Raw genomic sequence first — 54,736 nt, 5'->3', positions numbered from 1 at the left:
AAAAAGCCCATCTTCGGATGGGCTTTTTTGTGTCTGCGGGGGCTTCCACAGATTGGGTGGGAGCGGGCGTGCCCTGCGATGCTTTATTCCACCCGGGTCTCGCCGCTATACACCAGGGTATTGCGACAGCGCCGGCACAGATAGCGCCGCCCCTGGCGGACCAGGCTATGGCGTTGCGCCGAGAACGGGAAGTCGCTGCCAGCGCACGGGCAGCGGTAGATATAGCGGGTCACCGTGCGGCGCTTGACGGCGTAGTTATGGCAGCGGTGGGGCGGCAGTTCATAGACGCCGCGCATGATCAGCTGCCATTCCTCGCCATGGGGCTGGATGCGGTCGCCAAACAGCTGGTGCGCCACCAGGTGGGCGACCTCGTGGGGCACCGTCTGCTTGAGGAAATCTTCGCTGTTTTCGCGGTACAGCTGCAGGTTGAAGCGCAGCAGGTTCTCGTGCAGGTGGGCGACGCCAGCCTTTTGTCCGCGCAGCTTGAAGCTGACTTCGGGGCGCGGGAAGGGGCGTTTGAAAAAGGTTTCGGCTTGCTGGTAACAGGTTTCGACGCGGGATTTGAGCAGTTCGGGCATATCGGGGAACACTCCTGGCCGACGATTATGCCGCAACCGCAGCGACGCTGCCGAGCCACCTGTCAGCGCACAGTATCAGGCCGCCTTGCGGCGGCCTGAGGGTTGGTGCACCTATGTTGCTGTTCTAATAGTTTGCGTCAGTTGGTATAGACGGGCCCCACGCCCAGTCCCCAGACAATTACGGTGAAGGCCATGATAGCGACCAGCACCACCAGCCCTACTGCCAGTACCGAACTCGAGAACAGGAAGCCCTCGTCGGATGGAATGTTCATGAAGGTCGGCAAGCCGACATACAGCAGGTACACCGTGTAGCACACCGCTGCGGTGCCAACGATCATACCCAGCCACAGGTGCGGGTACAGCGCCGCCAGGCCACCGATGAACAGCGGCGTTGCGGTGTAGGTGGCAAAAGCGATGCAGCGCGCCAGGCTGGGGTTGGCGTCGTAGGTGCGGGCCATCCAGTGGATGAATGCGCCCATGACCGCCACGCCGCCCAGCATGGCCAGGTAGGACATGATGGTCATCCACAGCGCACTTTCCTGGGTGAGCATGACCGGAGCGCGATCGCCGATGACCCAGCCGACCTGGGTGGTGCCGATAAACGCCGAAATCGCCGGGATCGCGGCGAGGATCAGCGTGTGGGTCAGGTACATGTGACTGATGCTTTCTTCTTCACCGCGAATTTCTTTCCATTCCTGATCGGGATGGGTAAATAGCCCAACAACGTGATGGATCATGCCGGTCACTCCTATCGCTGTTGCCATCGCCCCCCATCGGAGCGCTGCGGCCCCAAGTCTGGGCCAGAGGTTGGAGGTCACCTTTGTGTGGCCTTATGTCGCAGTATAGAAAGGCGTTCGCTGCATAAAGCCGGCTTTTTAGAGCAAATCGCGCTGTCAGGGCGCTGCTTAATCACGATGCAGTCTTTATCGGATTGGCCTACGCCCGCTGTTGGTTTAAGGGTAAAATGTTCGGCTTTTGTCACACCTCGCGGATTCCAAGCGCTATGGGCACCCTTTCGGTCAACCAGAACAAACTGCAAAAACGCCTGCGTCGTCTCGCTGGCGAAGCCATCACCGACTTCAACATGATCGAAGACGGTGACAAGGTCATGGTCTGCCTGTCCGGCGGCAAAGACAGCTACACCATGCTCGATGTTCTGCTGCACCTGCAGAAAGTGGCGCCGATCAAGTTCGACATCGTCGCGGTGAACATGGACCAGAAGCAGCCGGGCTTCCCCGAGCACGTGTTGCCGGCTTACCTGGAAACCCTCGGCGTCGAGTACCACATCGTCGAGAAGGACACCTACTCGGTGGTCAAGGAGCTGATCCCGGAAGGCAAGACCACCTGCTCGCTGTGCTCGCGCCTGCGTCGCGGCACCCTGTACACCTTTGCCGACGAGATCGGCGCGACCAAGATGGCCCTGGGGCATCACCGCGACGACATCGTCGAAACCTTCTTCCTCAACATGTTCTTCAACGGCACCCTCAAGGCCATGCCGCCCAAGCTGCGTGCCGATGACGGGCGTAACGTGGTGATCCGCCCGCTGGCCTACTGCAGCGAGAAGGACATCCAGGCCTACTCGGACATGAAGGAATTCCCGATCATCCCGTGCAACCTCTGCGGCTCGCAGGAAAACCTGCAGCGCCAGGTGGTCAAGGACATGCTGGTGGAGTGGGAGCGCAAGACCCCGGGGCGTACCGAGAATATCTTCCGTGGCCTGCAGAACGTGGTGCCGTCGCAACTGGCGGACCGCAATCTGTTCGACTTCACCAGCCTGAAGATCGACGAGACCGCCACCCCGCGGTTTGTCGACGTGTTGAACATCTGACCGCCATGCGCGATTACCAATGGCTGCATGAGTACTGCCTGAACCGCTTCGGCTCGGCCGCGGCCCTCGAAGCGCACCTGCCCCAGGCGAAAAGCCCCGAGCAGTTGCGCGCGATCGGCGCCGACCGTTACCTGTCGACCCTGGCCCTGCGGGTGTTTCGCGCCGGTTTGAAGCACAGCCTGGTGGACGCCAAATGGCCGGCCTTCGAGCAGGTGTTCTTCGCGTTCGACCCGCAAAAGGTCGTGCTGATGGGCGCCGAGCACCTGGAGCGGCTGATGCAGGACACGCGGATCATCCGCCATTTGGGCAAGCTCAAGAGCGTGCCGCGCAATGCGCAGATGATCCTCGATGTCGAGAAGGAATTCGGCAGTTTCGGTGGGTTTATCGCCGATTGGCCGGTGACCGATATCGTCGGCCTGTGGAAGTACCTGGCCAAGCATGGCAACCAGTTGGGCGGGCTGTCGGCGCCGCGTTTTTTGCGCATGTGCGGCAAGGACACGTTCATCCCTACCAATGACATGGCTGCGGCGTTGATCGCCCAGGACATCATCGACAAGCCGCCGACCAGCCAGCGCGATCTGGCCCTGGTGCAGGATGCCTTCAATCAGTGGCATGCCGAGAGTGGGCGGCCGCTGTGTCAGCTGTCGGTGATGCTGGCGCATACCGTCAATCACTGAGATCGGTGGTGCCATCATCGCTGGCAAGCCCGCTCCCACAAAACCCTGTGGGAGCTGGCTTGCCAGCGATGAATTCAACTCTTAGTTCGAACCTTCCCCCGCCAGCCGCCGCTCATACTGAAAGCGCCAGCGCACATACAGCAGGGCACTGACGAACAGCGCCAGGCTGATCGCCACTTCCAGCCAGCCAAACAGCGCCCGGGCCGGGTCGAATGCGGCCAGTACACCTTTGATGAAGTACAGGTTGACCACAAAGCAGGTCCAGGCATGCGCACGGGCGTTGCCCAGCAGCATGCCCGGCAGCAGCAGGGCCAGCGGCACCAGTTCGATTGCCAGGATCACCCCGACCCGCGCACCGTGCAGGTCGGCGAACAGCAGGTTGTTCAGGGTCAGCAAGGCGATCAGGCCGAAAAAGCTCGCCAGGCTCAACGCCCGGGTCAGGCGCAGGCGCGGTGTCAGCCATTCGATTGGGGGCAGCACCTTGGGCTTTTTAGCCACGGCCGTTCTCCAGCAGTTTGGCGGTGCTCGCCAGGCGTTGGCCAAGGGCGCGGCACAGGGCGATTTCGTCGGCATCCAGGTCACGCTTGCCGTCGGCACCGGCATGGTGGCTGGCGCCGTAAGGCGTGCCGCCGCCGCGGGTTTCCAGCAGCGCCGACTCGCTGTAGGGCAGGCCCATGATCAGCATGCCGTGGTGCATCAGTGGCAGCAGCATCGACAGCAGGGTCGACTCCTGGCCGCCGTGCAGGCTGGCGGTGGAGGTGAACGCCGCCGCCGGCTTGCCCACCAGGCCGCCGCTCAGCCACAGGCTGCTGGTACCGTCGATGAAGTACTTGAGCGGCGCAGCCATGTTGCCAAAGCGCGTCGGGCTGCCCAGGGCCAGGCCCGAGCAATGGCGCAGGTCATCCAGGGTGGCATACAGGGCGCCGGTTTCCGGGATGTCCGGGGCGACGGCTTCGCACTCGGTGGAAATCGCCGGTACCGTGCGGATGCGCGCTTCCAGGCCGGCCATTTCGACGCCGCGGGCAATCTGCCGGGCCATCTCGCTGGTCGAGCCGTGGCGACTGTAGAACAGAATCAGGATGTACGGCGCGCTCACGGCAGGATCTCCAGCACCTTCTCCGGTGGCCGGCCGATCACGGCTTTATCGCCGGCAATCAGGATGGGCCGCTCGATCAGCTTGGGGTGCTGGGCCATGGCGTCGATCAACTGCGCCTCGCTGAGGCTGGCGTCGGCCAGGTTGAGCGTTTTGTATTCGTCTTCACCGCTGCGCAGCAACTGGCGTGCACTGATGTTCAGCTTGCCGAGCAGGGCCTTGAGCTCGACGGCAGTCGGCGGGGTTTCCAGGTAGCGCACCACGGTCGGGGCCAGGCCGCGGGCTTCGAGCAGCTCGAGGGCGCCACGGGATTTGGAGCAGCGCGGATTGTGATAGAGGGTCAGGTCAGTCATGTTCGGGTCGCATCCAGCAGGGTGTGGCGGCTATTCTAACCGTAGCGACTTCGCATTTTGTTTGAATCTTCGAGAAGGATTGACCCATGACAAGGCGTTTGGCAGCAGCACTGGCCATCACTGCGAGCCTGTTGCTCGGTGGTTGCGGTGCGGATTACGGCCTGGACCAGCACGGCCAGGCGGTGAAGGCCGAGCAGATTGAAGGGCACTGGCTGGTGCTCAACTACTGGGCGGAATGGTGTGGCCCATGCCGTACGGAAATTCCCGAACTCAACGCGGCGGCCAAGCAATGGCAGGGGCGGGGCGTGCAGGTGCTCGGGGTGAACTTCGACGGCCTGCAGGGTGAAGACCTGAAGAAGGCCAGCGAGGCGCTGGGCATCGGCTTCACGGTACTCGCCAGCGACCCGGCCGAGCGTTACGAGCTGCCGCCTAGCGAAGCCTTGCCGGTGACCTACATCATCGATGACAAGGGCAAGGTGCGCGAACAGTTGATGGGCGAGCAGACCCTTGAGGGGTTGAAGCAGAAGATCGAGGCGCTCAAGGGCGCTTGACAGCAGATTCAAGCTACAAGCGACAAGCTGCAAGATAGAGCAAGACCGCGCACAGTCTGCTTTTACTTGCTGCTTGAAGCTTGTGGCTTGCCGCTTAAGTCAGCCTTCCTCAGGCCAGAAACGCAGCGGCTTGCCCTCGGCCGGCCAGAAACGCACCTGCTCGATCGGCGAGATGTCCCAGCGTTGCACGGTCTCCAGCGCCTGGAGGAAGCGTTTTTCCTGCTCCATCAGTGCCGGCGCGCAGAGCTTGCGGGTGCTGCCGACCTTGCCGAAGGTCAACTTCTCGCCCTCCAGCTGATACGGCGCGAACCAGTGGTTGCAGCCGGCGTTGCCATAGGCGCGGCCGTCGGCGGCCAGGGTCAGGGTCAGGTGGCTGTAGTCCATCAGCGGACGTTCGCCAATCCACTCCAGCAGGTAGCTGCGTTCCTGTTCCAGCTTCATCGGCTCGGCGGCGCAACCCAGCAGGGCCGTGCCGATCAGGGCTGAGAGCAACAGCGTTTTCACTGGGCCGTCTCCTTGCATTTCGGGCACAGGTGCTTGTCGCCACGGCTGACCCAGCCCAGTTCGGCAATGCGCGCGCTGGCGGCCGGTTGTTGGGCCTTTTTGCCCAGTTTGGCATCGACCGCGAATTCGAAGCTCAGGTTCGCCTGGCAGCTGTCGCAGTTGACCTCCCAGGTGTGGATCGCCAGTTCGCCGAATACCGGGCCGCTGGCCACCGCGACCCATTGGCCGGTGGGGTTGATCAGGTGACGCACGGACTCCACGGTCAGGCGCATGGACAAGTCCTTGCTGCCCTTGAGGGTCACCAGCAGAACGTCGTTCTTCTGGATCGAGCCGCCGTTGCCGGTCACTTGATAGCGGCCTGGCACCAGGGCGCGGCACTCGATCAGGGTGTGTTGCGGGTTAAACAGGGTGTAGCGGAAATCGTGTTCGACCATGGGTCCTCCAAATCTGCCGCGTATCCTAGCATCAACCCTCGACCAAGTTCTGCGGATTGCCTGCCGCCCAGCGGGTTATGTTGTCCAGGGTGGTGGCGGCAATGGCGGCCAGTGCCTCGCGGGTGAGGAAGGCCTGGTGGGCGGTGACGATGACATTGGGGAAGGTCAGCAGCCGCGCCAGCACGTCGTCCTGCAACGGCAGGTCGGAGCGGTCTTCGAAGAACAGCTGGGCTTCCTCTTCATAGACATCCAGGCCCAGGTAGCCGAGCTGGCCGCTTTTCAGCGCCTCGATCAATGCCGGGGTGTCCACCAGTGCGCCACGGCCAGTGTTGATCAGCATGGCGCCAGGCTTAAGGTCAGCCAGGCTCTGGGCGTTGATCAGGTGGCGGGTGTCGTCGGTCAGCGGGCAATGCAGGCTGATCACCTGCGCCTGGCGCAGCAGCTCTGGCAGGCTCAGGTAGCGTGCGCCGAGGGCCAGCAGCTCGGGGTTGGGGTAGGGGTCGTACGCCAGCAGTTGGCAACCGAAGCCGGCCATGATTCGCGCAAAGGCCGCGCCGATCTGCCCGGTGCCGACTACACCGACGGTCTTGCCGTGCAGGTCGAAGCCGGTCAGGCCGTGCAGGGTGAAGTCGCCCTCGCGGGTGCGGTTGTAGGCCCGGTGCAGGCGCCGGTTGAGTGCCAGGATCAGCGCCACGGCATGTTCGGCCACGGCGTGGGGCGAGTAGGCCGGTACTCGCACCACGGCCAGGCCCAGGCGTTTTGCGGCGGCCAGGTCGACATGGTTGTAGCCGGCCGAACGCAGAGCGATCAAGCGCGTGCCGGCGGCCGCCAGGCGTTGCAGTACGGCAGCGCCGAGGTCATCGTTGATGAAGGCGCAGACCACTTCATGGCCGGCGGCCAGCGGTGCGGTGTCTTCGCTAAGGCGTGCGGGCTGAAAGTGCAGCTCCAGCCCCGGAGCGCGTGCAGCACCGGTGAAACTGTCCTGGTCGTAGGTCTGGCTGCTGAAAAACAGTACGCGCATGGGATCCTCCTGAAGGCTTTGCCTGAAAGTTTAACCAAGGGGCAAGGATCAAGCCTTGCCCCAGGTCAGCCAGGGTTCAGGCGCTCATGCGCGCCTGGGCCGTGAGCCGGGTAATGGCCCGGTCCAGTTCGTCGAGGGCTTGCGGGGCTTGTGGGTCATCTTGCTTGAGCAAGGTTTCACTGCGTTGGCAGGCCGCGCGCAGTTGTGGCACGCCGCAGTAGCGCGAGGCGCCATTGAGCCGGTGCACGCGCTCGATCATGCCATTGCGGTCGGCTGCCTCGCGGGCGGTGCGAATCGCTTCGCGGTCGGACTCCAGCGACGCCAGCAGCATCGCCAGCATGTCGGCGGCCAAGTCCGGTTTGCCCGCCGCCAGGCGCAGGCCCTCCTCGGGGTCGAGGACCTTCAATTCGCTGCTGTCGGGGATGCGCTCCAGCAGTCGTTCCGGGCGCGGTGCGCCGAGGGTCAGGCCGGTCCATTTGAGCACCACCTGGGCCAGTTGGCGTTCGCTGATCGGCTTGGTCAGGTAGTCATCCATGCCACTGTGCAGCAGTGCGCGTTTTTCGTTGGCCATGGCGTGGGCGGTCAGGGCGACGATCGGCAAGGGTGCGCCGCTCTGGCTGCTTTCCCACTGGCGGATCTGCTCGGTGCATTCGCGCCCGTCCATGCCGGGCATCTGCACATCCATCAGCACCAGGTCGAAACGCTCGTCCTGCACGGCCTGAACCGCCGCATAGCCGCTGTCGACCGCCAGCACTTCGGCACCGAGGTCTTCCAGCAGGGTTTGCACCAGCAGCAGGTTGGCCGGGTTGTCGTCGACGCACAGCACTTTCGGCAACGGCTGGTCGGACACCGGCTTGCTTTCGCTGCCCGGGCGCCGCGGTTGGACCATCTCCATCAGGGCCCGGCGTAATTTACGTGTACACGCAGGCTTGGCCTGCAACTGGCTGTGGGGGTTGGGCAGGTACGGATGGTAGAGCGCCTGCTCGGTCGTCGGGCACAGCACCAGGGCCTGGCAGGCAAGGTGCTCCAGTTGCTGGATGTGCTGGCCAAGGCGTTCCGGCGAAAGGCTGTCGAGGTTGACCCCGAGCACCGCCAGCTCGAAGGGTTGCCCGGCAAGGGTGGCGGCCTCGACCGCGTGCAGCAATTGTTCGACGGTAGCGAACAGGCTGACGCTCAGGCCGCAGTCTTCCAGTTGATGCTCCAGGGCCTGGCGCGCCAGTTCGTGGCTGTCGACAATCGCCACCCGGCGGCCCACCAGCGGTTGCATGGGCAGGTCTTCGGCATCGTCACGGGCCTTGGGCAGGCTCAGGCTGATCCAGAACTGCGAGCCTTCGCCTGGCGTGCTGTCGACGCCGATCTCGCCGCCCATCTGTTCGATCAGGCGCTTGGAAATCACCAGGCCCAGGCCGGTGCCGCCGGGCTGGCGCGACAACGAGTTGTCAGCCTGGCTAAAGGCCTGGAACAGCGCTCGCACGTCCTGGTTGGACAGGCCGATACCGGTGTCCTGAACGCTGATGCGCAACTGCACGCTGTCTTCGCGCTCGTCCTCGAGCATGGCCCGGGCGACGATGGTGCCTTCACGGGTGAACTTGATGGCGTTGCTGACCAGGTTGGTGAGGATCTGCTTGAGCCGTAGCGGGTCACCGACCAGCGACAGCGGCGTATCGCGATACACCAGGCTGACCAGCTCCAGCTGTTTGGCGTGGGCGGCCGGGGCGAGGATGGTCAGGGTGTCCTGGATCAGGTCGCGCAGGTTGAACGGAATGCTGTCGAGCACCAGCTTGCCGGCCTCGATCTTGGAGAAGTCGAGGATCTCGTTGATGATGCCCAAGAGGCTGCCGGCGGACTTTTCGATGGTGCCCAGGTAGTCGAGCTGGCGCGGGGTCAGTTCGCTTTTTTGCAGCAAGTGAGTAAAGCCGAGGATGCCGTTGAGCGGCGTACGGATTTCGTGGCTCATGTTGGCCAGGAACTCGGACTTGATCCGGCTGGCCTCCAGGGCCTCCTTGCGCGCCATGTCCAGCTCGATGTTCTGGATCTCGATGGTTTCCAGGTTCTGGCGAACGTCTTCGGTAGCCTGATCGATGCTGTGCTGCAGTTCTTCATGGGCGTTGTGCAGGGTTTCGGCCATGCGGTTGATGCCCGCCGCCAGTTCGTCCAGCTCGTAGCTGCCCATTTGCGGCAGGCGTTCTTCCAGGTTGCCGTCCTTGAGCTGGGTGACGGCATATTTGATCTGGCCGATCGGGCCGTTGATGGTGCGGCTCATGCGCAAGGCCAGCAGCGCGGTGGCGGCCAGGCCCAGTAGAATCAGCAGCAGGCTGGTGAACAGGCTGCGGTAGCCACGCAACAGGGTGCCGTCGTGGGACAGCTCGATTTCCACCCAGCCCAGCAGGCGATCGGCTTCGCCAGGAATCAGCTCGCCGGCCAAGTCGCGGTGACGGCCGAACACCGGCAGCAGATAACGGGTGGCGTCATTGCCGGTGCGTTGCAGCAGTTGCGTGCCGCCACCGGTGGGCGCCTGGTTGAGCATGCTCGGGCCGGCGTGGGCCAGGGCGTTGCGATCAGGGCCGAGGAAGGCCACGGCCCGTACATCGGACTGCTCCAGGGCCTGGGCGGCGATGCGCTCCAGCTGCGCCGGGTCGTGACGTACCAGCGCCGGCGCCACCAGCGGTGCCAGTTGTTCGGCAATCATCTTGCCGCGTTGCAGCAGTTGGGTTTGCAGCTCGTTCTGCTGCAACCAGGTGAAATAGCCGCCCAGCACCAGTGCCATCAGGCTGGCCGGCAACAAGGCGAGCAACAGCACGCGGCTTCTGATCCCCAATCTATTCAGCACGCCACTCTCCTGTGCGCGGTAAGCGCTGTAAGTCCCCGCCAGCTCCTGCTGACAGACCAAGTCGGAAAAGTACCGCGCCTACTCGCGTAATGCACTCATTTGTATCTGCTTTTGTCTATTCCAAGCGATAAGCCAGGCTTTGCCCGAGCCTTGGTTGCCTGTGCGCAGTGAATACCCAATAATCGCGTGATTGAGAATTGCTAGCATCGGTCAATGACTCCTGTATCTACTTGCGCGTCCAACATCCTTGCCATCGAGGACGATCCGGTCCTGGGCGCCTACCTGCGTGAGGAGCTGCAGCGCGGCGGCTTCAAGGTCACCTGGTGCCAGAATGGCAGCGATGGCCTGCAGGTTGCCCAGCGCGGCAGCTTTGACGTGGTGTTGATGGACATCCTGCTACCCGGCCTCAACGGCCTGGATGTGCTGGCGCAGCTGCGGCAGAACAGTTCGACACCGGTGATCCTGATGTCCGCCCTGGGGGCCGAAGCTGACCGCATCACCGGCTTCCAGCGCGGTGCCGATGATTACCTGCCCAAACCCTTCAGCATGGTCGAGCTGCAGGTACGTATCGAGGCGATCCTGCGCCGCGTGGCGCTGGAGCGACGCCATCACCAACCGGCACAGGTACAGGCCGGGAAATTGCACTTCGATGAAACGACCAGTGATGTCTGTTACGGCAAGCAATGGGCGGGGCTGACCCTCAGCGAATACCGCCTGCTCGATACCCTGCACCGCAGCGATGAGGAGGTACTGAGCAAAGCCTTCCTTTACCAGCACGTGTTGCAGCGCGGCTATGCCCGCCATGATCGCAGCCTGGACATGCATGTCAGCCAGATTCGCCGCAAGCTCAAGGCCATCGGTTATCTCGAGCGCGAAGTGCGGACGGTATGGGGCAAGGGGTATGTGCTCAGTGGCGCAGAGGTGCACTGAAGTGCCCAACCGTCATTCATTGTTCTGGAAACTGGCGATCTTGCTGGTCGGCTTCTGCCTGCTGATGATCGGCCTGAGCTGGACCTGGGGCCGGCATATGGAAACCCAGAACGCGTTCCTCTCGGACCAGGCCAAAGGCACGTTGCAAGGCTATGCCAGTGAAGCCGAGCAGGCCTGGGCGCGTGGAGGGCAGGCCGGTATCGACGCCTGGCTGGCGGCAGTCCGCGACAAGGAGTCCGGCTGGGTCGGGGTGATCGGCCCGGACCTGCAGTCCCTGAGCAGCACGCCGCTCAACGAGGTTGAAAACCGGCGCCTGACCTTTCTGCGCGGTATCGACTGGCCGGTGAGCCCGCGGTCGATCGGCATGCCATGGATGCGCCTGCCGTTTACCGAGCAGCCGCACCTGGGCACCCTGGTCATGGAACTGCCGCAACGTCTGGCGCCGGGGCAGTACCGGGTGCTGTGGCGGGTAGTCACCAACGGCATCATCCCCGGGCTGTTCACCTTGCTGCTGTGCGTTGGCCTCTACCGCATGCTGATTGTGCCGCTGATCCAGTTGCGTGAGCAGGCCAATGCCTGGCGCGCCGACCAGCTCTCGGCACGGGTGGCCAGCAGCACCACCAGCCGGCAGGACGAGCTGGGTGAACTGGGCCGCGCTTTCGATGACATGGCCGAGCGCCTGCAGGGCACGGTCGCCCTGCAGCAGCAACTGTTGCGTGACCTCTCCCATGAGTTGCGCACACCGTTGAGCCGTTTGCGCGTGGCCTGTGACAGCGAAGCCGATGCGCAGCACCTGCGCGAGCGCCTGGGGCGGGAGATCGACTGCATGCAGCGGCTGGTCGAAGATACGCTGCAACTGGCCTGGCTGGACACCGAGCGTGCGCCGCTGAGCAAGGAGCCCATCCAGGTCCAGGCCTTGTGGGACATGCTGGCCGAAGATGCCTGCTATGAAAGTGGCTGGCCCGCCGCGCAACTGCATTGTGCGCTGGAGGCCTCGTGCTGGGTGCAGGGTAACCTCAACAGCCTGGCCCAGGCGCTGGAGAACATCTTGCGCAACGCCATTCGGCATTCCCCCGCCGGGAGCGTTATCCGCCTGGACGGGCGGCGTCAGGGCGATCACTGGTTGATCTGGCTGCAAGACCAGGGCGGTGGGGTGGCGCAAAGCGAGCTTGAGCGCATTTTCGCGCCCTTTACCCGCCTGGACGGTTCGCGGCCCGGCGATGGCGGCTTCGGGCTGGGCCTGAGCATTGCCCGCAATGCCATCGTCCGCCAGGGCGGGCGATTGTGGGCGCAAAACACTGGCCAGGGCCTGCGGCTGAACATGCAACTGCCGGCGGTGTGATCCCGGGGCCGCTTCGCGGCCCATCGCCGGCAAGTCCGGCTCCCACAGGTACTAGGTGCATGCAAATCCACTGTGGGAGCTGGCTTGCCAGTGATAGGGCCATAAACTCTTGCTTATAGCTTGCAGCTATAACCCCAACACATTGCGTGATATGGGCAAATCCCGTTTGCCGGTATGATAGGCGCCCCCGCAGTCTGGATTGCGAATACGCCATGACCTTGCAGTACCCAACCATCGCCGATTGCGTCGGCAACACGCCTCTGGTCCGCCTGCAGCGCATTGCCGGCGACACCAGCAATACCCTCCTGCTCAAGCTCGAAGGCAACAACCCGGCAGGCTCGGTCAAGGACCGGCCGGCGTTGTCGATGATCACCCGCGCCGAGCTGCGTGGGCAGATCAAGCCGGGCGATACCCTGATCGAAGCGACCTCGGGCAACACCGGTATCGCGCTGGCCATGGCGGCGGCGATCAAGGGTTACAAGATGATCCTGATCATGCCCGACAATTCCAGCGCCGAGCGCAAGGCGGCGATGACGGCCTATGGCGCCGAGCTGATCCTGGTCAGCAAGGAAGAGGGCATGGAAGGCGCCCGTGATCTTGCCGACCGTCTGCAGGCGGAAGGCCGTGGCCTGGTGCTCGACCAGTTTGGCAATGTCGACAACCCTGAAGCTCACTATGTGAGCACCGGCCCGGAAATCTGGCGCCAGACCCAGGGCACCATTACCCACTTCATCAGCTCCATGGGTACCACCGGCACCATCATGGGCTGCTCGCGCTACCTCAAGGAGCAGAACCCGGCGGTGCAGATCATCGGTCTGCAACCGATGGAAGGCTCGGCCATCCCAGGCATCCGTCGCTGGCCGCAGGAATACCTGCCGAAAATCTACCAGTCCGAGCGCGTTGACCGCGTGGTCGACATGACTCAGAGCGAAGCCGAAGAAACCACCCGCAGGCTGGCCCGAGAAGAGGGCATTTTCTGTGGCGTGTCCTCCGGTGGTGCAGTGGCAGCCATGCTGCGCTTGTCCCGCGAGCTGGAAAACGCCGTGATGGTGGCGATCATTTGCGACCGTGGCGACCGTTATCTGTCGACCGGCATTTTCGATTCAGTGAACTGATGTCCAAGAACAAACGTAACAGCGGCCTGCGCTTTCAGCCGGCCGGTGGCACCCGCGCGCCACAGATCCCTACCGGTAAAAAACAGCGCCTGAGCATCGAGCGCCTGGCCGGTGACGGCCGCGGTATTGCCTTTCTCGACGGTCGCACCTGGTTCGTCAGTGGCGCCCTGGCCGAGGAAGAGGTCGAAGCGCGGGTGCTCAATACCCACGGCAAGGTGGTCGAGGCCCGTCTGGAGCGGGTGTTCATTGCCAGCCCGGCGCGCCGCGAGGCCCCGTGCAAGTACTTCGACCGCTGTGGTGGCTGCAACCTGCAGCATCTGCCCCATGCCGATCAACTGGCGCTCAAGCAGCGCCTGCTGGCCGAGCAGTTGCAGCGGGTCGCGGGCGTGCAACCCGAGCACTGGGCAGCGCCGCTGACCGGGCCGGAGTTCGGCTACCGGCGTCGGGCGCGGGTTGCCGTGCGTTGGGACAACAAGGCGAAAAATCTCGAAGTGGGTTTTCGCGCCGAAGCCAGTCAGGACATCGTCGCCATCGACGATTGCCCGGTGCTGGTACAACCCTTGCAGTCGATCATGCGCCACCTGCCGACGCTGTTGCGTAGCCTGAGCAAGCCGCAGGTGGTTGGCCACGTCGAGCTGTTCAGCGGTACCGCGCTGGCGCTGCTGTTGCGTCATACCGGGCCATTGGGCGAGGGTGACCTGGCGCGCCTGCAGGCGTTCTGCGTCGAGGCGGGTGTACAACTGTGGTTGCAAGGCGAAGGTGAACCTTCGCCAGTGGATGCCGGTCAGAGTCTTGGTTTTGACCTTGAACCCTGGAACCTTGAGCTTGCCTACCGGCCCGGCGATTTTGTCCAGGTCAACGCCCAGGTCAACACCGCGATGATCGAGCAGGCCCTGGCCTGGTTGGCGCCGCAGGCGGATGAACGCGTGCTTGACCTGTTCTGTGGGCTGGGCAACTTCGCTCTGCCGCTGGCCCGGCAGGCGCGGGAAGTGGTGGCGGTGGAAGGGGTACAGGCAATGGTCGAGCGGGCGGCAGCCAATGCTCGTAGCAACAATTTGCATAACACGCAGTTTTTTCAGGCCGATTTATCGCAGCCTTTGGCGGCGTCGGGCTGGGCCGCAGGAGGCTTTTCTGCGGTACTCTTGGACCCACCGCGCGACGGCGCTTATGAGGTGGTGCGAAAAATCGCAGACCTTGGGGCGAAACGTCTTGTTTATGTATCGTGCAACCCGGCGACCCTGGCCCGCGACACCGTCGAACTGGTCAGGCAGGGTTACCGGTTAAAATGTGCCGGGATTCTCGACATGTTTCCTCAGACGGCGCATGTCGAAGCCATGGCTTTATTCGAAGCGGGTTAGCCAGGCTGACGCGTTCGGCGCTGCACCTTGGGTCCGGCAGGGGCAGCACCAGTGATTTCAAGCGCATCGCGAATGCGCTGTAGGGAAAGGTAAACAAAGATGGTACAGGTGAGAGTGCACCAGCCGGTCAATACCGACGGCAGTATCAATCTCGAAGCATGGCTGGATCATGTGGTGAGCGTCGACCTGGCGCTGGACCGGGAGGCCCTCAAGGCCGCCTGCGAGTTCGCCCAGGACGTCGAGAAGAAGGGCAACCCGGCCAAGCATTCCTGGGCCGATGGTACGTCGAGTTTTCAGGCCGGCCTGGAAATCGCCGAAATCCTCGCCGACCTCAAGCTCGACCAGGACTCGCTGGTTGCCGCGGTCATCTACCGCGCCGTGCGCGAAGGCAAGGTAACCCTGGCTGAAGTCGGCCAGCGCTTTGGCCCGGTGGTCTCCAAACTGATCGACGGTGTGCTGCGCATGGCCGCCATCAGTGCCAGCCTCAGCCCGCGCCAGTCGCTGGTGCTGGGCTCCCAGGCGCAGGTCGAGAACTTGCGCAAGATGCTCGTGGCCATGGTCGACGATGTCCGTGTGGCATTGATCAAGCTGGCCGAACGTACCTGCGCGATCCGCGCGGTCAAGGGCGCCGACGACGAGAAGCGCAACCGCGTCGCCCGCGAAGTGTTCGATATCTATGCGCCGCTGGCCCATCGCCTGGGTATCGGTCATATCAAGTGGGAGCTGGAAGACCTGTCCTTCCGCTACCTCGAACCCGACCAGTACAAGCAGATTGCCAAGCTTTTGCATGAACGCCGGCTGGACCGCGAGCGCTTTATCAGCGACGTGATGAGCCAACTGCAGAACGAGCTGCTGGCCACCGGCGTCAATGCCGATATCAGCGGCCGGGCCAAGCATATCTATTCGATCTGGCGCAAAATGCAGCGCAAGGGCCTGGAATTCAGCCAGATCTACGACGTGCGCGCGGTGCGCGTGCTGGTCCCGGAAATGCGCGACTGCTACACCGCGCTGGGCATCGTCCACACCCTCTGGCGGCACATCCCCAAAGAGTTCGACGACTACATCGCCAACCCCAAGGAGAACGGCTACCGCTCGTTGCACACGGCGGTGATCGGCCCTGAGGGCAAGGTGCTCGAGGTGCAGATCCGTACCCATGCCATGCACGAAGAGGCCGAGCTCGGCGTCTGCGCGCACTGGCGTTACAAGGGCACCGACGTCAAATCCAGCTCCAACCACTACGAGGAGAAAATCTCCTGGTTGCGTCAGGTGCTGGAATGGCACGAAGAACTGGGGGACATCGGCGGCCTGGCCGAACAGTTGCGCGTCGATATCGAGCCGGACCGGGTCTACGTGTTCACCCCGGATGGCCACGCCATCGACCTGCCCAAGGGCGCCACGCCGCTGGACTTCGCCTACCGGGTGCACACCGAGATCGGCCATAACTGCCGCGGGGCGAAGATCAACGGCCGTATCGTGCCGCTCAACTACAGCTTGCAGACCGGTGAGCAGGTCGAGATCATCACCAGCAAGCACGGTAACCCCAGCCGCGACTGGCTGAACTCGAACCTGGGCTATGTCACCACCTCGCGGGCGCGGGCGAAGATCGTCCACTGGTTCAAGTTGCAGGCCCGCGACCAGAACGTCGCCGCCGGCAAGACCCTGCTCGAGCGCGAACTCAACCGCCTGGGCCTGCCGCAGGTCGACTTCGAGCGCCTGGCGGAAAAAGCCAACCTGCGCACCGCCGAGGACATGTTTGCCTCGCTGGGCGCCGGTGACTTGCGCCTGGCGCACCTGGTCAACGCCGCCCAGCAACTGGTGGAGCCGGAGCGCAGCGACCATGTCGAGCTGGTGCCACGCAAGGCCACCGGCTACAAGCCGGGCAAGCGTGGCGACATCCAGATCCAGGGTGTCGGCAACCTGCTGACGCAGATGGCCGGTTGCTGCCAGCCGTTGCCGGGCGATGCGATCGTCGGCTACATCACCCAGGGCCGCGGCGTCACCATCCACCGCCAGGATTGCGCCTCGGTGCTGCAACTGGCCGGGCGCGAGCCGGAGCGGATCATTCAGGTCAGCTGGGGCCCGGTGCCGGTGCAGACCTATCCGGTGGATATCATCATCCGTGCCTACGATCGTCCGGGCTTGTTGCGTGACGTTTCCCAGGTCCTGCTCAACGAGCGGATCAACGTGCTGGCGGTCAACACCCGCTCGAACAAGGAAGACAACACCGCATTGATGTCGCTGACCATCGAGATCCCTGGCCTGGATGCCCTCGGGCGCTTGCTGGGGCGGATCTCGCAGCTGCCGAACATCATCGAGACGCGGCGTAACCGTACGCCGTAAGACTGCTATCGCGGGTCAAGCCCGCTCCCACAGCATCCTCTGTGGGAGCGGGCTTGACCCGCGATAAGGAACCCAAGATGTATACCCTAGACGACCTGCTCCACCTCATGGCCCGCCTGCGCGACCCGCAGCACGGCTGCCCCTGGGATCTCAAGCAGACTTACGCGACCATCGTCCCCTACACCCTCGAAGAAGCCTACGAAGTGGCCGACGCCATCGAACGCAGCGACTTCGAGCACCTGCAGGGAGAACTCGGCGACCTGTTGTTCCAGGTGGTCTACTACAGCCAGCTGGCACGGGAAGAGGGCCGCTTCGAATTCGACGGCGTGGTCGACAGCATTACCCGCAAGCTGATCCGCCGTCACCCGCACGTGTTCCCTAACGGTGAGCTCTACGCCGCGCTCGACACGCCCAAGCTCGACGACACCCAGGTCAAGCAGCGCTGGGAAGAAATCAAGGCCCAGGAGCGCGCCGAGAAGGGCGAGCCCGAGCAGTTGTCGTTGCTCGATGATGTGCCGGCAGCCTTGCCGGCGTTGTCGCGGGCGGCCAAACTGCAAAAGCGCGCGGCCCAGGTCGGTTTCGACTGGCCGGATGCCTTGCCGGTGCTCGACAAGGTCCGTGAAGAGCTCGATGAAGTGCTCCAGGCCATGGCCGACGACGACAGCGTGGCCCTCGCCGATGAGCTCGGTGACCTGTTGTTCGCAGCAGTGAATCTGGCCCGGCACCTTAAGGTCGACCCGGAAAACGCCCTGCGCGGGGCCAACAAAAAGTTTGAACGACGTTTCCGTTTTATCGAACAGGCATTGCGCGACATAGGCCGTCCGATCGAAGATTGCACCCTCGAAGACATGGACGCGCTCTGGGGCGAAGCCAAACGTCAGGAAAAGAACCTGCCCAGCTGCGGCTGAGCTGTTGCATAAGTGAGTGAACGATGAGCCTTTCCCTTCGCGACCAATTGCTCAAGGCCGGTCTGGTCAACCAGAAACAGGTCAAGCAGGTCAGTAAAGAACAGAAGAAACAAAAGCGCCTGGAGCACAAAGGCCAGGTCGAAGTCGACGATACCCAGCAGCGGCTGGCCAAGGAAGCCATGGCCGAGAAAGCCAAGCGCGACCAGGAGCTCAACCGCCAGCAGCAGGAGAAGGCCGAGCAGAAGGCCCGCGCCGCCCAGGTCAAGCAATTGATCGAGGTCTCGCGCCTGCCCAAGCTGACCACCGAGGACTACTACAACTTCGTCGACGACAAGAAGGTCAAGCGCCTGTCGGTCAACGCCCTGATGCGCAGCAAGCTGAGCAGCGGCTCACTGGCCATCGTTGCCCATGCTGGCGGTTATGAAGTGATCCCCCGTGAGGCGGCGCTGAAGATCCAGGAGCGCGACCCACAGCGTATCGTCCTGCTCAACACCCAGGTTGAAGAGCCGGATGCCGACGATCCGTACGCGGCCTACGTGATCCCTGACGATCTGATGTGGTAATAACGACAAACCCCGCTTCGGCGGGGTTTGTTTTTTTGCATGGGGTTATTGCTGTTGCCGTCTGGTCTCGAGGTATTCCAGCTCGATGCGGTAGCTGTGGGCCTCGTGCTCGTTGTGGAACATGCCGACCAGCTCGCCCTGCTGATGCACATCCCAGATGCGCACGCCTGCAGCCAGGCCTTCGTGAGACATTTTGCTTTCGTCGCGCTCAGTTACTTTGACAGTCATCTGCAAACTCCACTTTCAGTTAACTGCGGCACCGTGTCGCAGGTCTCTTTTATAGAATTTGTTAGCAGGCTAAGTAAATGACTGGCGCATGAAACATCTTTCACGTAGGCGCGGGCTCTTGGGGCTGACTGGCCAAGGGCAATAAAAAACCCCGCACCAGGCGGGGTTTCGGTTGCTACCAGCAATCAGGGCTATCAGTTGCCCTTGACCGCCTTGCCATCGACCGTACCGTCCTGCAGCACGATCACGTACTCCTTGCCGTCCGTTTCGACCTGACGCAGTTGTACCAGCAGGTAGTCCCAGTCCTTGGCGAACCACAGTTCGGTGATGCGCTTGCTCTGGCTCGGGTCGCGCACGCGCTCGACCTTGATGGCTTCGACCTGGCCGGTCTTGGTGGTGACCTTTTCCGTACCCAGGACACGGAAGTCGTAGGTATCGATCTCGTCGCCATCGACCACCTGGTAGCTCACGCTCTTCTTGCCCGCTGCCACGTCGTGCTGCAGGGCCAGTTGATAGGTGGACTTGTCCAGCACGCCGCGGTTGAGCGGCAGGTTGATCGCGTCGCCGCGGTCAGTGCCGGTGATCTTCTTGCTGTTCCAGTCGAAATCCAGATCGACCTTCTTGGCCTTGCCCAGGCCGCCACGTTCGAAGTGGTAGGTCTGAGGCAGCAGGGTGTCCTTGTCCAGGCGCAGGGTACTTTGCTCAGTCAGGCTGGCGATCATCATCGACGCCTTGAAATTGAGGTTCCAGGTACCGTTGGCGTTCTTTTCCAGGCTGCGCTCGGCAGTGCCGCTCATGGGCAGCTGCTTCCAGTCGGCGGTGTAGCTGGCCGAGAACGGCTTCAGATCGGCTGCCTGCAGCGGCAAGGCGAGCACGGCGAGAGCGAAGAGCAGGGCACGACGCATAATTTCTCCTAGGGTCGAATCAAGTGGCCGCTGGCCGCCAGAGGCTGGCCATCCAGTAGAGCACCGTGTTCGCCCAGGCGCAAACGGCCCTCGGCAAACCAGCGCACCGCCAGCGGATAGATCAGGTGTTCCTGGCTGTGAACCCGCTGTGCCAGACGTTCTGGCGTGTCATCCAACTCTACCGGTATTACTGCCTGTACGACCAGCGGCCCGCCATCGAGTTCCTCGGTGACGAAGTGCACGCTGCAGCCATGCTCGGCATCGCCGGCCTCGAGCGCCCGTTGATGGGTGTGCAGGCCTTTGTACTTGGGCAGCAGGGAAGGGTGGATGTTCAGCAGGCGGCCCTGGTAGTGACGGACGAAACCGGCACTGAGGATGCGCATGAAGCCGGCCAGTACCACCAGCTGCGGCTGGTAGCCATCGATCAGCTCGACCAGCGCCGTGTCGAACGCCTCGCGGCCGTCAAAGGCCTTGTGGTCGAGCACGGCGGTGGCGATGCCGGCGTCTTTGGCGCGCTGCAGGCCATAGGCGTCGGCGCGGTTGGAGATGACCGCGCAGATCCGCACCGGGCTGTCGCCGGTGCGGGTGTTGTCGATCAACGCTTGCAGGTTGCTGCCGGTGCCGGACAACAGCACCACGACATCACAGGTCGTGCTCGGCATCAGTGCGCCTTGACGTTCTTCAGCTCGACCTGGGCAGCGCCTTCGGCGGCTACGCCGATCTGGCCGATCACCCATGGCTGCTCGCCGGCTTCACGCAGGACGTTCAGGGCGTTGTCGACCTGGTCCTGGGCAACGCAGATGACCATGCCGACGCCGCAGTTCAGCACGCGGTGCATTTCGTGCTCGTCGACGTTGCCTTGCTGCTGCAGCCAGTTGAATACCGCCGGGCGTTCCCAGCTGGCCACGTCAACCACGGCCTGGGCGCCTTTTGGCAGCACCCGTGGAATGTTGTCGAGCAGACCGCCACCAGTGATGTGGGCCATGGCCTTGACCGCACCGGTGTCCTTGATCAGCTTGAGCAGCGGCTTGACGTAGATGCGGGTCGGGGCCATCAGCAGTTCGGTCAGCGGTTTGCCGTCGAGCTGTACGGTTTCGATATCGGCGCCGGAGACTTCGATGATCTTGCGGATCAGCGAGTAGCCGTTGGAGTGCGGGCCGGACGATGGCAGGGCGATCAGGGCGTCGCCGGTGGCAACCTTGGAGCCGTCGATGATTTCGGCTTTTTCCACCACGCCGACGCAGAAACCGGCCAGGTCGTAGTCTTCGCCTTCGTACATGCCTGGCATTTCAGCGGTTTCACCGCCGACCAGGGAGCAGCCAGCCAGTTCGCAGCCAGCGCCGATACCGGTAACCACGGTGGCGGCAACGTCGACATTCAATTTGCCGGTGGCGTAGTAGTCGAGGAAGAACAGCGGCTCGGCACCACAGACCACCAGGTCGTTGACGCACATCGCGACCAGGTCCTGGCCGATGCTGTCGTGCTTGTTCAGGTTCAGCGCCAGACGCAGCTTGGTGCCGACGCCGTCGGTACCGGAGACCAGAACCGGCTGCTTGTAGCCGGCCGGGATTTCGCAGAGGGCGCCAAAACCGCCCAGGCCGCCCATGACTTCCGGGCGCGCCGTGCGCTTGGCAACGCCTTTGATGCGTTCGACCAATGCTTCACCGGCGTCGATGTCTACACCGGCGTCCTTGTAGCTCAGGGAGGGTTGCTTGCTCATGATCCAGGCCTTTAGGGGGAGGGATTCGGGGGAATCGACCGTGACCTGCCAGGCAAGGCGGAGGGAAATCCGGCTGCCCGACCGTCGCCGGTCTGCGAAGGCGCGCGATTTTATCAGGGTTGCCCGGTAGCGGCCATCCTCAGGCCGACGGGCAGAGCTATTATCTGGCTAAAAATACGCTTTAACAGTGCGCGACTGGTTGCCACGGCGCAGGCTGTATAAGGTATAGCAAAGGCGATGGGCACAATTTAGTGCTCGCGGTTGAATGATTTGCCGGGGGCTGCGGTCTGAGCTGCATCCGTTTGTTGAGCCCACGCTTCTTTATTTTCAGGACAGGAATCCTTCATGCGTTTGCGTAATTACCTGGCCGCCAGCTGTCTGGCCCTGTTCGGCCTCTCGGCTCAGGCCGAAACCCTCTCCGGCCTGTACCAGGTCCGCGAACCGGTCAGCGGTCAGGGCGCCGATGCCCGTACCCAGGCCACCGAAAAAGCCCTCGAGACCCTGGTGTTGCGCCTGACCGGCGATGCCAAGGCGGCGCAAAGCCCGGGCCTGGCGGCACTGCGTAAAGATCCGCAACAAATCATCAGTCAGTTCGGTTTCGAGGCTGGTCCGCCGGAAACCGTGCTGGTCGACTTCGACCCGGGCAGTACCGAGCGCGCCTTGCGCCAGGCTGGCTTGGCCCTGTGGGGTAACAACCGGCCATCGATCCTCGGTTGGTGGTTGAACGACAGCGCCGAAGGCTCGAGCCTGGTTGGCGACGGCCAGGGCAGTGCCGAACCGCTGCGTCGTGCCGCCCAGCATCGCGGCTTGCCGCTGCGCTTGCCACTGGCCGATTTGCAGGAACAACTGGTGGCCACCGGCAAGAACCTTGAAGGCACAGACCCGGCGCCGCTGCGTGAGGCTTCCGAGCGTTATGGCGCCGATGCCTTGCTGGCGGTGCACGCCAGCGAAGCCGATGGCAAATGGCAGGGTAAATGGCGCCTGTGGTTGGGTGAGCAACGCGAGCAGGGCACTGCCGAAGGCGCTGATCAGGCTGCCCTGGCCGATGCGGTGATGCTTGCGGTCAGTAGCCGCCTGGCTCCGCGTTTTGTGGCCCGTCCAGGCGCCAGCAGCGATATGCAGGTGCAGGTCCAGGGCATGACCCTGGAGCGCTATGCCGAACTGGGGCGGGTGCTCGAGCCCTACGGTGCACGCCTGAAGGCCGTGCAGGGCGATACCCTGACCTACCAGGTCACTGGCAACAGCGATCAGCTGCGCGCGCAACTGGGCCTGGCCAAATTGCAGGAACTGCCGCCCGAAGCGCCAGCGACACCTGCCGCCGTCGATCCGGCCCACCCCGGGGCAACCCAGGCTGCGGCTGCGCAAGCCTTCAACGGGTTGCGTTTCCGTTGGTAAACCCTGACCTGGCCGGGAGCCGTTCATGACTGATACACGCCGCTGGGTATGGGTAGGCGGGGCGCTGCTGTGCGCGGCCTTGCTCTATTGGCTGCACCCGATTCTTTCGCCGTTTCTGGTCGGCATCCTGCTGGCCTACCTGGCCGACCCGCTGGTCGATCGCTTGGAGCGCGCCGGCCTGTCGCGCACCTGGGGCGTGGTGGTGGTCTTTACCCTGTTCACCCTGCTGTTGACCGTGTTGCTACTGGTGCTGGTGCCGATGCTGGCCAAGCAACTGGTGCGCCTGTACGAGCTGGCGCCGCAGATGCTCGACTGGCTGCAGCATGTGGCCTTGCCCTGGGTGCAGGCGCGCCTGGGCCTGGCCGACGGTTTCTGGAAGTTCGACAAGATCAAGGCCGCCATCAGCGAGCACATGGGCCAGACCACCGACATCGTCGGGATCATCCTGTCCCAGGCCACGGCTTCGGGCCTGGCCCTGATCGGTTGGCTGGCCAACCTGGTGCTGATTCCGGTGGTGAGCTTCTACCTGTTGCGCGACTGGGACCTGATGATGGCCAAGATCCGCAGCCTGCTGCCGCGTCAGCGCGAGGAGCGGGCGGTGGCGCTTGCCGGTGAATGTCACGAGGTGCTCGGCGCCTTCGTCCGTGGCCAGCTGTTGGTGATGCTGGCCCTGGGGATCATCTATGCCTCGGGGTTGATGCTGGTGGGCCTGGAGCTTGGCCTGTTGATCGGCCTGCTGGCGGGCCTGGCGGCGATCGTGCCGTACATGGGCTTCATCATCGGTATCAGCGCGGCGATGATCGCCGGGCTGTTCCAGTTCGGTGGCGCCCCTTATCCATTGCTTGGTATCGCTGCCGTGTTCATGGTCGGCCAGGCGCTCGAAGGCATGGTGCTGACGCCGCTGCTGGTGGGTGACCGTATCGGCTTGCACCCGGTGGCGGTGATTTTCGCGATTCTCGCCGGTGGCGAAATGTTCGGCTTTACCGGGGTGCTGCTGGCCCTGCCGGTGGCGGCGGTGATCATGGTGCTGCTGCGCCATGTGCATGACCTGTATAAAGAGTCGGATATTTACGCCGGCGAAATCGACCCGGATCTCTAGCTTGATAGCACCTGGCTTGTATTGGCGCTTGTACGCTTATGCAAGCCTTTGATTTTACTTGTGGTCTGCGCCGATTGTGCGACCGGCGCCACGGGTATAAACTTTGCAGACTTTTCACAAAAGGCCCCTTGCGGTTCCCCGGAACTGCCCAGCCAGCATGAAACCGATCCAGTTGCCCCTGGGTGTGCGTCTGCGTGATGACGCCACCTTCATCAACTACTATCCGGGTGCCAACGCCGCCGCTTTGGGCTACGTCGAGCGACTCTGCGAAGCCGACGCCGGCTGGACCGAAAGCCTGATCTACCTGTGGGGCAAGCAAGGTGTAGGCCGTACCCACCTGCTGCAGGCTGCCTGCCTGCGCTTCGAGCAACTGGGGGAGCCGGCGGTCTACCTGCCCCTGGCGCAATTGCTCGACCGCGGCGTCGAACTGCTCGACAACCTCGAGCAGTACGAACTGGTTTGCCTCGACGACCTGCACGTGATTGCCGGCAAGCCGGAGTGGGAGGAGGCCATGTTCCACCTCTTCAACCGCCTGCGCGACAGTGGCCGGCGCCTGCTGCTGGCCGCCTCCAGCTCGCCCCGCGAACTGCCGATCAAACTGGCTGACCTGAAGTCGCGCCTGACCCTGGCACTGATCTTCCAGATGCGTGCGCTGTCGGATGAAGACAAGCTGCGCGCCCTGCAATTACGCGCTTCGCGCCGTGGCCTGCACCTGACCGACGAGGTCGGGCACTTCATTCTCACCCGTGGTACCCGCAGCATGAGTGCATTGTTCGACCTGCTCGAGCGCCTCGATCAGGCCTCGTTGCAGGCTCAGCGCAAGCTCACCATCCCGTTTTTGAAAGAAACGTTGGGCTGGTAAGGCAGGGGCTAGAGCCTCGGCACATAAAAGTCACATTTTTTTCGATTGAATTTGCAAATCGATGCGATAGAAGGCATAGTCTCGGCTTCTTTAAATTCCAGACACGGTCGTGCCCATGCTAAATCGCTTCGCACCCCTCGTGCCCCTCGCACTCGTGACCCTGCTTTTTGGCTGCGCGACCACCGGTCCCGTATCGCAGCAGCAGGTTCAGCAGCAACCGGTTTCCGCTCAGGTTTCGACCAAGTCCTCCGTCCAGGCGACGCTCGAGGAAGAGCTGGCCACCGAAGCAGAGCTGCAAGATTTCGCCAGCAGCAAGCCTTACCAGCTGCCAGCCCTGGCCGACAACATTCTCGAGCGCGGCATGTCGCTGATCGGTACCCGCTACCGTTTCGGTGGTACCTCCGAGAACACCGGCTTTGATTGCAGCGGCTTCATCGGCTACCTGTTCCGCGAAGAAGCCGGCCTCAACCTGCCGCGCTCCACCCGCGAAATGATCAACGTCAAGGCCCCGCTGGTTGCTCGCAACAACCTCAAGCCAGGCGACCTGCTGTTCTTCAGCACCAATGGTCGCGGGCGCGTCAGCCACGCCGGGATTTACCTCGGTGACGACCAGTTCATCCACTCCAGCAGCCGCCGCAGCGGTGGTGTGCGCATCGACAAGCTCGGTGATCGCTACTGGAGCAAGACCTTCATCGAAGCCAAGCGTGCACTGGCCATGGCTCCGGCCGCGACCACCATTTCGCGCAACTGATCCTTCGACAGGTTCGACCACGGCGACGCAGCTGAAAAGCTCGTCGCCGTGCGTGTTTACAGAAAGCGTCTAATCTAAACTCTCAACTCTTTTCGGCTCTGGCCGGAGCGGCTTCAGACAGGATGTTCTGACCATGGCGATGATGGCGCGCTTCGCGGTACTTTCCCTCGCGGCACTGCTTGGTGCCTGCTCAAGCCATGCCCCGGCCCCGCGTAAAGTGGTCGAGCCTGCGGTGATGGCGCCGCAAGTGTACTTCTCCCCGGTTGCCGAAGACGTGTTGTTCCGTGCCCTGGGCCTGGTCGGCACGCCTTACCGCTGGGGCGGCAATACCCCGGATTCGGGTTTCGATTGCAGTGGCCTGATTGGCTATGTGTATCGCGATGCCGCCGGTATCTCGCTGCCCCGTTCGACCCGCGAAATGATCGGCATCCGTGCGCCGAGCATCGAGCGCAACGAGCTGCAATCCGGTGACCTGGTGTTCTTCGCCACCAATGGTGGATCGCAAGTCAGCCATGCCGGTATCTATGTCGGCGAGGGGCGCTTCGTCCATGCCCCGGCCACCGGTGGAACGGTGCGCCTGGACTACCTGTCCAACAGTTACTGGCAAAAAACCTACCTGAACGCCAAGCGCGTCCTGCAGCCGGCACACCTGGCGCGTAACCCCTGACTTTCGCGAGGTAGACGATGACCGCTCAGACGCTCTACCTCGACGACCCGCTCTACCACTACCTGCAAAGCGTATCGCTGCGCGAATCGCCCTTGCTCGCCCGCTTGCGTGCCGAAACCCAGGCCTTGCCTGAAGCGCGCTGGCAGGTGGCGCCGGAGCAGGGCCAGTTGCTGGCGCTGCTGGTGCGCCTGATCGGCGCCCAGCGGATCATCGAGGTGGGCACGTTCACCGGCTACAGCGCCTTGTGCATGGCCCAGGCCATGGCGCATGGGCAGTTGCTCTGTTGCGACCTTGAAGGCAGCTATAACGCCGTGGCCTGGCGCTACTGGCAGGAGGCCGGAGTCGCTGAGCGCATTGAACTACGCCTGGCACCCGCCTTGCAAACCCTGGCGACACTGCCGTCAGAACGCTATGACCTGATCTTCATCGATGCCGATAAGGCCAATTACCCGCAGTACCTGGAAGAGTCCCTGCGCTTGCTGCGTACTGGCGGGCTGGTGCTGTTCGACAACACCTTGTGGAGCGGACGGGTGCTTGAGAAAAAGCCGGACAGCGAAGACACCCGGGCCATCCAGGCACTGAACCACAAGCTCAAGGATGACCCGCGGGTGGACCTGTCGATGCTGCCGATTGGCGATGGCTTGACCTTGTGCCGCAAGCGCTGAGAGGGCGCAGGGTAATAGTGCATGCGATCTGTGTGGGAGCCGGCCTTGCCGGCGATGGGCCGCATAGCGGCCTCCGGATCACTTGGCCTTGCTCACCCGCCAGATCTTGTTGCCCACATCATCAGCCACCAGCACGCCACCACGCTGGTCATTGATCACCCCCACCGGCCGGCCCATGGCCTTGCCCTCGTCATTGAGAAACCCGCTCAGCAGGTCAATCGGTTTGCCTGCGGGCCTGCCAGCGGTGCTGAAGGGCACGAAGATCACCTTGTAGCCACTGTGCGGCTTGCGGTTCCATGAGCCATGCTGGCCGATGAATGCGCCTTGCTCGAACGGCGGCGGCAGCACGCCGGGCTCGGCAAAGGTCAGGCCCAGCGAAGCCGTATGCGGGCCAACGGCATAGTCCGGGGCGATGGCGCTGGCCACCAGGTTCGGGTCGGAAGGGGTGACCCGCTGATCGACGTGCTGACCGAAATAGCTGTAAGGCCAACCATAGAAGCCGCCATCCTTGACTGAAGTGATGTAGTCGGGCACCAGGTCGCTGCCGATCTCGTCGCGCTCGTTGACCGCGGTCCACAGCTGGCCGGTGTGTGGTTCCCACGCCAGGCCGTTGGGGTTGCGCAGGCCAGAGGCGAAGATGCGCTGCTGGCCGCTGGCCGGGTCGATTTCCCAGATCGCCGCACGGCCTTTTTCCTGGTCCATGCCGTTCTCGCCGACATTGCTGTTGGAGCCGACAGTGACGTAGAGCTTCTTGCCATCCCGGCTGGCGATCACGTTCTTGGTCCAGTGATGGTTCAGCGTACCGCCCGGCAGGTCAGCCACCGGCGTGCCGGGGCCGTGGATCGAGGTGGTGCCGGGTTGGTAGTGAAAGCGCAGCAGGCGATCGGTGTCGGCGACGTAAAAGTCATTGCCAACCAGGGCCATGCCGAAGGGCGAATTGAGGTGCTCGATAAAGGTCGTGCGGGTTTCCGCCACGCCGTCATGGTCGCTGTCGCGCAGCAGGCTGATACGGTTGGCACTGGGGACGCCGGCGCCCGCCCGGTCCATGATCTTGCCCACCACCCAGCCACGAATGCCCATGCCGTTATCGGGCTTGGGTGGGGCATTGGTTTCGGCAACCAGGATATCGCCATTGGGCAGGGCATAGAGCCAGCGCGGGTGGTCCAGGCCTTCGGCGAAGGCCACTACCTGGGTGCCGGGGGCGGCCTTGGGCGTCATGCCCAGGGGCCAGCCTATAGCAGGGGCGATGTTGACGGTGGGGATCAGGGTCTTGTTGGGTTCAGGCAACTGCGGCGACGGGCCAACCCCGTCGCTGACATCCAGGCGCGCGTGCTCGCCGCAGCCACTTAACCCCGCGGTCACTGCCAGCAGCAGTGCAATCGGCTTGATACCCATGTCGTTTCCCTCGCAACATTGGCCGCTATTGCCAGTAGAGGCGGGCCAGGCGTGGGAGGTTCCCCGCTTCAGGCCTGCTTGAGCAGCAGGGCGATGCCGGGGTAATACTGGCCGGCTTCGTTGTGCAGCTTGCGGTAAGCGTAGGGGAAGTACCAGGCGATGGCGCAGGCGTTGTGCTTTTGCAGGTCGTCGACCAGGTCCTGCAGCTCTTCGGGGCTGGCGTGCTGGCCGGCTTTCCAGGGGCTGGCGAACAGCGCGGCAACCTTGAGCTGGCTGGGCGCAGCGATCTGCCGGGCGGTGTAAACGGTCTCGGCCAGGGCGTTGTTCAAATCGAGCTTGGCAATCTTTGGCCAGCGCTGGCTGCCTTGCAGGTAGGCGGCTTCTTCGTGGTTGGCGATGTACAGGTCGCAGCGGCCTTCACGATCACCGTCCTCGCGCTGTTTCTTGCTCTGGTGCTGTTGCAGGGTCACCAGCTCGGCTTGCCAGGCGGCGGCCGAGAGCAGGCCGAGGTTGGCCTGGGCGCCGTGCCAGTAGGGCGCCTCGCCATCGCCGAGGGTCTGGTTGAAGCGGTCGATGCAATCAACCCAACGTTCCAGGGCGGGGCGCAGGAACTCCAGGCGCGCGTTATTGATGATCAGGCCTTGCATGCTGCTCTCCCTTATAGTTGTGATCGAGTACAGCCGAAGTTATGGCTATTTGATATCACTGAAGTCAGTGTTACACAAGATGACAAAGGCGCCATTGATCCAGGCCAGTTCAGCGCCTTTCATTGACGCTCCGGGTGCAACCCTCTAACCTTCGCGACTTGTTTCAGGTGCTCTGTGGGCTATGGCCTGGCAGGGTGAAACAGGGAAGCCGGTGGGCGTGCAAGGCGCGCGAATCCGGCGCTGCCCCCGCAACGGTAGGTGAGTCAAGGCCGCGCAGGGCCACTGGGTGTTCAACCCGGGAAGGCGCGCGGTCCCGGGTGTTCATGGCCCCGCTCACAAGCCCGGAGACCGGCCTGTAACAGCCAACGGCATCACGGAGGGTGATGCGCGGTTCCTCCGGCCTGTGCCGCAGCCCTGCGCGTTTTCCGTCTGCCATATCCATTCATCTGTCACGCCGTTTCCTTCGCGATCCTTGAGCAGCCACAGGCTGCCAGGCTCGTTGCGGGCCGGCCGACAGTGGTTTGCGGAGAACCTCATGACTGAATCCACCGAGCGCGACGAACGCCACCTGGCCCGTATGCAGCGCAAGAAGGCCGTCATCGACGAGCGCATCGCCAATTCGCCCAACGAATGCGGCCTGCTGCTGGTGCTCACCGGCAACGGCAAGGGCAAGAGCAGTTCGGCCTTCGGCATGCTTGCCCGGGCCATGGGCCACGGTATGCAGTGCGGTGTGGTGCAGTTCATCAAAGGCCGCAACAGCACCGGTGAGGAGCTGTTTTTCCGCCGTTTTCCCGAGCAGGTGCGCTACCACGTGATGGGCGAGGGCTTTACCTGGGAAACCCAGGACCGCCAGCGTGATATCGCCGCCGCCGAAGCCGCTTGGGCGGTGTCGCGGCAGATGCTCCAGGACCCGTCGATCGCCTTCGTGGTGCTCGATGAACTGAACATCGCCCTCAAGCACGGTTACCTCGATCTGGACCAGGTCCTCAGCGACCTGCAGGCGCGCCCGCCGATGCAGCACGTGATCGTCACCGGTCGTGCGGCCAAGGATGAAATGATCGAACTGGCCGACACCGTCACCGAAATGGGCATGATCAAGCACGCTTTCCAGGCCGGTATTCGCGCCCAGAAGGGCGTCGAACTATGAGTGACGCGCGCCATTGCCCGGCGGTATTGATTGCCGCACCGGCCTCCGGCCAGGGCAAGACCACAGTGACCGCCGCGCTGGCGCGCCTGCATCGCAACCAGGGGCGCAAGGTCCGGGTGTTCAAGTGCGGCCCGGATTTTCTCGACCCGATGATCCTTGAGCGCGCCAGCGGTGCGCCGGTGTATCAGCTTGACCTGTGGATGGTCGGCGAGCAGGAAAGCCGCCGGTTGTTGTGGGAAGCGGCGGCTGAGGCCGACCTGATCCTGATCGAAGGGGTCATGGGGTTGTTCGATGGCACGCCATCGAGCGCTGACCTGGCCCGTCATTTTGGCGTGCCGGTGCTGGCGGTGATCGATGGCACGGCCATGGCCCAGACGTTCGGCGCCCTGGCCCTGGGCCTGGCGCGCTATCAGCCGGACCTGCCGTTTGCCGGGGTACTGGCCAACCGCGTCGGTACCCTGCGCCATGCCCAGTTGCTCGAAGGCAGCCTGACCGAAGGCTTGCGCTGGTATGGCGGTCTGTCACGGGAAACCGGCATCGAGCTGCCCAGCCGCCACCTGGGCCTGGTGCAGGCCAGTGAGCTGAACGACCTCGATGCCCGCCTGGATGCGGCTGCCGCCGCCCTGGGTGCCAGTTGCGATGCGGCCTTGCCGCCGGCGGTGAGGTTCGCCGCGCCGACCGAGCGGGCGATCGAGCCCTTGTTGCAGGGTGTGCGCATCGCGGTTGCCCGCGACGAAGCCTTTGCCTTCACCTATGGCGCCAACCTCGACCTGCTGCGGGCCATGGGGGCGCAGCTGGCGTTCTTCTCGCCGCTGCATGATGCCAGCCTGCCGGATGCTGACAGTTTGTACCTGCCCGGTGGTTACCCGGAGCTGCATCACCAGGCGCTGGCGAGCAACACACCGATGCTCGAAGCCATTCGCGCCCACCATCACGCCGGCAAGCCATTGCTGGCCGAATGCGGCGGCATGCTTTACCTGCTCGAGGCCCTTACCGATGTCGGCGGCGAGCGTGCCGAACTGCTCGGCCTGCTGGCCGGCGAGGCGGTGATGCAGAAGCGCTTGGCCGCCCTGGCTCTGCAGGCGGTGGAACTGCCCGAAGGCACCTTGCGCGGGCACACCTACCATCACTCGTTGACCAGCACCGAACTTGAACCGATTGCCCGTGGCCAGAGCCCCAACGGTGGCCGCGGTGCCGAGGCGGTCTATCGCCACGGGCGGCTGACGGCGTCCTACGTGCATTTCTACTTTGCTTCCAACCCCCAGGCGTCGGCGGCGCTGTTGTGTCCATGAACGAACATGCTTTTACCGAAGCCGAACGCGCGGCGGTCTATCGCGCGATCGGCGAGCGCCGTGACATGCGCCATTTCAGCGGCGGCGAAGTCGCCCCTGAACTGCTCGCCCGTTTGCTTGAGGCTGCGCACCAGGCGCCCAGCGTCGGCTTGATGCAGCCCTGGCGGTTTATCCGCATCACTCAACGGGAACTGCGTCAGCGTATCCAGGCCCTGGTGGAAGAGGAGCGGTTGCGTACCGCGCAAGCCCTGGGCGAGCGCTCCGACGACTTCATGAAACTCAAGGTCGAAGGGATCAACGACTGCGCCGAACTGCTGGTCGCCGCGCTGATGGATGAACGCGAAGCGCATATCTTCGGCCGCCGGACCTTGCCGGAGATGGACCTGGCGTCGCTGTCCTGTGCGATCCAGAACCTCTGGCTGGCCGCCCGCGCCGAAGGCTTGGGCATGGGCTGGGTGTCGCTGTTCGAGCCCCAGGCCCTGGCCGAGTTGCTGGGCATGCCGGCCGGCGCCAAGCCGCTGGCGATCCTTTGCCTGGGCCCGGTGCAGGCGTTTTACCCGGCGCCGATGCTGGTGCTCGAAGGCTGGACCACGGCGCGACCGCTGCACGACATGCTGTTTGAAAATCACTGGGGAGAGTCTTGATGAGTGTGGCGTTGCTGACGGTGGCCGGGGTGGCGCTGGATGCGCTGCTGGGCGAACCCAAGCGCCGGCATCCACTGGTGGCCTTCGGGCGCCTGGCCGGGCGTCTGGAGCAACGCTTGAATGCCGGTGGCCGTGGTTGGCGCAGCCATGGTGTCAGCGCCTGGTTCCTGGCGGTGGTGCCGCTGACCTTCGTAGCCATGCTGCTGTCCTGGCTGCCGTACATTGGCTGGCTGGTCGAAGTGCTGGCGTTGTACTGCGCCCTGGGCCTGCGCAGCCTCGGCGAGCACGTGACGCCGGTGGCCGAAGCCTTGCGCCAGGGCGACCTGGAAAAAGCCCGGCAGCGCGTAGGTTATCTGGTCAGCCGCGAAACCCGCGAGCTGGATGAAACCGCCGTGGCCCGCGCCGCCACCGAATCGGTGCTGGAGAACGGCAGCGATGCGGTGTTTGCCGCGCTGTTCTGGTTCGTCGTCGCTGGCGTACCGGGGGTGGTGCTCTATCGCCTGAGCAACACCCTCGACGCGATGTGGGGCTATCGTAATGAACGCTTCGAACGCTTCGGCTGGGCCGCCGCGAAAATCGACGACTTGCTCAACTATATTCCCGCGCGGCTGGTGGCCCTGACCTACGCGCTGCTGGGCAAGACCCGCCTGGCCCTGAGCTGCTGGCGGCGCCAGGCGCCGTTGTGGGACAGCCCCAACGCCGGCCCGGTGATGGCTGCCGGCGCCGGGGCGCTGGGTGTCGAGCTGGGCGGCCCGGCGGTGTACCACGGCGAGCTGCACCAGCGCCCGCAACTGGGCGAAGGCCCGCAGGCCGATGCCGAGGCCATCGAGCGCGGCTGGCGCCTGGTCTGCCAGGGCGTTTGGTTGTGGTTGCTGTTGGTGTGCCTGGGGGCTGAATTCTATGCTTGAACACGGTGGTCGCCTGCAACGCGCAGTGCAGCAGTACGGCATTGCCCGCGAAGACTGGCTGGACCTGTCCAGCGGCATTGCTCCCTGGCCTTATCCAATCCCCGAGATCCCGCTGCGCGCCTGGGCGCGCCTGCCCGAGACCGACGACGGCCTGGAGCGGGCGGCCTGCGAGTATTACCAGGTCGAGCAACTGCTGCCGGTGGCCGGTTCCCAGGCGGCGATCCAGGCCTTGCCGCGTCTGCGCCGCCCCGGCACGGTCGGCGTCCTGTCGCCATGCTACGCCGAACACGCCGAAGGCTGGCGCCGCGCCGGGCACCGGGTGCGCGAATTGCCTGAAGATCAGGTCGATTACTACCTCGACAGCCTCGACGTGCTGGTGGTGGTCAACCCCAACAACCCCAGCGCTCGGTTGATATCTGCCGAGCAACTGTTGGAATGGCACGCGCGCCTGGCTCGCCGGGGCGGCTGGCTGCTGGTCGATGAAGCCTTCATGGACAACACCCCGCAACACAGCATCGCCGCGCATGCCGAGCGCTCCGGGCTGATTGTGCTGCGCTCGTTCGGCAAGTTCTTTGGCTTGGCCGGTGTACGCCTGGGCTTTGTCCTGGCTGAACGTCATCTGTTGCAGCTGCTCGCCGAACAGCTCGGGCCCTGGACCATCAGCGGCCCGACCCGGGTCCTCGGCCAGGCCTGCCTGCTCGATAGCGTCGCGCATCAACAGCAGATTGTTCGCTGCGCCGCTGCCAGCCAGCGTTTGGCCGGGGTACTCAGCGCGGCAGGTTTTGCCCCCCACGGCAGCTGCGACCTGTTCCAGTACCTGGTCACCGATCAGGCGGCGCAACTGCATGAATTCATGGCCCGGCGCGGCATCCTCCTGCGCCTGTTCACCCAGCCGCCCAGCCTGCGCTTCGGCCTGCCGGCCAGCGAGCAGGACTTCCAGCGCCTGGCCCTGGCCTTCAGCGAATACCGCAAGGAACAACCATGACCACCCTGATGGTGCAGGGCACCACCTCCGATGCCGGCAAAAGCACCCTGGTGACCGCGCTGTGCCGCTGGCTGTTGCGCCAGGGCGTTGCGGTGGTGCCGTTCAAACCGCAGAACATGGCGCTTAACAGCGCCGTGACCGCCGAAGGTGGCGAGATCGGCCGGGCCCAGGCGGTCCAGGCCCAGGCGGCCGGCCTGGCGCCGCACACCGACATGAACCCGGTGCTGCTCAAGCCCAACAGCGACACCGGTGCCCAGGTGATCGTCCATGGCCGCGCGGTCACCAGCATGAATGCCGTGGCCTATCACGACTACAAGGCCATCGCCATGCAGGCGGTACTGGCCTCGCACCAGCGCCTGAGCGCGGCCTATCCGCTGGTGATGGTCGAAGGTGCCGGCTCGCCGGCCGAGATTAACCTGCGTGCCGGCGACATCGCCAACATGGGCTTCGCCGAGGCGGTGGACTGCCCGGTGATTCTGATTGCCGACATCAACCGCGGCGGGGTCTTCGCCCATCTGGTCGGCACCCTGGAATTGCTCTCGCCGAGCGAACAGGCACGGGTCCAGGGCTTTGTCATCAACCGTTTTCGCGGTGATATCGCTTTGCTCCAGCCGGGCCTGGACTGGCTCGAAGCACGTACCGGCAAACCGGTGCTGGGCGTGCTGCCCTATGTGCTGGACCTGCACCTGGAAGCCGAAGACGGCATCGACCAGCGCCAGGGCATCAAGGCCGGGCGTCAGCTCAAGGTCATCGTGCCGGTGCTGCCGCGTATCAGCAACCACACCGATTTCGACCCGCTGCGCCTGCACCCGCAGGTCGATTTGCAGTTCATCGGCCCCGGCCAGCCGATTCCGCCGGCCGACCTGATCATCCTGCCTGGCTCCAAGAGCGTACGCGGCGATCTGGCACAGTTGCGTGAGCGCGGTTGGGACGAGGCGATCAGCCGCCACCTGCGTTATGGCGGCAAGGTGCTGGGCATTTGCGGCGGGCTGCAGATGCTCGGCCAGCGTGTGGAAGACCCATTGGGCCTGGAGGGGCCTGCCGGTGCCAGCGATGGCCTGGGGCTGCTGGACTTTGTCACCGTGCTGGAAGCCGAGAAGCAGTTGCGCAATGTCGCTGGCACCCTGCAACTGGAACAGGCAGCCATCAGCGGCTACGAGATTCATGCCGGCGTAACCCAGGGGCCGGCCCTGCAGCGCCCGGCGGTGCAACTGGACGATGGCCGCGCCGACGGCGCCCTCAGTGCCGACGGGCAGATCTTCGCCACCTACCTGCATGGCCTGTTCGAGGCGCCGCATAGCTGCGCCGCGCTGTTGCGCTGGGCTGGGCTGCAGGAGGTAGAGCAAATCGACTATCACGCCCTGCGCGAACGCGACATCGAGCGCCTGGCCGACCTGGTCGAGCAGCATCTGGACACCGCGCGCCTGCGCCAACTCTGCGGACTGAACTGACATGCTCAACCTGATTCTTGGCGGCGCCCGTTCGGGCAAGAGCCGCCTGGCCGAACAGCTGGCCAGCCAGAGCGGCTTGGCGGTCACCTACATTGCCACCAGCGAACCGCTCGATGGCGAGATGAATGCGCGGGTGCAGTTGCACCGCGAGCGGCGTCCGGCCGAGTGGGCATTGATCGAAGAACCGCTGGAACTGGCTCGGGTGCTCTGCGCCACTGCCGGTGCCGAACGTTGCCTGCTGGTCGACTGCCTGACCCTGTGGCTGACCAACCTGTTGATGCTCGACAACCCCGAGTGCCTGGCGGCTGAACGCTCGGCGCTGCTCGACTGCCTGGCGGGCCTGCCGGGCGAAATCATCCTGGTCAGCAACGAAACCGGCCTGGGCGTAGTGCCCATGGGCGAATTGACCCGCCGTTATGTCGATGAAGCCGGCTGGCTGCATCAGGCCATTGCCGAGCGCTGCCAGCGCGTGGTGCTGACCGTCGCCGGCCTGCCACTTACCCTCAAAGGACCTGCACTATGAGTCAAACCTGGTGGCTTGAAGCCTGCCGTCCTGTTGACCAGGCTGTTCGCGAACAGGCCCTGGCGCGTCAACAGCAACTGACCAAGCCGGCCGGTTCGCTGGGCCGCCTGGAGCAACTGGCGGTGCAACTGGCCGGCCTGCAGGGCCAGCTCAAGCCGAGCGTCGAGCAGGTCTGGATCGCCATCTTCGCCGGCGATCACGGCGTGGTCGCCGAAGGCATCTCCGCCTATCCGCAGGCGGTGACCGGGCAGATGCTGCACAACTTCGTCAGCGGCGGCGCCGCTATCAGTGTGCTGGCGCGGCAGTTGAATGCTCAACTGGAAGTGATCGACCTGGGCACCATCGACCTGGCGCTGGAACTGCCGGGTGTGCGCCACCTGCGCGTCGGCCCCGGTACGGCCAACTTCGCCCAGGTGCCGGCGATGACTCACGAACAGGGCCTGCTGGCCCTGCAGGGCGGGCGCGAGAGTGCCTTGCGCGCCGCTGCCAGCGGTGCCCGGCTGTTTATCGGCGGGGAGATGGGCATCGGCAACACCACTGCCGCCAGCGCCTTGGCCTGTGCCTTGCTCGGTTGCCCGGCTACCGAGCTCAGCGGCCCGGGCACCGGCCTGGATGCCGCCGGTGTACGGCACAAGGCCGAGGTCATCGAGCGTGCCCTGAAACAGCACGCGGACCTTGGCGACGACCCGCTGCAACGGCTGTTGTGTTTTGGCGGCTTCGAGATCGCCGCGCTGGTCGGTGCCTACCTGGGGTGCGCCCAGGCCGGTGTCGCGGTGCTGGTGGATGGCTTTATCTGCACCGTCGCCGCCCTGGTAGCCACGCGCATCAACCCGCAGTGTCGTGACTGGCTGCTGTTCGGCCATCGCGGCGCCGAGCCCGGGCATCGCCGGGTGCTTGCCGCGCTCGACGCCGAGCCGCTGCTGGAGCTGGGCTTGCGCCTGGGCGAGGGCAGTGGTGCGGCGTTGGCGGTGCCGCTACTGCGCCTGGCTTGCGACCTGCACGGGCAGATGGCGACCTTCGCCGAAGCCGCGGTTGCGGACCGTCCGGCATGATCATCGACCTGCTGCGCCACGGCGAAACCGAACGGGGCGGCGGCCTGCGCGGCAGCCTCGACGATGCTCTGACCGACACGGGCTGGGCGCAGATGCAGGCGGCGGTGAAGGCTGCGGGGCCCTGGGATGCGCTGGTCAGTTCGCCATTGCAACGCTGCGCACGCTTTGCCGAAGCGTTGGGCACCCAGCTGGACCTGCCGCTGCAACTGGCGCCGGGGCTGCAGGAGCTGCATTTCGGCGAGTGGGAAGGGCGCAGTGCGGCAGACCTGATGCTCACCCACGAAGCCGAACTCGGGCAATTCTGGGCTGACCCTTATGCTTTCACACCGCCAGGCGGCGAGCCCGTGGCGGATTTCTCCGCACGGGTATTGCAGGCCATCAGCGCCTTGCACCAGGGGCATGCCGGCAGGCACTTGCTACTGGTCACTCATGGCGGCGTGATGCGCCTGTTGCTGGCCCGCGCCCGTGGCCTGCCCCGAGAACAATTACTGCAGGTCGAAGTGGCCCATGGCGCCTTGTTTCGCCTTGAGCTGCTGGCCGACGGCAGCCTGCGGGAAGTGCACTGAGATGCTGGCGTTCTGGATCGCCCTGCAGTTTCTCAGCAGCTTGCCGGTGCGCTTGCCGGGCATGCCGGCGCCGGAGCAGATGGGCCGCTCGCTGCTGTTCTACCCATTGGTGGGGCTGTTGTTCGGGGCGCTGCTCTGGGGGCTGAACGCGCTGCTGGCTGGCAGCCCGTTGCTGCTTCATGGTGCTTTGCTGCTCAGTGCCTGGGTGCTGCTCAGCGGTGCCTTGCACCTGGATGGCCTGGCTGACAGCGCCGATGCCTGGCTGGGCGGTTTCGGCGACCGCGAGCGCACCCTGCTGATCATGAAAGACCCACGCAGCGGGCCGATTGCCGTGGTTACCCTGGTGCTGGTGCTGCTGCTCAAGTTCTGTGCCTTGCTGGCGCTGATCGAGCGCGGCGAGGGGCTGCTGCTGTTGCTCGCGCCGTTGATTGGCCGTGCGGCGTTGCTGGGCTTGTTCCTCTGCACGCCGTATGTGCGCAGCGGCGGGCTGGGCCAGGCCTTGGCGGATCACCTGCCGCGTCGGTCGGGCACGCTCGTTTTGCTGCTCAGCGCGCTGGCCTGTGGACTGCTGGCAGGGCTCAAAGGGCTGTGGGCTGTGCTGGTTGCCGCAGCGGTCTTCGCCTGGCTGCGCCGGTTGATGGTCCGTCGTCTGGGCGGTACTACCGGTGATACCGCCGGGGCCATGCTGGAGCTGCTGGAGCTGGCGGTATTGATCGCCCTGGTGCTGTGAGCGGCGAATAAAGGCTTGCAGTTGCCCAGGTGCGGGTATATACACGCATTATGTTGACCAGCGAATGCATCTGCACCCACCTGCGTCGCGCCGCCCGCGGGGTGAGCCGACACTATGACGAAGCCCTCGACGGCTTCGGGATCAATGTTGCGCAGTTTTCCCTGCTACGCCATTTGCGGCGCCTGGACCAACCGAGTATTTCCACCCTGGCCGAGGCCATGGGCCTGGACCGCAGCACCCTGGGGCGCAACCTGCGGGTGCTGGAGGCCGACGGCCTGGTGGCGTTGGCCGAAGGGCAGGACCTGCGCAATCGTATCGTCCTGTTGACCGAGCAGGGCAGGGCCCGCCTACAGGCAGCGGAACCGGCCTGGGAGCAGGCTCAAAGCGATTTGATCAACACCCTTGGCGAGGGCCAGCGCGACGAACTGGTGCGCCTGCTGGAGTTGCTGGCCTGAGCTTTTTACGATTATAAGTGGGTATATACCCGCATAACCTTGCGGCACTGGAGACAACAAAAATGACATCGGTATGGCGAACCAGTGGGTGGATTCTCCTTGGCGCGGCGCTGATCCTGGCGCTGTCGCTGGGCGTGAGGCACGGCTTTGGCCTGTTCCTGGCGCCGATGAGTGCTGACTTTGGCTGGGGCCGTGGCGTGTTCGCCTTCGCCATTGCCTTGCAGAACCTGATCTGGGGCCTGGCCCAGCCGTTTGCCGGCGCCCTGGCCGATCGCCTGGGGGCGGCCAAGGTAGTGATGGTCGGCGGTATTCTCTATGCCGTCGGCCTGGTGCTGATGGGTATGTCCGACTCGGCCCTGACCCTGTCGCTCAGTGCCGGCCTGTTGATCGGTATCGGCCTGTCGGGCACTTCGTTCTCGGTGATCCTCGGCGTGGTCGGCCGTGCCGTACCGGCGCAGAAGCGCAGCATGGCCATGGGTATCGCCAGTGCCGCCGGCTCCTTTGGCCAGTTCGCCATGTTGCCCGGCACACTGGGCCTGATCGGCTGGCTGGGTTGGTCGGCGGCCTTGCTGGTGCTGGGTTTGCTGGTGGCCTTTATCGTGCCGTTGGTAGGGTTGTTGCGCGATCGGCCGTTGCCCAGCGATGGCCATGAGCAGACCCTCGGCCAGGCCCTGCGCGAAGCTTGCTCGCATTCAGGCTTCTGGCTGCTGGCCCTGGGCTTTTTCGTCTGCGGTTTCCAGGTGGTGTTCATTGGCGTGCACCTGCCGGCCTACCTGGTCGACCAGCACCTGCCGGCCACCATCGGCACCACCGTGCTGGCGCTGGTTGGGCTGTTTAATATCGTCGGCACCTACACCGCCGGCTGGCTGGGCGGGAGGATGTCCAAGCCGCGCCTGCTGACCGCCCTGTACCTGTTGCGCGCGGTGGTCATCGTGCTGTTCCTGTGGGCACCGATCACCCCGTTCAGTGCCTATCTGTTCGGTATCGCCATGGGCCTGCTGTGGCTGTCGACCGTGCCCTTGACCAATGGCACCGTGGCCACCCTGTTCGGTGTGCGTAACCTGTCGATGCTGGGTGGGATCGTTTTCCTCTTTCACCAGTTGGGCGCGTTTCTCGGTGGCTGGCTGGGTGGGGTGGTGTATGACCAGACCGGTAACTATGACCTTGTCTGGCAGATTTCCATCCTTCTCAGCCTGCTCGCCGCAGCACTCAACTGGCCGGTACGCGAGCGCCCGGTCGCGCGCTTGCAGGCGCAAGCGGCATGAGCCCTATGGCCATTCGCACCGTGCTCGGCCTCGCCGCCGTGCTGGTGCTGGCGCTGGCCTGGTGGGGCTGGCATGAAGGCGGTCTGGCGTTGATGCAGTTGGGCATGGGCGTGTGCTAGGAGTACTCTGATTTCTCCAGGTCCGTTTCAAGGAGAAAAAAGATGCGCACACGCTGGATGTTGGTTCCACTGTTGACCCTGGCCGCCGCTGCCAATGCCCTGGCCGGCGAGTGCCCGGCGCTGCTCGACGGCACGCTGCCGGAGCTGCGCGGCAAGGAGCAGATCAACCTCTGTGAGCGCTTTGCCGGCAAACCGCTGGTGGTGGTCAATACTGCCAGCTATTGCGGCTTCGCCCCGCAGTTCAAAGGGCTGGAGAGCATCTATCAGCAATACCACGGGCAGGGTCTGGAAATGCTCGGGGTGCCGTCCAACGACTTCAAGCAGGAAGACGCCGACGCCGAGAAGACCGCCAAGGTCTGTTACGCCAACTATGGCGTGACGTTCACCATGACCCAGGCCCAGCCGGTGCGCGGCAGTGATGCCACGCCACTGTTCAAGGCGCTGGCTGTGCAGAGCAGCGCGCCGAAGTGGAATTTCTACAAGTACGTGATCGACCGCCAGGGCAAGGTGGTGGCTAACTTCTCCAGCCGAACCAAGCCGGATGATCCGGCGTTCAAGGCGGCGATCGAGAAGGCCATCGCTTCCCAGCCCTGAGCTGCCTCAGTGGCTGGCGTGCACGGTCCAGGCCACCAGCTTGAGCACGATCGGGCGCACCACCAGTACGCAGGCGAAGGCCACCGGCATGGCCAGTTGGTAGGCCCTGAGCACGTTGCCCAGGTACTGCTCGTCGATGCCGGCGTTGGCGGCGGTAATCACAAAGCACATCAGCAGGGCCATGATCGCCGACATGTAGAAGGCGAACACGTAAGGGGTGGCGCGAACGCCGAGCTTGCGTCGGCTGCGGACGCTGGTCTGGGTCGTCATGCGGACTCCGTTGGCAGTGGATGAGGGCGCAGCCTAACAAGGCTGCCTGTGGCCGGGGTAGACGCCTCGGACTTAGGTCTTTATAAAGAAGATCTTACGAATTCCCGGAAGCCTGTCATGAACCTGCTCGGTTCGATCAAGAGTTTCATCAAGGTTGTCGAAGCCGGCAGCATTGCCGGTGGCGCTCGTAGCCTGGGCCTGAGTGCCGCCGCCGTGAGCCAGAATATCGCCCGCCTGGAAGCCCACCTGCAGGTGCGCCTGCTCGCGCGTACTACCCGTAGCATGGCCCTGACCCCCAGTGGCAGCCTGTACTACGACAAGGTCAAACACATTGAGCGCGACCTCGAGCAGGCGCAGCAGGCGGTCACCACCCCGGATTGCGAGCCCAAAGGGCGCTTGTGCATCGCTTCGTCCTCGGCGTTCGGCCGTCACGTACTGGCACCGTTGATTCCGGCGTTCAGCGCGCGCTATCCGCAGCTTTCAATTGAGTTGGTTACGAATGATCGGCGCGTCAACCACGTTCAGGAAGGTGTCGATGTCAGTCTGCGAATCCAGCCGCAACTTGAAGATGGCCTGCTGGCCCGGCACATCGCCCGGGTGCCGTTCATTTGCTGTGCGTCGCCGGGTTACCTGGCGGCAGCCGGTTGGCCGCAATCGCCAGAGCAACTCAAGGAGCATCGCTGCCTGGTGTTCCGCTACCCGGTGGACGGTCGTTTTCTGCGCTGGGGTTTTGTCCGCGAAGGGCTGCGCTTCGATGCCGAGTTCGACAAGGTGCTGATCAGCGATGACATCGATGTGCTGACCCAGATGGCCGTGCAGGATGGCGGCATTGCCCGCCTGGCCGAGTTTGTCGCCCGGCCCTTGCTCGAGCGCGGCCAGCTGGTGGCGTTGTTCGAATATTCGCAATCGGCCAGGGCCTATGCCCAGACCGAGCCGATGGACGTCTACCTGTGCGTGGCCGACCGCTTTGCCATGACGGCCAAGGTGCGGCTGTTCATGGACTACTTACAGGGCCGCCTGGCCCACCTCTGGCCTTGCGAGCAAGCATGAAAAAACCGCCAGGATTGGCGGTTTTCTGCGACGTGGAATGAATCAGAAGCGGTAGGTGAGCGATGCTCCCAGGCCGTGAGCGCTGTTTTCGTACTTGGCGTTGTAGGAGCCTTTGAAGTGCGCCGGGTCGGTAGGCGAAGTGTTCTGGCGAACCTTGACGTCTTCTTCCATCAGGTAGGAGTAGGCGATGTCGACAGTCATGTCGTCGTTCGGGCTCCAACCTGCACCGAGGCTGAACACCTTGCGGTCGCCTGTAGGGATGCGTGGCGAGCGGTTGGTATTGTTGGTCGGCGACTGGTCGACGCTGAAGCCGGCGCGCAGGGTCCATTCCTTGTTCAGCTTGTAAGCTGCGCCAATGGCGTGAGCCCAGGTATCGTGCCAGTTCTGTTCTTCGCTGATCTGCCCCAGGGCAGGTGCCAGGGGGGCAGGAACACCTTCGTTGTTGACGGTGATGGCTTCCAGGCGGCTCCAGCGCGTCCAGGTGCTACCGACATAAAGTGTCCAGTTGGCATCCAGCTCGTGAGTGACGGAGAAGTCGACCGATTCCGGCGTTTTGATCTTCAACGAGGCATCAAACTTGCTGCCGCTCAGTGGGCCAAAGCCGGAGCCGCTGATTTTGGTGTCACCCTCGAGCTTGTAGTCGACCATCGAGTGGTAGGTCAGGCCTACGCGGGTGCTGTCGGTTGCCTGTACCAGCACGCCGATGTTGTAGCCGATGGCGGTGTCATCACCGGAGATCTTGACCTTGCCGTCATTTCTGCCCAGGGAGGTGCGGTTCAGCGAGGCGGATTCCAGGGTGCCGTCGATACGGTTGATAGTCGGACCGAAACCGATCGAGACCTTGTCGTTGAAGGCGTAGCTGATGGTTGGCTGCAGGGTGATGACCTGGACTTCGCTGTTGCTGCCGAAGTAGCGGCCGGCAAAGCCGCTTTCATAGTCGGTTACCAGGCCGAACGGCACGTACATGCCGATACCGAAGGCCCAATGGTCATCGATAGGTTTGACGTAATAGCCCATCGGCACACCGACGACCGGAACCATGTCGCCGTCGTTGCTGCCACCGAAGGTGCCGCTGCCGCTGATATCGGACTTGGCGATGAGAGCGGCACCACCGACGGTGACTTGCTCGCGTTTCAGGCGCGACATGCCGGCGGGGTTGCCGAAAACGGTGCTGGCATCATCGGCAGAAGAAGAGCGACCCGCGAAACCTGTGCCCATGCCGCTGACGCTTTGTTCGTTGAGGGCGAAGCCGCTGGCGAACAGTTGAGTCGAGGCGAGAGTGACGGCGAGGCTGAGAGAGGTTTTGAGCATGACTTTTTTCATTATTAGAACTCCTTGGGATCTCCGGGGCGAAAACTACCAACATTTCGCCCGCAGCGCTATAGGCTGTATCGCAGGAGATAGAGCGGTTTTGTAGGACAATCCTACCAAGATGGCGGGAATTTTCCGATTTTGGGAAGCAGTGACTCTCAGCAGGCCTGAAGAGTCACAGGGGCGACGCAGGTTTGCCAGGCGCTGGTGAAATCGCGCAGGCGACCCTGGGGTTGGAAGGTTTGTCGCCAGATGCGTGCCAGGCCCAGTAAATCGTCGGCGGCGGGTAGTTCGGGGGCCTGTTCTTCGATCAGCATCCAGGCGATGGCGGTGGCGTAGCGCAGGTTGACGGTCAGTTCCAGGTGCGGGCCGCTGAGAAAGGCATGCTGGCTGGCCAGGCCGCGGACCAGGCTGGCAAGGTCCGGGTCGCGGGCCAGGAACTGGTCCCAGAGGCTTTGGTGGCGCAGTTCGCCGATGCGGTACAGGCCGTGGCCGCGGCGGTCGTGCAGGGCCGAGCCGAGGGCCGACTGGCTGGCGGCGACACCGAGCAGCAGGGCTTCGGCGCTGGCGCAGTGACGGCCCAGATAAACCAGGGTTGGACGAATGACAAATTGGCTCAACTCGCTCGCGGCGATACCCATGATGCCCTCGAACTTGAAATTGACCGGCGGACGCTGGAGCTTGGCAGCTGGTGAGTCGGTCTGGCCCGCCGGAAGCGGCCTTTGCCGCTTGAGTTGAAGTCTAGTGTCATATTCGTGCTGTAAAGGCCTGTTTTTAAAACATTTACGGCTTTTAGTTATAAATCATATGCCGTGTGGCGATTAGTGATTCGCACTAAAGGATGGCCAAATTCCTGTGGGAGCTGGCTTGCCAGCGATGGCCGCAACACGTTAGCCAGGGCTGCCCTCATCGCTGGCAAGCCAGCTCCTACAGGGGGATTCGGCAGATTTACCAGGCATAAAAAAGCCCCGCCAGAGGGCGGGGCTTGAGCGTTTGCAGCATCGTGCGGATCAGGCCACCAGGGCCTGACGGGTGCGCTCGATGACGGCCTGCAGCGGCTCGGCTTCGGAGTATTGCTCCGGGTACAGGCGCTCGCTGTGACGGGCAATGCCGTGCTCGTTGACCAGGGTGAAGCTGAAGCCGCCTTTGCGCGACGCCAGGATCAAGCAGTTCAGAGGGGCAAATGCCTGGGAAAGGGTGCGAATGGCAGCCTGAGTATGGATAGAGTGATTCATAGTTATTAGATGTTCCTGCAATAGACACGGTTTTGATCCGTGCACATATAAAACGTTCCAGTAACGCAGGCATTTAAGCCGGTGCGAAGAACCTGACTGGAACAGGGCAGCCAGTTTTGGGCGCATTTATCATGTGGCGCTGGGGCTGACTGGTAGGTACGTCAGAGGACAGGCAACACACCAGGGTCGGGTTCAATGCCGCTGGGTGAGGATCCTGATCAATCTGCAGGTTGGCTCGGTCAGAGTAAGAAGTGATTTACCTGGGGAGCCATCGAGTGGGCCGGTCCTGGTTTCAACAGGCCTGTCCGAAGTGAGGGGCAGGGCACTGTAAGGACTGCTTTGGCCAGAATTGACTTTCAGCTTGGTACTAACGGCGGCAAGACTACAGGAGTCTGCCGGTCTTGGCAAGCTTTGTAAGTTTTCGTCTGGCGAGCCGGCCAGTATGTCGCGTTCCTGGCTCGCTGTGAAGTGCTATTTCACCACCTTTCCAGCGCTGTAAGGCAGGGAACGTGCCAATTTCGTGCAGGGAAATGCCTCGCTTCGGGGCGGTTGTGCACACATGGGGCAGCCGCTGTTACAGCTCTGCAACAACGCGGCAGGTGGCTGCCAATGACTTGGCCGTTGCCTTAAGTCAATGAAAAAAAACACTTATTTTAGCTGGTGAAAAAATCGACAGTTTGACTGGAAGCCCCATTTCATAGGGGTTTGCGGGGTGGTTTAGGGGGTTGTCCACCGAGTTATCCACAGCTTCTGTGGATTGTCCCTAGCGCTTGCTCTAGGACGGGCGTGCCAGCTTTTTAGCCGGTGTCCGACAATCCTTCGGCAGTCTTCTGCCAGGGACAAAATGCCCGCCCTGACGTCAAGAAAAAACGCTGAAATATTTTGAAAAAAAGTGCAAAAAAGCACCGGGCCATTGTCAGAGAAATGGAGTAGAGTGGCGCGCCTCTCGAGTTGCCTTCGCTGTTTTTTATGAAGTTTCGCTCCAAAACCCTCGTTGCTCCTGCTGCCCAACCGCCCCTGCCCGAGCCCAAGCGCTTCTCCTTGAAGGTTGCCTTGTGGTTGCTCGACAGCCCGCGCCTGGGTGACAACCCCAACGTCAAGCACTTCGCCGGGCGCCTGCTCAAGCAGCCGGCGCGCCAGGGTGTGGTGGTCGCCCAGAGCCGCCTGGGGCAGATGCTCTGCCGTGACTGCGGCAATGCCCGCGACCGGCGTATCGGCCATGAACTGCTGCGCCAGGCCGCGCGGGCCGGTGACCGCCGGGCGCAGCTCGAGTACGGCCGCCTGTGTGCCCAGGGGCAATTGAATGAGCCGGCCCAGGGCCGTTACTGGCTGGAACAGGCGGCGGCCCAGGGCTCGCAGGAAGCCGTGCGCCTGCTCAGGCAATTGCCTGACGCCTGAGTGCGGCGCGCAGGCCCAAGGCTGATAAGCTGAGCCGTTGATCGTTGGCCGAGGGAGATCGGGGTGGCTATGGCAGTGGATCTGACCAGTATTCTGCTGGGTATCGTGGTGGCGGCCGTGCCGTGCCTGACGCTGGTGCTGCAGGTGCAGCGGCGCCTGAGTGCGCGCCAGGCGCAAGCAGCCTTGCTCGAGGAGCGCCTGAGCAACGTGCAACTGGCCCAGGAAGGCCTGCTCGCCCAACTGGATGCCAGTCGCGACGAAATCAGCGACCTGGGCCAGGCCAACGCCGCCAAGCAGGCTACCCTGGCTGCCCAGGCCCGTGAGCTTGAGCTGTTGCAGATCGATCGCGACAACGCTCGCGACGCCGCGCACGCCTGGCAGCTCGAACGCGCTGCCCGCGAAGCCGAATTGCGTCGCCTGGATGCCCACAGCGCAGCCCTGAGCGCCGAGCTGCGTGAACAACAGGAAAGCCATCAGCAACGCCTCGACGACCTGCAGGGCTCGCGTGACGAGTTGCGCGCGCAATTCGCCGAAATGGCCACGAAGATCTTCGATGAGCGCGAGCAGCGCTTCGCCCAGACCAGCCAGCAACACCTGGGGCAGTTGCTCGACCCGCTCAAGGAGCGCATCCAGGCCTTCGAAAAACGCGTGGAAGACAGCTACCAGCAGGAAGCCCGCGAGCGCTTCTCGCTGGCCAAGGAGCTGGAGCGCCTGCAGCAGCTCAACCTGCGCCTGAGCGATGAAGCCACCAACCTGACCCAGGCGCTCAAGGGCCAGAAGACCCAGGGTAACTGGGGCGAGCTGATTCTGGAGCGGGTCCTGGAGCACGCCGGGCTTGAGAAAGGCCGCGAGTACCAGACCCAGGTCAGCCTCAAGAGCGCCGACGGCGAGCGCTTCCAGCCCGACGTGCTGATCATGCTGCCGGGCGACAAGCAAGTGGTGGTCGACTCCAAGGTCAGCCTCACCGCTTACCAGCAGTATGTTGCCGCCGATGACAGCGAGATCGCTCAGGCCGCGCTCAAGCAGCATGTGCTGTCGCTGCGCAATCACGTCAAAGGCTTGTCCGGCAAGGACTACAATCGCCTCGAAGGGCTGCACAGCCTGGATTTCGTTTTGCTCTTCGTGCCCATCGAAGCCGCGTTTTCGGCGGCCTTGCAGGCTGAACCGAATCTGTTCCAGGAAGCCTTCGACCGCCAGATCGTGATCGTCAGCCCGACCACGTTGCTGGCCACCTTGCGGGTTATCGACAGCCTGTGGAAGCAGGAACGCCAGAGCCAGAACGCCCGGGAAATCGCCGAGCGCGCCGGCTGGCTGTATGACAAGTTCGTGTTGTTCATCCAGGACCTGGACGAGCTGGGCAACCGCCTGCAGCAGGTCGACAAAGCCTACAGCGCGGCGCGCAACAAGCTCTGCGAAGGCCGTGGCAACCTGATCAGCCGCAGCGAACAGCTCAAGCTGCTCGGCGCCCGGGCCAGCAAGAGCCTGCCTGCCGAGCTGCTCGAACGGGCCATGAGCGAAGGCGACCCACTGGCCGCCAGCGCCCTTACTGGGCCAGGCTCAGATGCCGATTGAGCAGGGCGCGCAGGGCCGCCGGCTTGACCGGCTTGGCCAGGTAGTCGAGGCCGGCGGCATGCACCTGGGCGACCATCTCGCTGCGCCCGTCGGCGCTGATCACCACGCCAGGTACCGGCTCGCCGAGGCGGGTGCGTAGCCAGGCCATCAGTTCGGTGCCGATCTCGCCGTCGTCCAGGTGATAGTCGACCAGCGCCAGGTGCGGGCGCAGGCCGTTTGCAAGCAGGGCATCGCATTCTGCGCGGTTGCGCGCGGTGGACACCTGGCAACCCCAGCGGCTGAGCAGGCTGTTCATGCCGATGAGAATGCTGTCTTCGTTGTCGACGCACAGCACCTGCAGGCCCGCCAGTGGCTGCCCGGCCTGTTCGGCGGGGCTGGCCAGCGCTACCGCCGGCGCCGTGGCCAGTGGCACGCTGACGCGGAACACGCTGCCCTTGCCCGGCCAGGAGCGCACCTCAAGCGGATGCCCGAGCACTTTGCACAAGCCGTCGGCGATTGCCAGGCCCAGGCCCAGGCCTTTTTCCGCGCGGGTCTGGTGGCTGTCCAGGCGTTTGAACTCCTCGAAAATCACCTGCAGCTTGTCATCGGCGATGCCGCTGCCACGGTCCCAGACCTCCAGCCACAACCGTCCTTGCTGGCGGCGCACACCCAGCAGGATCGGGCTCTTGCCGTAGCGGAAGGCGTTGGTGAGGAAGTTCTGCAAAATTCGCCGTAGCAGTTTCATGTCGCTCTGCACCCGCAGGCGGCTGCCGCGCAGGCGAAAATCCAGGCCTTGCTGCTGGGCCAGGACCTTGAATTCGGCGCCGAGGGTGTCGAACAGCTCGTTGAGGGCAAAAGGCTTGGCGTCGGGAGTGATCTTGCCGTTCTCCAGGCGCGAGATGTCCAGCAGGTCGCTGATCAGCTCTTCGGCCGAGCGCAGCGAGCTGTCCATGTGCTGGACCAGTTGCTGGGCGTCGGCCGACAAGCCATCGCCCTGATGCGACAGCGCCGCCGAGAACAACCGCGCGGCGTTCAGCGGCTGCATCAGGTCGTGGCTGACCGCAGCCAGGAAGCGAGTCTTGGACTGGTTGGCGGCTTCGGCGTGGCTCTTGGCTTCGGTCAGTGCCTGGTTCAGTTGCGACAGTTCATGGGTGCGTTCGGCCACCCGTTGTTCGAGGCTTTCGTTGGCACCCTTGAGGGCCTGTTCGGCTTCGCGGAACGGGGTGATGTCGGTAAAACTCATGACAAAGCCACCGCCGGGCATCGGGTTACCGATCAGCTCGATCACCCGGCCATTGGGGAACAGGCGTTCTGAGGTGTGCGCGCGGCCCTGGCGCATCCAGTGCAGGCGCCTTGCCACGTGCACCTGGGCCTCGCCCGGGCCGCACAGGCCGCGCTCGGCGTTGTAGCGGATGATGTCGGCAATCGGCCGGCCGACGCTGATCAGCCCGTCGGGGTAGTTGAACAACTCCAGGTAGCGGCGGTTCCAGGCCACCAGGCGCAGCGACTGGTCGACCACGCTGATGCCCTGGCTGATGTTCTCGATCGCCCCTTGCAGCAAGGCGCGGTTGAACTGCAGCACTTCCGAGGCTTCGTCGGCGATACGCACCACATCCTCAAGCTGCATGTCGCGGCCTTCGATGGCCGCCTTGACCACCGCGCGGGTCGAGGAGGTGCCCAGTACGCCGGCGAGCAGGCGCTCGGTGTGTTCGATCCAGTCGCCGTCGGCGTTCTGGTTGGGGTTGAAGCCCTTGCCCTGGCGGTAGGCAAAGCGGATGAAGCTTTGCCGGGCGCGCTCTTCGCCGACAAAGCGTGCGGCCAGGTGCAGCAGGTCGTCGATCTGCACCGCCAGCAGCGAACGGCTGCTCGGCCGTGCGCTGGTCTGCTGGCCGATGAAGCGCCCGGCTTGCCAGTGCTCGGACACCCGGGTTCGCGAGAGGATCGACACCCAGGCGAACAGGGTGAAGTTACCCGCCAGCGACAGCACCACGCCCTGGGTCAGCGGGGTGATCGGCAGGTTCAACGGGTTGCCGTGCAGCCAGGCCAGGCCCGGGAACAGCGTCAGCGACCAGCCCAGGCTGTGGGCGGCAATCGGCAGCACCAGGGTGTAGAACCACAGGAACACCCCGGCGGCCAGGCCGGCGAACACGCCGCGGCGGTTGGCCTGCTTCCAGTACAGGGCGCCGAGCATGGCCGGGGTCAATTGGGTCACGGCGGCAAAGGCCACCTGGCCGATGGTCGCAAGGCTTGCGGTGGAGCCGAGCAGGCGGTAGCTGACGTAGGCCAGCAGGAGGATGACGACGATGGTCACCCGGCGCACCGAGAGCATCCAGTGGCGGAAGGCTTCGAACGGCCGCTCGGCGTTGTTGCGGCGCAGCAGCCAGGGCAGCAGCATGTCGTTGGAGACCATGGTCGACAGCGCCACGGCTTCGACGATGACCATGCCGGTGGCCGCCGAAGCGCCGCCGATAAAGGCCAGCAGCGCCAGCGCCGGATGGGCTTCGGCCAGCGGCAGGCTGATGACGAAGGAGTCCGGTAGCACCGAACCTGGCAGCAGCATCTGCCCGGCCAGGGCGATCGGTACCACGAACAGTGCGGCGAGGATCAGGTACATCGGGAACACCCAGCGTGCCAGGCGCAAGTCCTGGGGCTCGATGTTCTCTACCACGGTGACGTGGAACTGGCGCGGCAGGCAGATGATCGCCATCATCGCCACGCCGGTCTGCACGATCATCGACGGCCAGTTGATGGTCTCGTTCCAGAAGCCTTCCAGGCGCGGCGCCAGTTGCGCCTTGCTGAACAGGTCGTCGAAGCCGTCGAACAGGCCGAAGGTGACAAAGGCGCCGACGGCGAGGAAGGCCAGCAGCTTGACCAGGGATTCAAAGGCAATCGCCAGGACCATGCCGCGGTGGTGTTCGGTGACATCCAGGCTGCGCGTACCGAAGACGATGGAGAACAGCGCCAGCACCAGCGACACCACCAGCGCGGTGTCCTGCACGCGGCTGCCGGTGGCATCGGCGCCAGCCCCGATCAACAGGTTGACGCCGAGCACGATGCCCTTGAGCTGCAGGGCGATGTAGGGCAGCACGCCGATCAGGCAGATCAGCGCCACCACCACCGCCAAACTCTGGGATTTGCCGTAGCGCGCGGCGATGAAGTCGGCGATCGAGGTGATGTTTTCCTGTTTGCTGATCAGCACCATCTTCTGCAGCACCCAGGGGGCGAACAGCAGTAGCAATACAGGGCCCAGATAGATCGGCAGGAATGCCCAGAGTTGTTCGGCGGCCTGGCCGACGGCGCCGAAGAAGGTCCAGCTGGTGCAGTACACCGCCAGTGACAGGCTGTACACCCAGGCACGCAGGCGCGGCGGCAGCGGCGTGCTGCGGCGGTCGCCGTAGAAGGCGATGGCGAACATGATGGCCATATAGGCCAGGGCGACCACGGCGATCAGCCCACTGGACAGCGACATGACAACTCCGAAGCAAAAGGGTGATTCAGCCCGACAGCGAACCTCGATCAATCAGTCTGGCACGCCGCAGAGGCTTCGTCAGCGCCGACGATGGTCGCAGTGGCAGAGCGTCGCAGGCCTTAGCCGGGCAAGGCCAGGTCAAGCAGGCAGTAGAGCTGTTCCAGGGTTGGCGGGGCTTCGGCGAACAAGGTGCGGTAGACGGTCGGCGCGACGAGCAAATCGAGCAGGCGCTCGATGTCCGGCAAGGCCTCGCCGCGCGCCTGGGCACGATCGAGAATGACCTGCAGCTGCCCGCGCAGGATATGGGTGCAGTAACCCGGGCAGGCGCTGCTGAGTACGTCGCGCATCAGGTTGCGGCCTGGCTCGGAGGTGATTTCGTCGAGGTATTGCTCGGTCCAGGCGCGCAGGTCGGCGCGCAGCTCGCCGGTGTCGAGCGGTGCAACGTCGGGCAGCACACGCTCGACGGCGACATCGGCCAGCAAGGCTGCCAGTTCGCCCCAGCGCCGGTAGATGGTCGACGGGGTGACGCCGGCGCGGGCGGCAATCTGGGGAACAGTCAGGCTCGCCCGGTCCTGCTCCTGGAGCAACGTGCGTACGGCCGCATGGACTGATTGCTGCACACGGGCACTGCGGCCGCCCGTGCGGATACCTTCTTTGATCGCCATGGGCCAAACCTTAACACAAAGGGTTTGCGTTAAGGCTGGAGGGCGCGCACACTGCACTAAAGCTAATCGTTAGCTTTTATTGGGAGTGCTGATGGTTTTTGAATCCATACCCCCGGGCGCCCGGGGTTTTCGCCTGGTGTACCTGGCCGTTGCTTTGCTGGGCTTTCTCGCCGCCTCCAGTGCGCCGACGCCGTTGTACCATCTGTATCAACAGGCCTGGCAGTTCTCGGCGGCGACGTTGACGCTGATCTTTGCCGTCTATGCCCTGAGCCTGCTGGCGGCGCTGCTGACGGTCGGCTCGTTGTCGGATTACCTTGGCCGCCGGCCTTTGATCCTTGCGGCCTTGCTCCTGGAAATCGGCGCCATGGGCCTGTTCATCGTCGCCGACAGCGTCGCCTGGTTGCTCGCTGCGCGGGTGTTGCAGGGCTTTGCCACCGGCATGGCCACCAGCGTGCTGGGGGCGGCCTTGCTCGATACCGATCGCCACCAGGGGCCGCTGGTCAACAGCCTGGCGCCGTTACTGGGTATGGCCTGCGGTGCGCTGGGGACCAGCCTGTTGGTCGAATATGCTGCATGGCCATTGCGCTTGGCCTACTGGCTGCTGCTGGGCTTGTTTGCCGTGCTGACCCTGTTGCTGCTGCGCCTGCCGGAAAGCGTCAGCCGCCAGCGCGGAGCCTGGGCGTCCCTGCAGCCGGCCTTGAGCGTGCCGGTGCAAGCCCGTCGCGCCCTGTGGCGGATGTTGCCAGTGGATATCGCGGTGTGGGCGTTGGGTGGATTCTTTCTGTCGCTGGCACCGTCGCTGGTGCGCGAAACCACGGGGTCCACCTCCAACCTTACCGGTGGGGCGCTGGTCGCCGCGCTGACGTTGAGCGGCGCGGCGGCAATCTTCAGCCTGCGCCAGCAACCGGCACTACGCGTTCTGCGTCTGGGCACGGTGCTGCTGGCCAGTGGTGTGGCGCTGATTTTGCTGGCGCTGCACAGTGCTGCGCTGGGTTTGTTCTTCATCGCCACGCTGGTGGCCGGCAGTGGCTTCGGCGCCGGTTTTCTCGGTGCCTTGCGCAGCACCCTGCCACTGGCCGAAGCTCACGAGCGGGCCGGGTTGATGTCGACCTTCTATGTGCTCAGTTACCTGGCGTTTTGCCTGCCGGCCTTGTTGGCCGGCTTTATGGTTCGCCACTTTGGCCTGATCGCGACTAGCCAGGTGTATGCCCTGGGCTTGTTGGCCCTGTGTCTGCTGGCCGCGTTCGGCCTGTTCGGTCAGCGTTCGGCCGCCACCTGTTCGGCTTGAGGTGCGGCAGGGCGGGCCCCCAGGTAATAGAACAGCGCTGCCAGCAGCACCGAAAAAATCAACAGGTAAAAGGTCGCCACCGGCACCAGGTGCGCCAGGGCAAAGCCGCAGATCACCGGGCCCAGCGCCGCGCCGAGGTTGGACAGGTTCTGCGCGCCGTAGTACACGCCACGCAGATGCTCCGGGGCAATGCTGTCGATGAACATGTACTCGGCGGGGATGACAATGATCTCGCCGAGGGTGAACACCAGCATCGCCAGGCACCAGACCAGCAGCGACTGGGCCAGCGAGAAACCCAGCAGGCCGACCAGGAACAGCGCCATGCCGGCGATCAGCCAGGGCATCAGCTGGCGGCTGCTGATGCGCCGGCCAATCACATACTGCAAGGCAATCACCGTCACCGCGTTGGTGGCCACCAGGTAGCTGATGTAGCGCGCCGCCTCGCTGGCGCTGCTGGTTACCACCAGGTACTGCGACAGGTAGGCGGTGAACTGGCCGAACACCACCGCGCTGAGGGCTCCGCCGAGGGTGAAGCAGATCAGCCGGCGGTCTTTCACCAGCTGCACGCCGACACTGAGAAACCCGGCCTGTTCGTTGCCTTCGACCCGCGCCCGCGCCGCGCGCTCGCCCCAGCGCCGGTAGCTCAGGCACATGGCCAGGCCGAGCAGCGCCGAGAGCAAAAACGGCAAGTGATCATCCAGCAGCACCAGCGCCACGCCGACGAAGGGGCCGACCGCGTAGGCGACGTTGCTGAGGGTGTACTTGATCGAGAACACCTCGCTGCGCTCCTCCAGCGGCAGCAGCGCGCAGAAGCCGGCCTTGGCGGCAATGTCCACCACTGCCAGGGCCAGGTTGATCAGCACCAGGCAGAGGAAGAACAGGCTGAGTTCGCGGCTGACCACCGCGCCAATGAAGGCCAGGGTAAAGGTCAGGGTCGCGGCGATGATCACCGTGTAGCTGCGCAGGGTATCGATCAGGTAGCCGCCGTACAGGCTCAGCAATGAGGCGACGATCAGTGCGCCGCCGATCATCAGGCCGATGCCGCTGATGTCCAGGGCGAAGTTCTGTGCAAGGTAGACCACCAGGTAGGGCAGGGTGATCGCCCGGGCCAGGGTCAGGATGAAGGTGGTCGCCAGTAGCAGGCGAACCTGCGCCGAGTAGCTTTTGATAGCGGTGAGCATTGTTAACCACGTCCTTGTTGTTATCGGTGCTGAGCATACGCGTTGGGCGAGGTAATCTGTATATCTGTAAAACCGATAACAGATAGAGAAAATACCCGTTATATAGATATATTTTTCAGGCATAAGATGAGCTCAACCTCACCGGAGGACAGGAGAATCCATCATGCCTTGCAGCCAAACCCGCACCTCGCCGTTACGCCCGCTGAGCCAGCTGGCGCACCCGCGCGAAGTGATTCGTCAGTTCACCCCCAACTGGTTCGCCGCGACCATGGGCACCGGCGTGCTCGCCCTGGCCCTGGCGCAGGTTGATGTACCAGGCCTGCGCGGCCTGGCCGAATCCCTGTGGTTGCTGACCATCGGCCTGTTCGTGCTGTTTACCTTGCTGTACACCGCGCGCTGGGTGCTGTTCTTTGACGAAGCGCGGCGGATCTTCGCCCATTCCACCGTATCGATGTTCTTTGGCACCATCCCCATGGGGCTGGCGACCATTCTCAACGGTTGCCTGGTGTTCGGCATCAATCGCTGGGGCGAAGGCATCCTGCCCTGGGTCGAGGCGCTGTGGTGGTTCGACGTCGGCCTGGCGCTGCTGTGCGGCGTGGCCATTCCCTACCTGATGTTCACCCGCCAGGAACACAGCATCGACCAGATGACCGCGGTATGGTTGCTGCCGGTGGTGGCGGCTGAAGTTGCCGCCGCCAGTGGCGGCCTGTTGGCGCCGCACCTGGTGGATGCGCACACGCAGTTTCAGGTGCTGATCACCAGCTATGTGCTGTGGGCGGTGTCGTTGCCGGTGGCGTTCAGCATCCTCACCATCCTCATGCTGCGCAT

General features: G+C 63.8%; 57 protein-coding genes and 1 riboswitch (1 of these 58 cut by a window edge). Of the genes, 35 read left to right on the top strand and 22 right to left on the bottom strand.

Annotated features, from left to right (window positions below):
- Positions 1-83: 83 nt before the first annotated feature.
- Both BV82_RS20490 and BV82_RS20485 read right to left on the bottom strand, forming a co-directional pair.
- On the bottom strand, positions 84-578 hold the full coding sequence (locus BV82_RS20490) for a SprT family zinc-dependent metalloprotease (protein ID WP_010220387.1): 495 nt from the start codon (positions 576-578) through the stop codon (positions 84-86).
- A 137-nt stretch (positions 579-715) separates the two neighbouring features.
- Complete coding sequence (locus BV82_RS20485; protein WP_010220386.1) at positions 716-1,315, bottom strand: Yip1 family protein; 600 nt, start codon at positions 1,313-1,315, stop codon at positions 716-718.
- A gap of 266 nt (positions 1,316-1,581) precedes the next feature.
- On the opposite strand from BV82_RS20485, the gene ttcA reads away from it, so the two are divergent.
- Both ttcA and BV82_RS20475 read left to right on the top strand, forming a co-directional pair.
- Positions 1,582-2,406 (top strand): tRNA 2-thiocytidine(32) synthetase TtcA, encoded by an 825-nt coding sequence (gene ttcA, locus BV82_RS20480; RefSeq protein WP_010220385.1) that lies wholly within the window; start codon positions 1,582-1,584, stop codon positions 2,404-2,406.
- Between the two features lie 5 nt (positions 2,407-2,411).
- Positions 2,412-3,083, top strand: a complete 672-nt coding sequence (locus tag BV82_RS20475; protein ID WP_010220383.1) for a DNA-3-methyladenine glycosylase I — start codon at positions 2,412-2,414, stop codon at positions 3,081-3,083.
- Positions 3,084-3,164: 81 nt separating this feature from the next.
- Here the strand turns inward: BV82_RS20475 and BV82_RS20470 are convergent, their stop codons facing one another.
- From BV82_RS20470 to arsC, 3 genes are read right to left on the bottom strand one after another with little or no spacing between them, the layout of a single operon-like run.
- Positions 3,165-3,581, bottom strand: coding sequence for a DUF2069 domain-containing protein (locus tag BV82_RS20470; protein WP_010220381.1), 417 nt, complete (start codon positions 3,579-3,581; stop codon positions 3,165-3,167).
- Positions 3,574-4,179, bottom strand: coding sequence for an NAD(P)H:quinone oxidoreductase (wrbA, locus tag BV82_RS20465; RefSeq protein ID WP_010220380.1), 606 nt, complete (start codon positions 4,177-4,179; stop codon positions 3,574-3,576). Before wrbA ends, BV82_RS20470 begins: the two co-directional genes overlap by 8 nt.
- Positions 4,176-4,529: an arsenate reductase (glutaredoxin) gene (gene arsC / locus BV82_RS20460; protein WP_010220378.1), complete on the bottom strand. Its 354-nt coding sequence runs from the start codon at positions 4,527-4,529 to the stop codon at positions 4,176-4,178. Before arsC ends, wrbA begins: the two co-directional genes overlap by 4 nt.
- 86 nt (positions 4,530-4,615) lie before the next feature.
- Here arsC and BV82_RS20455 point away from each other — a divergent pair, with 86 nt between their 5' ends.
- Entirely contained in the window at positions 4,616-5,080 is a 465-nt protein-coding gene (locus tag BV82_RS20455) for a TlpA disulfide reductase family protein (protein WP_036996596.1), read from the top strand.
- 99 nt (positions 5,081-5,179) lie between these two features.
- On the opposite strand, the gene BV82_RS20450 is transcribed toward BV82_RS20455, so the two are convergent.
- The 4 genes from BV82_RS20450 to BV82_RS20435 all read right to left on the bottom strand — a co-directional run bounded on the left by BV82_RS20450 (position 5,180) and on the right by BV82_RS20435 (position 9,869).
- Positions 5,180-5,584 carry an META domain-containing protein gene (locus tag BV82_RS20450; RefSeq protein ID WP_010220376.1) on the bottom strand — a complete coding sequence of 135 codons (405 nt, stop codon included), beginning with the start codon at positions 5,582-5,584 and terminating at the stop codon, positions 5,180-5,182.
- Complete coding sequence (locus BV82_RS20445; protein WP_010220375.1) at positions 5,581-6,018, bottom strand: hypothetical protein; 438 nt, start codon at positions 6,016-6,018, stop codon at positions 5,581-5,583. Before BV82_RS20445 ends, BV82_RS20450 begins: the two co-directional genes overlap by 4 nt.
- 31 nt (positions 6,019-6,049) lie before the next feature.
- Entirely contained in the window at positions 6,050-7,039 is a 990-nt protein-coding gene (locus BV82_RS20440) for a 2-hydroxyacid dehydrogenase (protein ID WP_036996595.1), read from the bottom strand.
- A gap of 76 nt (positions 7,040-7,115) precedes the next feature.
- Complete coding sequence (locus tag BV82_RS20435; protein ID WP_026001148.1) at positions 7,116-9,869, bottom strand: response regulator; 2,754 nt, start codon at positions 9,867-9,869, stop codon at positions 7,116-7,118.
- Between the two features lie 213 nt (positions 9,870-10,082).
- Here BV82_RS20435 and BV82_RS20430 point away from each other — a divergent pair, with 213 nt between their 5' ends.
- From BV82_RS20430 to BV82_RS20400, 7 genes are all read left to right on the top strand, one after another.
- Complete coding sequence (locus tag BV82_RS20430; protein WP_036996594.1) at positions 10,083-10,799, top strand: response regulator transcription factor; 717 nt, start codon at positions 10,083-10,085, stop codon at positions 10,797-10,799.
- Positions 10,771-12,141: a sensor histidine kinase gene (locus BV82_RS20425; protein ID WP_036995139.1), complete on the top strand. Its 1,371-nt coding sequence runs from the start codon at positions 10,771-10,773 to the stop codon at positions 12,139-12,141. The genes BV82_RS20430 and BV82_RS20425 overlap by 29 nt, the downstream gene beginning before the upstream one ends.
- 212 nt (positions 12,142-12,353) lie before the next feature.
- A complete protein-coding gene (gene cysM, locus BV82_RS20420) occupies positions 12,354-13,256 on the top strand; it encodes a cysteine synthase CysM (RefSeq protein ID WP_026001147.1) in 903 nt (300 codons plus the stop codon).
- Positions 13,256-14,614, top strand: coding sequence for a 23S rRNA (uracil(1939)-C(5))-methyltransferase RlmD (gene rlmD / locus BV82_RS20415; protein WP_036996592.1), 1,359 nt, complete (start codon positions 13,256-13,258; stop codon positions 14,612-14,614). Before cysM ends, rlmD begins: the two co-directional genes overlap by 1 nt.
- A gap of 99 nt (positions 14,615-14,713) precedes the next feature.
- Positions 14,714-16,954, top strand: coding sequence for a GTP diphosphokinase (gene relA, locus BV82_RS20410; protein ID WP_010220367.1), 2,241 nt, complete (start codon positions 14,714-14,716; stop codon positions 16,952-16,954).
- A gap of 77 nt (positions 16,955-17,031) precedes the next feature.
- Positions 17,032-17,862 carry a nucleoside triphosphate pyrophosphohydrolase gene (gene mazG, locus BV82_RS20405; RefSeq protein WP_010220366.1) on the top strand — a complete coding sequence of 277 codons (831 nt, stop codon included), beginning with the start codon at positions 17,032-17,034 and terminating at the stop codon, positions 17,860-17,862.
- Between the two features lie 23 nt (positions 17,863-17,885).
- Entirely contained in the window at positions 17,886-18,425 is a 540-nt protein-coding gene (locus BV82_RS20400) for a DUF2058 domain-containing protein (RefSeq protein ID WP_010220365.1), read from the top strand.
- 45 nt (positions 18,426-18,470) lie between these two features.
- Here BV82_RS20400 and BV82_RS20395 read toward each other — a convergent pair whose 3' ends face one another.
- From BV82_RS20395 to purM, 4 genes are all read right to left on the bottom strand, one after another.
- Positions 18,471-18,653: a hypothetical protein gene (locus BV82_RS20395; RefSeq protein WP_010220364.1), complete on the bottom strand. Its 183-nt coding sequence runs from the start codon at positions 18,651-18,653 to the stop codon at positions 18,471-18,473.
- A 194-nt stretch (positions 18,654-18,847) separates the two neighbouring features.
- Positions 18,848-19,558 (bottom strand): DUF3108 domain-containing protein, encoded by a 711-nt coding sequence (locus BV82_RS20390; RefSeq protein WP_010220363.1) that lies wholly within the window; start codon positions 19,556-19,558, stop codon positions 18,848-18,850.
- A gap of 8 nt (positions 19,559-19,566) precedes the next feature.
- Positions 19,567-20,220 (bottom strand): phosphoribosylglycinamide formyltransferase, encoded by a 654-nt coding sequence (purN, locus tag BV82_RS20385; RefSeq protein WP_010220362.1) that lies wholly within the window; start codon positions 20,218-20,220, stop codon positions 19,567-19,569.
- Positions 20,220-21,278, bottom strand: a complete 1,059-nt coding sequence (gene purM / locus BV82_RS20380; protein WP_010220361.1) for a phosphoribosylformylglycinamidine cyclo-ligase — start codon at positions 21,276-21,278, stop codon at positions 20,220-20,222. The genes purN and purM overlap by 1 nt, the downstream gene beginning before the upstream one ends.
- A gap of 345 nt (positions 21,279-21,623) precedes the next feature.
- Here purM and BV82_RS20375 point away from each other — a divergent pair, with 345 nt between their 5' ends.
- From BV82_RS20375 to BV82_RS20350, 6 genes are all read left to right on the top strand, one after another.
- A complete protein-coding gene (locus BV82_RS20375) occupies positions 21,624-22,673 on the top strand; it encodes a DUF2066 domain-containing protein (protein WP_036996591.1) in 1,050 nt (349 codons plus the stop codon).
- 25 nt (positions 22,674-22,698) lie between these two features.
- The gene (locus BV82_RS20370) at positions 22,699-23,772 is read left to right on the top strand and encodes an AI-2E family transporter (RefSeq protein WP_036996590.1); all 1,074 of its coding nucleotides are present in this window, start codon (positions 22,699-22,701) and stop codon (positions 23,770-23,772) included.
- Between the two features lie 157 nt (positions 23,773-23,929).
- The gene (gene hda, locus BV82_RS20365; protein ID WP_010220358.1) at positions 23,930-24,634 is read left to right on the top strand and encodes a DnaA regulatory inactivator Hda; all 705 of its coding nucleotides are present in this window, start codon (positions 23,930-23,932) and stop codon (positions 24,632-24,634) included.
- 115 nt (positions 24,635-24,749) lie between these two features.
- Entirely contained in the window at positions 24,750-25,385 is a 636-nt protein-coding gene (locus BV82_RS20360; RefSeq protein ID WP_036996589.1) for a C40 family peptidase, read from the top strand.
- Between the two features lie 133 nt (positions 25,386-25,518).
- Positions 25,519-26,052 (top strand): C40 family peptidase, encoded by a 534-nt coding sequence (locus tag BV82_RS20355; RefSeq protein WP_010220355.1) that lies wholly within the window; start codon positions 25,519-25,521, stop codon positions 26,050-26,052.
- A gap of 17 nt (positions 26,053-26,069) precedes the next feature.
- Positions 26,070-26,717, top strand: a complete 648-nt coding sequence (locus tag BV82_RS20350) for an O-methyltransferase (protein ID WP_010220354.1) — start codon at positions 26,070-26,072, stop codon at positions 26,715-26,717.
- Between the two features lie 78 nt (positions 26,718-26,795).
- On the opposite strand, the gene BV82_RS20345 is transcribed toward BV82_RS20350, so the two are convergent.
- Both BV82_RS20345 and BV82_RS20340 read right to left on the bottom strand, forming a co-directional pair.
- Positions 26,796-28,112, bottom strand: a complete 1,317-nt coding sequence (locus tag BV82_RS20345; protein WP_036996588.1) for a PQQ-dependent sugar dehydrogenase — start codon at positions 28,110-28,112, stop codon at positions 26,796-26,798.
- Positions 28,113-28,180: 68 nt separating this feature from the next.
- Positions 28,181-28,759, bottom strand: coding sequence for a hypothetical protein (locus tag BV82_RS20340; protein WP_036996586.1), 579 nt, complete (start codon positions 28,757-28,759; stop codon positions 28,181-28,183).
- 148 nt (positions 28,760-28,907) lie between these two features.
- Positions 28,908-29,130, top strand: a riboswitch (cobalamin riboswitch).
- A 164-nt stretch (positions 29,131-29,294) separates the two neighbouring features.
- On the opposite strand from BV82_RS20340, the gene cobO reads away from it, so the two are divergent.
- The 14 genes from cobO (at position 29,295) to BV82_RS20275 (ending at position 40,490) form a co-directional block, all read left to right on the top strand.
- Entirely contained in the window at positions 29,295-29,906 is a 612-nt protein-coding gene (gene cobO, locus BV82_RS20335) for a cob(I)yrinic acid a,c-diamide adenosyltransferase (protein WP_010220352.1), read from the top strand.
- Positions 29,903-31,198 (top strand): cobyrinic acid a,c-diamide synthase CobB, encoded by a 1,296-nt coding sequence (locus tag BV82_RS20330; protein WP_036996585.1) that lies wholly within the window; start codon positions 29,903-29,905, stop codon positions 31,196-31,198. The genes cobO and BV82_RS20330 overlap by 4 nt, the downstream gene beginning before the upstream one ends.
- Positions 31,189-31,842, top strand: a complete 654-nt coding sequence (gene bluB / locus BV82_RS20325) for a 5,6-dimethylbenzimidazole synthase (RefSeq protein WP_162471120.1) — start codon at positions 31,189-31,191, stop codon at positions 31,840-31,842. The genes BV82_RS20330 and bluB overlap by 10 nt, the downstream gene beginning before the upstream one ends.
- Positions 31,842-32,750 (top strand): adenosylcobinamide-phosphate synthase CbiB, encoded by a 909-nt coding sequence (cbiB, locus tag BV82_RS20320; protein WP_010220348.1) that lies wholly within the window; start codon positions 31,842-31,844, stop codon positions 32,748-32,750. The genes bluB and cbiB overlap by 1 nt, the downstream gene beginning before the upstream one ends.
- Positions 32,743-33,735, top strand: coding sequence for a threonine-phosphate decarboxylase CobD (cobD, locus tag BV82_RS20315; RefSeq protein ID WP_010220347.1), 993 nt, complete (start codon positions 32,743-32,745; stop codon positions 33,733-33,735). The genes cbiB and cobD overlap by 8 nt, the downstream gene beginning before the upstream one ends.
- Entirely contained in the window at positions 33,732-35,186 is a 1,455-nt protein-coding gene (locus BV82_RS20310; RefSeq protein WP_010220346.1) for a cobyric acid synthase, read from the top strand. The genes cobD and BV82_RS20310 overlap by 4 nt, the downstream gene beginning before the upstream one ends.
- A gap of 1 nt (position 35,187) precedes the next feature.
- Positions 35,188-35,709, top strand: coding sequence for a bifunctional adenosylcobinamide kinase/adenosylcobinamide-phosphate guanylyltransferase (gene cobU, locus BV82_RS20305; protein ID WP_036996584.1), 522 nt, complete (start codon positions 35,188-35,190; stop codon positions 35,707-35,709).
- Positions 35,706-36,761 carry a nicotinate-nucleotide--dimethylbenzimidazole phosphoribosyltransferase gene (cobT, locus tag BV82_RS20300; protein WP_010220344.1) on the top strand — a complete coding sequence of 352 codons (1,056 nt, stop codon included), beginning with the start codon at positions 35,706-35,708 and terminating at the stop codon, positions 36,759-36,761. Before cobU ends, cobT begins: the two co-directional genes overlap by 4 nt.
- Positions 36,758-37,327, top strand: a complete 570-nt coding sequence (gene cobC / locus BV82_RS20295) for an alpha-ribazole phosphatase family protein (RefSeq protein ID WP_036996583.1) — start codon at positions 36,758-36,760, stop codon at positions 37,325-37,327. The genes cobT and cobC overlap by 4 nt, the downstream gene beginning before the upstream one ends.
- A gap of 1 nt (position 37,328) precedes the next feature.
- Positions 37,329-38,057, top strand: a complete 729-nt coding sequence (locus tag BV82_RS20290; RefSeq protein ID WP_036996582.1) for an adenosylcobinamide-GDP ribazoletransferase — start codon at positions 37,329-37,331, stop codon at positions 38,055-38,057.
- Positions 38,058-38,107: 50 nt separating this feature from the next.
- Positions 38,108-38,512: a MarR family winged helix-turn-helix transcriptional regulator gene (locus BV82_RS20285; RefSeq protein ID WP_010220341.1), complete on the top strand. Its 405-nt coding sequence runs from the start codon at positions 38,108-38,110 to the stop codon at positions 38,510-38,512.
- Between the two features lie 62 nt (positions 38,513-38,574).
- Positions 38,575-39,777, top strand: a complete 1,203-nt coding sequence (locus BV82_RS20280) for an MFS transporter (RefSeq protein WP_010220339.1) — start codon at positions 38,575-38,577, stop codon at positions 39,775-39,777.
- A complete protein-coding gene (locus tag BV82_RS26540) occupies positions 39,774-39,896 on the top strand; it encodes a hypothetical protein (protein WP_257792352.1) in 123 nt (40 codons plus the stop codon). The genes BV82_RS20280 and BV82_RS26540 overlap by 4 nt, the downstream gene beginning before the upstream one ends.
- A gap of 42 nt (positions 39,897-39,938) precedes the next feature.
- A complete protein-coding gene (locus BV82_RS20275; RefSeq protein WP_036996581.1) occupies positions 39,939-40,490 on the top strand; it encodes a glutathione peroxidase in 552 nt (183 codons plus the stop codon).
- Between the two features lie 6 nt (positions 40,491-40,496).
- On the opposite strand, the gene BV82_RS20270 is transcribed toward BV82_RS20275, so the two are convergent.
- Positions 40,497-40,760 (bottom strand): DUF2798 domain-containing protein, encoded by a 264-nt coding sequence (locus BV82_RS20270; RefSeq protein ID WP_010220336.1) that lies wholly within the window; start codon positions 40,758-40,760, stop codon positions 40,497-40,499.
- A 117-nt stretch (positions 40,761-40,877) separates the two neighbouring features.
- On the opposite strand from BV82_RS20270, the gene BV82_RS20265 reads away from it, so the two are divergent.
- Entirely contained in the window at positions 40,878-41,810 is a 933-nt protein-coding gene (locus BV82_RS20265; protein ID WP_036996580.1) for a LysR family transcriptional regulator, read from the top strand.
- A gap of 42 nt (positions 41,811-41,852) precedes the next feature.
- On the opposite strand, the gene BV82_RS20260 is transcribed toward BV82_RS20265, so the two are convergent.
- From BV82_RS20260 to BV82_RS20250, 3 genes are all read right to left on the bottom strand, one after another.
- Entirely contained in the window at positions 41,853-43,133 is a 1,281-nt protein-coding gene (locus tag BV82_RS20260; protein ID WP_010224274.1) for an OmpP1/FadL family transporter, read from the bottom strand.
- A 146-nt stretch (positions 43,134-43,279) separates the two neighbouring features.
- Positions 43,280-43,762, bottom strand: a complete 483-nt coding sequence (locus BV82_RS20255; RefSeq protein WP_010224273.1) for a hypothetical protein — start codon at positions 43,760-43,762, stop codon at positions 43,280-43,282.
- A 369-nt stretch (positions 43,763-44,131) separates the two neighbouring features.
- Positions 44,132-44,356, bottom strand: coding sequence for a hypothetical protein (locus BV82_RS20250; protein WP_010224272.1), 225 nt, complete (start codon positions 44,354-44,356; stop codon positions 44,132-44,134).
- A gap of 969 nt (positions 44,357-45,325) precedes the next feature.
- Here BV82_RS20250 and BV82_RS20245 point away from each other — a divergent pair.
- Both BV82_RS20245 and BV82_RS20240 read left to right on the top strand, forming a co-directional pair.
- Entirely contained in the window at positions 45,326-45,754 is a 429-nt protein-coding gene (locus tag BV82_RS20245; protein WP_026001396.1) for a tetratricopeptide repeat protein, read from the top strand.
- A gap of 183 nt (positions 45,755-45,937) precedes the next feature.
- Complete coding sequence (locus BV82_RS20240) at positions 45,938-47,326, top strand: DNA recombination protein RmuC (protein WP_162835466.1); 1,389 nt, start codon at positions 45,938-45,940, stop codon at positions 47,324-47,326.
- Here the strand turns inward: BV82_RS20240 and BV82_RS20235 are convergent.
- On the bottom strand, positions 47,298-50,774 hold the full coding sequence (locus BV82_RS20235; protein ID WP_036996579.1) for a PAS domain-containing hybrid sensor histidine kinase/response regulator: 3,477 nt from the start codon (positions 50,772-50,774) through the stop codon (positions 47,298-47,300). The genes BV82_RS20240 and BV82_RS20235 overlap by 29 nt on opposite strands.
- A gap of 119 nt (positions 50,775-50,893) precedes the next feature.
- Complete coding sequence (locus BV82_RS20230; protein ID WP_036996578.1) at positions 50,894-51,439, bottom strand: TetR/AcrR family transcriptional regulator; 546 nt, start codon at positions 51,437-51,439, stop codon at positions 50,894-50,896.
- A 91-nt stretch (positions 51,440-51,530) separates the two neighbouring features.
- Between BV82_RS20230 and BV82_RS20225 the strand changes: the two genes are divergently transcribed.
- Positions 51,531-52,727 carry an MFS transporter gene (locus BV82_RS20225; protein ID WP_051636807.1) on the top strand — a complete coding sequence of 399 codons (1,197 nt, stop codon included), beginning with the start codon at positions 51,531-51,533 and terminating at the stop codon, positions 52,725-52,727.
- Here BV82_RS20225 and BV82_RS20220 read toward each other — a convergent pair.
- Positions 52,697-53,908 (bottom strand): MFS transporter, encoded by a 1,212-nt coding sequence (locus BV82_RS20220; RefSeq protein WP_036996577.1) that lies wholly within the window; start codon positions 53,906-53,908, stop codon positions 52,697-52,699. The genes BV82_RS20225 and BV82_RS20220 overlap by 31 nt on opposite strands.
- Positions 53,909-54,071: 163 nt before the next feature.
- On the opposite strand from BV82_RS20220, the gene BV82_RS20215 reads away from it, so the two are divergent.
- On the top strand, positions 54,072-54,736 hold the 5' portion of the coding sequence (locus tag BV82_RS20215; protein ID WP_010224257.1) for a TDT family transporter. 481 nt of this gene lie beyond the right edge of the window; only the first 665 of its 1,146 coding nucleotides appear in the window; its start codon is at positions 54,072-54,074; the stop codon falls past the right edge of the window.

Source organism: Pseudomonas donghuensis, assembly GCF_000696345.2.
Classification (GTDB): Bacteria; Pseudomonadota; Gammaproteobacteria; order Pseudomonadales; family Pseudomonadaceae; genus Aquipseudomonas; species Aquipseudomonas donghuensis.
Note: the sequence above shows the minus strand (reverse complement) of the source record. Positions and strands in the feature narration are given on the sequence as shown.

What these genes read in the sequence shown, in the direction of transcription:
- BV82_RS20310 (WP_010220346.1), top strand. Translation starts at nt 33,732, where the DNA reads ATGACCACCCTGATGGTGCAGGGCACCACCTCCGATGCCGGCAAAAGC.
- BV82_RS20490 (WP_010220387.1), bottom strand. Translation starts at nt 578, where the DNA reads ATGCCCGAACTGCTCAAATCCCGCGTCGAAACCTGTTACCAGCAAGCC.
- BV82_RS20275 (WP_036996581.1), top strand. Translation starts at nt 39,939, where the DNA reads ATGCGCACACGCTGGATGTTGGTTCCACTGTTGACCCTGGCCGCCGCT.
- cbiB (WP_010220348.1), top strand. Translation starts at nt 31,842, where the DNA reads ATGAGTGTGGCGTTGCTGACGGTGGCCGGGGTGGCGCTGGATGCGCTG.
- relA (WP_010220367.1), top strand. Translation starts at nt 14,714, where the DNA reads ATGGTACAGGTGAGAGTGCACCAGCCGGTCAATACCGACGGCAGTATC.
- BV82_RS20235 (WP_036996579.1), bottom strand. Translation starts at nt 50,774, where the DNA reads ATGTCGCTGTCCAGTGGGCTGATCGCCGTGGTCGCCCTGGCCTATATG.
- BV82_RS20280 (WP_010220339.1), top strand. Translation starts at nt 38,575, where the DNA reads ATGACATCGGTATGGCGAACCAGTGGGTGGATTCTCCTTGGCGCGGCG.
- BV82_RS20425 (WP_036995139.1), top strand. Translation starts at nt 10,771, where the DNA reads ATGTGCTCAGTGGCGCAGAGGTGCACTGAAGTGCCCAACCGTCATTCA.
- BV82_RS20485 (WP_010220386.1), bottom strand. Translation starts at nt 1,315, where the DNA reads ATGATCCATCACGTTGTTGGGCTATTTACCCATCCCGATCAGGAATGG.
- BV82_RS20350 (WP_010220354.1), top strand. Translation starts at nt 26,070, where the DNA reads ATGACCGCTCAGACGCTCTACCTCGACGACCCGCTCTACCACTACCTG.
- cobU (WP_036996584.1), top strand. Translation starts at nt 35,188, where the DNA reads ATGCTCAACCTGATTCTTGGCGGCGCCCGTTCGGGCAAGAGCCGCCTG.
- BV82_RS20270 (WP_010220336.1), bottom strand. Translation starts at nt 40,760, where the DNA reads ATGACGACCCAGACCAGCGTCCGCAGCCGACGCAAGCTCGGCGTTCGC.
- cobC (WP_036996583.1), top strand. Translation starts at nt 36,758, where the DNA reads ATGATCATCGACCTGCTGCGCCACGGCGAAACCGAACGGGGCGGCGGC.
- ttcA (WP_010220385.1), top strand. Translation starts at nt 1,582, where the DNA reads ATGGGCACCCTTTCGGTCAACCAGAACAAACTGCAAAAACGCCTGCGT.
- BV82_RS20290 (WP_036996582.1), top strand. Translation starts at nt 37,329, where the DNA reads ATGCTGGCGTTCTGGATCGCCCTGCAGTTTCTCAGCAGCTTGCCGGTG.
- BV82_RS20255 (WP_010224273.1), bottom strand. Translation starts at nt 43,762, where the DNA reads ATGGGTATCGCCGCGAGCGAGTTGAGCCAATTTGTCATTCGTCCAACC.
- BV82_RS20340 (WP_036996586.1), bottom strand. Translation starts at nt 28,759, where the DNA reads ATGCAAGGCCTGATCATCAATAACGCGCGCCTGGAGTTCCTGCGCCCC.
- BV82_RS20400 (WP_010220365.1), top strand. Translation starts at nt 17,886, where the DNA reads ATGAGCCTTTCCCTTCGCGACCAATTGCTCAAGGCCGGTCTGGTCAAC.
- BV82_RS20285 (WP_010220341.1), top strand. Translation starts at nt 38,108, where the DNA reads ATGTTGACCAGCGAATGCATCTGCACCCACCTGCGTCGCGCCGCCCGC.
- BV82_RS20355 (WP_010220355.1), top strand. Translation starts at nt 25,519, where the DNA reads ATGGCGATGATGGCGCGCTTCGCGGTACTTTCCCTCGCGGCACTGCTT.
- BV82_RS20230 (WP_036996578.1), bottom strand. Translation starts at nt 51,439, where the DNA reads ATGGCGATCAAAGAAGGTATCCGCACGGGCGGCCGCAGTGCCCGTGTG.
- BV82_RS20440 (WP_036996595.1), bottom strand. Translation starts at nt 7,039, where the DNA reads ATGCGCGTACTGTTTTTCAGCAGCCAGACCTACGACCAGGACAGTTTC.
- BV82_RS20375 (WP_036996591.1), top strand. Translation starts at nt 21,624, where the DNA reads ATGCGTTTGCGTAATTACCTGGCCGCCAGCTGTCTGGCCCTGTTCGGC.
- BV82_RS20390 (WP_010220363.1), bottom strand. Translation starts at nt 19,558, where the DNA reads ATGCGTCGTGCCCTGCTCTTCGCTCTCGCCGTGCTCGCCTTGCCGCTG.
- BV82_RS20455 (WP_036996596.1), top strand. Translation starts at nt 4,616, where the DNA reads ATGACAAGGCGTTTGGCAGCAGCACTGGCCATCACTGCGAGCCTGTTG.
- rlmD (WP_036996592.1), top strand. Translation starts at nt 13,256, where the DNA reads ATGTCCAAGAACAAACGTAACAGCGGCCTGCGCTTTCAGCCGGCCGGT.
- mazG (WP_010220366.1), top strand. Translation starts at nt 17,032, where the DNA reads ATGTATACCCTAGACGACCTGCTCCACCTCATGGCCCGCCTGCGCGAC.
- arsC (WP_010220378.1), bottom strand. Translation starts at nt 4,529, where the DNA reads ATGACTGACCTGACCCTCTATCACAATCCGCGCTGCTCCAAATCCCGT.
- BV82_RS20250 (WP_010224272.1), bottom strand. Translation starts at nt 44,356, where the DNA reads ATGAATCACTCTATCCATACTCAGGCTGCCATTCGCACCCTTTCCCAG.
- BV82_RS20360 (WP_036996589.1), top strand. Translation starts at nt 24,750, where the DNA reads ATGCTAAATCGCTTCGCACCCCTCGTGCCCCTCGCACTCGTGACCCTG.
- cobD (WP_010220347.1), top strand. Translation starts at nt 32,743, where the DNA reads ATGCTTGAACACGGTGGTCGCCTGCAACGCGCAGTGCAGCAGTACGGC.
- purN (WP_010220362.1), bottom strand. Translation starts at nt 20,220, where the DNA reads ATGCCGAGCACGACCTGTGATGTCGTGGTGCTGTTGTCCGGCACCGGC.
- BV82_RS20220 (WP_036996577.1), bottom strand. Translation starts at nt 53,908, where the DNA reads ATGCTCACCGCTATCAAAAGCTACTCGGCGCAGGTTCGCCTGCTACTG.
- BV82_RS20225 (WP_051636807.1), top strand. Translation starts at nt 51,531, where the DNA reads ATGGTTTTTGAATCCATACCCCCGGGCGCCCGGGGTTTTCGCCTGGTG.
- BV82_RS20260 (WP_010224274.1), bottom strand. Translation starts at nt 43,133, where the DNA reads ATGAAAAAAGTCATGCTCAAAACCTCTCTCAGCCTCGCCGTCACTCTC.
- BV82_RS20445 (WP_010220375.1), bottom strand. Translation starts at nt 6,018, where the DNA reads ATGGTCGAACACGATTTCCGCTACACCCTGTTTAACCCGCAACACACC.
- BV82_RS20245 (WP_026001396.1), top strand. Translation starts at nt 45,326, where the DNA reads ATGAAGTTTCGCTCCAAAACCCTCGTTGCTCCTGCTGCCCAACCGCCC.
- cobT (WP_010220344.1), top strand. Translation starts at nt 35,706, where the DNA reads ATGAGTCAAACCTGGTGGCTTGAAGCCTGCCGTCCTGTTGACCAGGCT.
- cysM (WP_026001147.1), top strand. Translation starts at nt 12,354, where the DNA reads ATGACCTTGCAGTACCCAACCATCGCCGATTGCGTCGGCAACACGCCT.
- cobO (WP_010220352.1), top strand. Translation starts at nt 29,295, where the DNA reads ATGACTGAATCCACCGAGCGCGACGAACGCCACCTGGCCCGTATGCAG.
- BV82_RS20265 (WP_036996580.1), top strand. Translation starts at nt 40,878, where the DNA reads ATGAACCTGCTCGGTTCGATCAAGAGTTTCATCAAGGTTGTCGAAGCC.
- BV82_RS20475 (WP_010220383.1), top strand. Translation starts at nt 2,412, where the DNA reads ATGCGCGATTACCAATGGCTGCATGAGTACTGCCTGAACCGCTTCGGC.
- hda (WP_010220358.1), top strand. Translation starts at nt 23,930, where the DNA reads ATGAAACCGATCCAGTTGCCCCTGGGTGTGCGTCTGCGTGATGACGCC.
- BV82_RS20370 (WP_036996590.1), top strand. Translation starts at nt 22,699, where the DNA reads ATGACTGATACACGCCGCTGGGTATGGGTAGGCGGGGCGCTGCTGTGC.
- purM (WP_010220361.1), bottom strand. Translation starts at nt 21,278, where the DNA reads ATGAGCAAGCAACCCTCCCTGAGCTACAAGGACGCCGGTGTAGACATC.
- BV82_RS20395 (WP_010220364.1), bottom strand. Translation starts at nt 18,653, where the DNA reads ATGACTGTCAAAGTAACTGAGCGCGACGAAAGCAAAATGTCTCACGAA.
- BV82_RS26540 (WP_257792352.1), top strand. Translation starts at nt 39,774, where the DNA reads ATGAGCCCTATGGCCATTCGCACCGTGCTCGGCCTCGCCGCCGTGCTG.
- BV82_RS20330 (WP_036996585.1), top strand. Translation starts at nt 29,903, where the DNA reads ATGAGTGACGCGCGCCATTGCCCGGCGGTATTGATTGCCGCACCGGCC.
- BV82_RS20430 (WP_036996594.1), top strand. Translation starts at nt 10,083, where the DNA reads ATGACTCCTGTATCTACTTGCGCGTCCAACATCCTTGCCATCGAGGAC.
- BV82_RS20345 (WP_036996588.1), bottom strand. Translation starts at nt 28,112, where the DNA reads ATGGGTATCAAGCCGATTGCACTGCTGCTGGCAGTGACCGCGGGGTTA.